Below are 57671 nucleotides of genomic sequence, written 5' to 3'. Positions count from 1 at the left end.
ATACGGCGCGCAGCGAGCTCCAGTCCAGGCTGCTCCGCTCCCGTACGGCCTCGGCCGCGCGCGGCAGTGAGGCGCGCAGTTCCTCCGTGAAGGCGTGCGCGTCCGGTGAAGGTTCCGCCTCCTTGTCGGGGAGGTGGGCTTCCAGGATCATCGTCACCCGCCCCATCGTGGCCAGCGCGGACTGCGCGGACGCCGCCGCGCTCAGGGAGAGCCCTCGGTGGCGCACCGGTTCCTTCTCCGCGCGGGATTCGCTCTCCTCCCAGGCGGCGCGGGCCGCGCGGGCGTCCAGGAGGGCTTCGCGCACCTGGCGGGGGCGGCGCTCGGCGGGCCGCGCGTAGCTGTCGAGCACGGCGATGGCATACCGGCCGTTCTCCTCCAGCCACTGGGCCAGCCGTTCGCGCAGCCGCGGCGTCTCCCAGGCGGGGAAGATCGCGTACGAGAGCATCGCCAGGAGGCCGCCGACGAGGGTGAGGACGACGCGTTCCTGGACGGTCTGTTCCCAGCCGGCGCCCGCGATGCCGAGCAGGAAGACGACATACGCGGCGACGCACGCCGAGGTCACCGACACTCCCGTACGCATCAGCAGGTACATCGCCAGGACGCACACGATCGCCAGCGCCGCGCTCACGTACAGGTTGGGGTGGGTGAGGCCCATGATCGTGCCGCCCACCGCGACCCCGACCAGGGTGCCGATGAACCGGGCGACGCCGCGCGCGTACGTCTGCCCGAAATCGGGCCGCATCACCATCACCGAGGCGAGCGGCGCCCAGTAGCCGTGCCCGAAGGGCAGCGCCTGTCCGAGGAGGTAGCCGGCGGCGGCCACCGTGCTGACGCGCAGCGCGTGCCGGAAGATACGGGAGGACCAGCGCAGCTCACGGCGTACGGAACGCAGCGCCACCGGCACCAGCTTCGGCACGCTCGGGCGCAGCAGGTGCCCGCGTTCCGCCTCGGTGGTGGGCCGGGTGGCCCGGACGGGCTCGTCGGTGAACTCGACGGCGTCGGCGAGCAGCGAGATCAGCCGCAGCGCGGAGCGGCGGGCGGCGCCGGTCAGCCGCGGCCCGTCGCCGTCCTGCGGCATTTCGAGGGTGGCCATCGCCTCGGGCGGCAGCCGTACGGGTTTGCCGCGCCGGATGGCGGTCGCGACGGCGTCCAGTACGGTGCCGGCCGCGCCGAGCAGTTCCCGCGCCCGGTCCCGTTCGGGGCCTTCGACGGGCGCGCCGACGACCGGGTCGGCGAGCGAGGCCAGGACCGGTCTGACCTGTTCGGCCAGTGCGCGCGGGCCGTGCAGCTGGACCGGCCGGCGCTTGGCCTGACGCGGGGTCACCGCGGAGGCGAGGCGCGCGTTCATCAGGGGCTGCGGGTCGAAGGGGGCGACCGGGTCGTGCCGCAGGCGGCGCGCGTAGTCCGCCTCGGCGGCCAGCGCGTCGGCGAGCGCGTCGCGCTGCGCGCCCCAGGGCCGTACGGGGAAGAGCACGATGAGCGCCGCCTGGACGAGGCCGCCGAACGCGATGAGCGCCGCGTGCTCCAGCGCACCGAGGATGGAGGTCGGCAGCGTGACGGTGACGAGCATGACCGAGACGGTCTGCGTGCCGACCAGCCCGGACACCGGCCCGACCGACCAGGCCAGCCCCGCCAGGAAGGTCCACAGGGAGAGCAGGACCAGGAAGCCGACGATGTGCGCGGCGGCCAGGTAGCCGAGGAAGGTGGAGACCGAGAGGCCGCCCGCGACGGCGAGGGCCAGGACGGGGCGCGGGCGCCAGCTGCGCTGGAAGGTGGCGATGCCGGCGGCGAACGCGCCGAAGGCCGACGAGACCGCGAGGGCGGGGCTGCCGAGGTAGAGGCACAGGCCGATGACGATGGCGACGCCGACCGAGCCGCGGATCGCGATCAGCGGGGTGAGCTTGGCCTTTTCGATGGTCAGCCCGGAGCGGGCGGTCTTCATCAGCGCTCGCGACCAGGTCATGAATCCGAGAATACGTATTCGAGGTCGGCGAACCGGAATGATCGGCGCCGGTTCCTGGGCGGGTCGCGGGCCCAGTCTCGGGCGGGGCGCGGGGCGAGGCGCGGGCGGGTAGCGGGGCGAGGCGCGGGCAGGTAGCGGGGCGAGGCGCGGGCCGGGCGCCGGACGGATCGCGGACCGGATTCCGGACGGGTCCCGCACAGACCGCGATCCGAGCCCCGGACGGGTCCCGCACAGGCCGCGATCCGAGCCCCGGACAGATCACGAGCCGAATCCCGGACAGATCACGAGCCGTACCCCGGAGCGGATCCGGCGCTTCGCCCTCGACCGGATCCCTTCGCCCCCGACCGGATCCCTTCGCCCCTGACCAAATCCCGTACTTGTCCCGGCCCGCCCGCGGGCAGGCATGAACTGCCCCGCGCCGTACGCCGTCGCCCCGCCCCGCCCCGCCCCGCCCCGCTCACGGTGACCCGCCGTGAAAATCACGGTCAAGCCCGTTTCCGCTGCGGGTAAACCGCCCAGGTCAGCGACGTATCGGCCGGTACGGGCGGTTTTTCGCGGGCAACGCAACATGCCGCGACGGGAAACCCCGGCCCCGGCCGTGCCCTCTTGCTCACCAGCCGGATACTCCGGCCCGCTCAGCAAGGAGAAGGTCCCGTGCGCAAAGCCCTGCTCACCCCCGTGGTCGTAGTGACCACCCTGGCCGCCCTCGCCGCCACCGCCGGCTGCGGCTCGGGCGGCTCCGACGACGACAGGCCGGTGCGTTTCGGGGACCCGACGGGTTCCGGTTCGAGCGGCGCCGCCCGGCCGGGCCAGGGGGTGCTCGCCCAGATGCCCACCCACCCCATCAGCTTCAAGGAGCAGCGCAAGGTCGGCGGCGCCGGCGACGGCACCCCGATCGGCGTGGCCACGTACCACGGCCCGAAGTCCGGGTTCACCGGGAAGGTGTGGGTGTGGGCGCCGCCGGAGTACTACGAGAAGAAGAACGCGAACAAGGGGTTCCCGGTCCTGATGGCGCTGCCCGGCGCCGAGGGCTACCCCGTCAACTACTGGATCGGCGGCGACCTCAAGCTGGAGGAGAACCTCGCGCAGTGGTCGAAGGAGGGCAAGAGCCTGCCCTTCATCGTCGTGATGCCGGTGCTCAACCCCAACGCCAAGCAGTACTACGACGCCAGCGACATTCCCGGCCAGCCGAAGATGGGCACCTGGCTGAACGAGGACGTGCCCGACTTCGTCCGGCAGAACTTCCGTACGCTCAAGGGCCGCGACGGCTGGGCGATCATGGGCTCGTCGTCCGGCGGTTTCGCCGCGCTGAAGAATGTTCTGCAGCACCCGCAGACCTTCAAAGCCGCCATACCGAGCGGCCCGGACATCGTGCCCGACTCACCCCTGTGGCGCGGACACGCCAAGGAGGAGCGGGAGAACAACCCCGAGGTCCTGGCGCAGCGGCTGATCAACAAGGGCGGGCCGGAGGTCTACCTCGCCTTCCAGGACGGCACCAAGGAGTCGACGATCGTGCCGAAGGTCAGGAAGTTCATCGCGCGGTACGGTCGCGGCCCGGTCAAGACGCGGCTGCAGATGGTGGCCGGCGGCATGCACGGCGCCGACACCTATGTGAAGGGCATGGGGGAAGGCACGATGCAGTGGATCAGCGAGCACATGCAGGGGCCTGCGGAGTAGTCCCGCCTCTCCCCCGCGCCGCCCACCGCATCGAGTCCCCTCCTCCTCGTCCCGTGCCTCACACCGAGCAGGACACGTCCAGCAATTCGATGGGCCGCGTGGCGTCCAGGTCCACGTAAGCGGTGAAGTGCTGCTTACGGTTGCCGCTCCAGTGCGTGGTGATCGTCGCCCAGCCGACCCTTGCGGACTGCGCGGTGGTCACCTTGCCGACGGAGATGTCGCGCGGCGTGTTCTGGGCGCACAGCAGCAGGTCGTAGTCGGGCGTCTCGGCGGCCTTCTTCTTGAGCTCGGCGGAGACCTGGTGCTCGCGCTGCCAGGCGTTCGGGCCGTGCTTTCCGTAGAAGGAGACCAGAAAGCGGCGGATCTCCTCGGCGGTGTAGCGGCCGTTCGGGTCGGTGCGCAGGTCCGCCCGGGACGGCTGTATGGAGGCGCCCGGGGCAGCGGCGACAGCCGGAGCCGCGGACGCGGCGGTCAAGGTGAGGCCGAGAGCGACTGCGGTCGCGGTGGCGAGGGCGGTGGCGGTGGCGGTGGCGGTGGTGCGCGAAGCGTGACGGAGCATGAGATGTCCTCGACTTCCGACTTCTGTTCTTTGTGCGCATTGCCGGTCTTCACCGAATGAGACAACCGAGGCCGCCGCTTGGTTGCGCGGCACGGTACACGCCACCCGGTTGGCCCAACGGACCCGCCGCCCGCGAGCACGACGGCGCGTTTCCGCCGGTACGGGACGGCCGCGGACGCTTGGCTGGCGCCATGACACAGCCCGACGCGAGCACCCCCTCGTACCCGTACGAACATGGCGCCAGCACGCCCCCGCACGCGTACGGACACGTCGCGAGCACACCCCCGCACGCGTACGGACACGTCGCGAGCACACCCCCGCACGCGTACGAAGACGGCTACGAAGACAACAGCACCCGTACCCGCGCCCTACTGGAGCGGTTCTACGAGGCGGAGCGCGCCTACGTCGCGGCGGGCGGCCCCGGCCGGGCGGATTTCTCCGCCCTCGCCGCCTGCCTGGCCCCGGACGTCGTCCTCCACCAGTCCCCCGGCCTGCCGTACGCCGGCGAATGGCGCGGCCCGGCCGGCTTGGAGCGGTTCATGGCCGTGATGGGCGGGCTCTGGCAGTCGATGGAGTTCCTGGAGCAGCGGCAGTCGGTGGACGGGGAGGAGGTTGTCGTCACCAGCCGGGTACGGTTCACGGCCCGCGCCACGGGGCGGGTGCTGACCACCACAATCGTGCAGCTGATGTCCGTACGGGACGGCCGTATCCGCGAGGTCCGGCCGTTCTACTGGGACCCGGCGGCCGTGACGGAGACCTGCGGCCCTGAAGCGGTCAGGGACGTCTGCGGCCCTGAGGCGATCAGCGATGTCTGCGGACGTACGGCGGTCAGGGACGTCTCCGGCCGTACGGCGGTGTCGGGGACCTCCGGTCCGGCGGCCGACCACCCGGCCTGACCGGCGTCCGCCCCGAACCCTCCCCGCCTTCTCCCCGAACTCCGCCCCCAACTCCCTCGCCACCCCTCTCCCCACAGCCTCCGCCCCGCACCCCCGCCCGCCCGCCTCCTACGACACGATGTCCTTCCTCCCGAACCCCCGGAACGCCAACGCGAACAGCACCAGCGCATACGCCACCGATACCGCCGCTCCCTGGATCATGCCGGTGGCGTCCAGTTGCGGTTGCAGGGCGTCGGCCCACGCGAACTGCCAGTGGGCCGGGAGAAAGTCGCGCCACTGCTCAAGAGCGGTGACCTGGTCGAGCACGTTGCCGACGATGGTCAGGCCGACCGCGCCGCCGACCGCGCCCAGCGGCGCGTCCGTCACCGTCGACAGCCAGAAGGCGAGCGCCGCGGTGACCAGCTGGCTGACGAAGATGTACGCGACGGCCAGGGCGAGGCGGGGCAGCGCGTCGCCCGCCGCCAGGGCGCCGCCGGTGGGCAGTTGCAGCGGCCCCCATCCGTACGCGGCCGTGCCGACGGCGAGCGCGACCAGCGGCAGCAGCACCATCGCCGCCGCGCTGAAGATCAGCGCGACGGTGAGCTTGCTCAGCAACAGCCGGGTGCGCGGAACCGGCGCCGCCAGCAGGTACCGCAGCGAGGACCAGCTCGCCTCCGACGCGACCGTGTCCCCGCAGAACAGCGCCACCGGCACGACCAGCAGGAAGCCGGCCGAGACGAACAGCACGGTCGCGGTGAAGTTGGCGCCGGACGCGGTGGCGGTGTCCATCAGCGTGATGCGGTTGTTCCGGCCGCCCGGTTCGCCGCCGATCGCGAAGGCCGCGACCAGGACGAACGGCAGCGCGGCCAGGATCGCCGCGATGACGAACGTCCGGCGCCGCTTGAGCTGCCGCAGCGCTTCGACGCGCAGCGGGAGGGTGCGGTGCGGGCGGTAGCCGGGGGCGTGCGGCGCGCCGGGTACGGACGCGCCGGCGGGGCCGCCGGACAGCGGGGACGGCCCGTCGGTGCCGGGCTCGGTGACGGCGGTCACCGGTCACCTCCGATCATGGTGAGAAAGGCGTCCTCAAGGCGCCGGTGCGGGCCGATACGGGCGACCGGGATCTCCAGCCGCAGCAGTTCCGGCAGCAGCTCGGGGGTGCTCGTCGTGCCGTCCAGCGTGACGAGCAGGCCGTCGTCGGCCCGGCCGGCGGTGGCCACCCCGGGCAGCGCGGCCACCTTCTCCAGGAGGACGTCGGACAGCGGCGTGCCGGCCGCGACACCGACGAGCAGGGTGTCGCCGGTCCCGACGATCTCGGCGACCGGGCCCGCCTGGACGAGCCGGCCACGGTCCATGACGACCAGATGCGTACAGGTCTGTTCGACCTCGGCCAGCAGATGACTGGAGACGATCACGGTACGGCCGCCGGCCGCGTACCGGATCATCACGTCCCGCATCTCGCGGATCTGCGGCGGGTCGAGTCCGTTGGTCGGCTCGTCCAGGATGAGCAGGTCCGGCAGGCCGAGCATGGCCTGCGCGATAGCCAGGCGCTGCCGCATGCCCTGCGAGTACGTACGGACGGCGCGCTCCAGCGCGTCGCCCAGCCCGGCGATCTCCAGGGCCTCCTCGACGTGCGCGTCCTCGGCCGGGCGGCCGGTGGCCCGCCAGTACAGGTCGAGGTTGGCGCGGCCGGACAGGTGCGGCAGGAAACCGGCGCCCTCCACGAACGCGCCGACCCGCGACAGCACCGGCGCGCCCGGCCGGATCGCGTGCCCGAACACCCGAATCTCACCGGCGTCCGGCCCGATCAGGCCCATCAGCATGCGCAGGGTCGTGGTCTTGCCCGCGCCGTTCGGGCCGAGCAGGCCGAGCACCTGGCCCTTCTCGACGCGGAAGGAGAGGTCCTGTACGGCGTAGCGGTCGGCGGACTTGGCGTACCGCTTGGTCAGGCCGGTGATCTGCAGCGGTACGTCCGCCAGGTCCGGGTCGGGGGCGCGGGCCGCGGACCGCCGCCTGCCGACGAGCAGCACGAGGACGGCGATGACCGCGCCGGCGGCGGGCAGCGCCCAGGTCCACGCGGGCAGCGGCGCCGCGGCGCTCTTGACCGCGGGCGCGGTCGGCACGTTCAGCACGCCGTCGCCGTCGAGGGAGGCCGTGTATGTGGCGGGCTCGGCGGGCGAGGCGTACGCGAGGTCCGTCGAGGAGAGGACCAGGCGCAGCCGGTGCCCCGCCGCGAACTCGTGGTCGATGGCGGGCAGCCGCAGTTCGACGGTCCTGCCTTCCTCGGCGCCGGTGATGCGGTACGGCTCGGCGAGTCCGGCGGGCAGCACCGGACGGCTGCTGCCGTTCGGTCCGATGTCGTAGACCTTGGCGAAGATCACCGCTTCGTCGCTGGTGGCGCGGAGGCGTACGCGGGTCGTCGGCGCGCCGGTGACGCGCAGCGGTCCGGCGAGCGGCCGCGACTCGAATCGGGCGTACTGGCCCGGGGAGTCGAGGGAGAGACCGGCGCCCACGCTGGACAGGCTGTTGAGGGCGCCGACGCCGGGCACCGTGGAGATGGACGGCGGGCTCGCCCCGGCCGGATTGCTGAAGCGCTGTTCGCGGCCGGTCAGGCGGACCCGGCGGGGGTCGTTGTCCAGGCCGGGGTAGGCGTCGGCGCTCGCGCCGCGCAGCCGGGCGGCGCCGTTGGTGGAGTCGACGGCCCCGCCGCGGCTGACGCGGAAGGCGGGGCCGGTGTCCGCGTTCGCGTCGCCCTTCAGGTAGTGGTCGAACCATGCCTTCGTACGGTTCGCGACGCGGCCGGACTCGCGGTCGCCGCCGTCGTGTCCGCCCGCGAGCCAGTCGACGGATACCGGGGCGCCGTTCTTGCGGAGCGCCTTGTACAGGGCGTCGGCCTGGCCGAGCGGGAACAGCGAATCGGTTCTGCCCTGCATGATGAGCGTCGGGACCTTGATGCGGTCCGCTACGGCCACGGGGCTGCGGGCTTCGAGGAGTTCGCGGGCGGCGGCGTCGGGCTTGCCGGAGACGGCGATCCGCTCGTACATCTCGCAGAGCCGCGGCTCGAACCGGCCGCAGCCGTCGGCGGCGTTCCGGGCCGCGGATTCGGCGGAACCCGCGGATCCGGCCGCGTCACCCGCCTCGCCGCCGGATGCGGATTTCCCGCTGCCGCCGGTGCCTGCCCCACCGCCGCTGGTCTCTTCGCGCATACCGTCACCGCCGGTCGCGCCGTTGCCGGAGCCGCCGTCCATGCCGGCCGAACCGACCGACCCGGTGGAGAAGAACATGCCGGCCCACAGCTTCTTGAAGACGCCGTTGGGGAACAGCGCGTCGGCCAGGTTCCAGTACGTGATCTGCGGGGCGATCGCGTCTACCCGCTTGTCGTACCCGGCCGCCAGCAACGCGACGGCGCCACCGTACGACGCCCCGGCGACACCGACCCGCGGATCGCCCTTGCCGTCGAGCCGTACCTCGGGCCGCGTGGCCAGCCAGTCGATCAGCCGGCGCACGTCGGACACCTCGCGGTCCGGGTCGTTGAGCCCGATCTTCCCGGTCGACTTGCCGAAGCCGCGCGCCGACCAGGTCAGTACGGCGTATCCGTCGCGCGCCAGCTGCTCGGCCTGCTCGCGTACGGATTCCTTGCTGCCGCCGAAACCGTGGCCCAGGAGGACAGCGGGGCGGGGGCCGGTCCCGCCCGCGGTGAAGAAGGACGTGTCGATCCGGACCGAGCCGCCGCCGGCCGCCGCCTTGTCGCCCCCGGTCCCGCCCCCGGTCCCGCCCCCGGAGTCGCCGCCGACGCTCTCCGGCATGGTGAACGCCCGGTCCTCCCGGTGCACGGCGGGCGGGTCGTCCGCGGCGACCGCCGCCCATGTACCGGACCCGGCGAGCACCGCCAGTACGGCCGCCGTCGCGTACAGCCGCCGTCCGCGGAATCGGAAAGTCATACGGTGAATCCTAAGGACGCCGTCCGGCGGACCACCGGGCCACCGGGGCGAACCCGCGCACCTCCCCCGGCAGTACGGGCGCCGCCGCACATACCGCGCCCGCAGTACGCGCAACGCGCCCGTGCGCCCCGTGGCCCTCTGTACACCGCACAAACCCGCCGCTACAAAAGACGATGTGGGGCGGGCCGGTTCGGTCCAGGGGAGGCGCAATGCGCAGGATCGCCATCGTCGGCGCGGGGCAGGCGGGGCTCCATCTCGCCCTCGCGCTCCTGGCCGCGGACTACGACGTCACACTGCTCACCGACCGTACGGCGCAGCAGGTCCGCGCGGGGCGGGTGATGTCCTCACAGCTGATGTTCGGCCCGGCGCGCCGTCTGGAACGAACCGCCGGACTGAATCTCTGGGACGCCACCGCACCCGCCGCGACCGCGCTGCGGGTCACGGTGTGGGACCCGCCCGGCAAGTCGGCGCTGACCTTCACCGGGCGGTTCGACGAACCACCGCACTCCGTCGACCAGCGGGTGAAGATGGCCGGCTGGCTCAGCCTGTACGAGGCCAGGGGCGGCCGCGTCCGGTACGGCCCCGTCTCCCCCGCCACACTCCCCGCGCTCGCCGCCGACCACGACCTGACGGTCGTCGCCTCCGGCCGCGGCGACCTCACCCGGCTCTTCGCGCGCAACGCGCTGTACTGCCCCTTCGACCGCCCGCAGCGCACCCTCGCCTGCGTCTACGTGCGCGGTGTCGCGGCGCCCGCCGACCATCCCGACCCGCAGGTGCGGACGAATGTGGTGGCCGGGGCGGGTGAAGTGTTCGTCATGCCGGCGCTGACGACGGGCGGGCCGTGCGACATCGTGCTGTTCGAGGCGCTGCCCGGCGGACCGTTCGACTGCTGGCACGACCAACCGTCGCCGGGCGGCTGTGTGGCCCGGGCGCTCGACCTGCTGCGTACGTACGCGCCGGGCGAGTACGAGCTGTGCAAGGACGCCGTGCCCACGGACGCGGGCGCGACGCTGTACGGCGCGATCACGCCGACGGTCCGGCACCCGGTCGCCGAGGTCGCGCCGGACACCTACGTCCTGGGGATGGCCGACACGGTCGTCATCAACGACCCGGTCACCGGCCAGGGCTCGAACAACGCCGCCCGCAGCGCGGCCGCCTACCTGAGCGCGATCCTGGAGCGGGGCGACGCGCCCTTCAACCCGGAGTGGATGCGCGCGGCCTTCGCCGCGTTCTGGCGGCACGCGCGGCAGGTCACCGAATTCACCAATCTGATGCTGGAGCCGCCGCCGCAGCACATCCACCGTCTGCTGGCGGCCGCCGCCGAACACCCGGCCGTGGCGCGCCGTTTCGTCAACGGCTACGCCGATCCGGCGGACTACCACGGCTGGCTGATGACGGCGGCCGACGCGGACGCCTATCTGGCCACCGCCGGCAGCTGACGCGCCGCCGCCCGCCTCGTGGGACGGCTTGTTTGCGGACGGCTTGTTTGCGGACGGCTCGTACGGGCGGTTGGTGTCCGGACGGCTCGTATGGGCGGTTGGTGTCCGGACGACTCGTACGGGCGGTTCGTACAGGCGGTTCCTGTCCGGCCAGCTCATACGGGCGGTTCGTGCCCGGCCGCCTCACACGAGCGGTTCGTGTCCGGACGACTCGTACAGGCGGTTCGTGTGCGGACGACTCGTACGAGCGGCTCAGGTCCGGACGGTTCGCACAGGCGGTTCGTGTCCGGTCGCCTCACACGGGCGGCTTGTGTCCGGTCGGGGGGCCGGACACCGGCCTCCTCAGCTCCTGACGCCCGGCTCCAGCGCCAGGGTGAAACGTTTCTTGTCCTTGCGCGTCGCACCGAACCGGTCGTAGAAGCGGATCGCTCCGGCGTTCCAGTCGGGCGTGTTCCACTGCATCTCCGCCACGCCCAGCGCCTTCCCCTCGGCGATGACCGCCTCGACCAGCCGGGCGCCCAGACCGAGGCCGCGGTGTTCGGCCCGCAGGTAGAGGCAGTCCAGGTGCAGGTATGCACGCCCCTGCCAGGTGTCGAAGGCCGTGGCGCAGGTGGCGTATCCGGCGAGTTCGCCGCCGGACAGTTCGGCGACCAGGCAGCGCAGCCACGGCTGGCGCGTGCCGAAGAGGGCCTCCGCGAGCCGGTCCTCCAGGTCGGTGGCGGGCGGCGTGGCCCGCTCGTACGCGGCGTGCTCCGCGGCGAGCGCGGCCACCTCCGCCAGATCCGTACGCACCGCGTGGCGGATGACCGGTGCCGCGGTCATGGCGCACCCGCCACGGCACAGAGCATCTTCACGGCCCCCGTGGGCTGTTGTTCGTCATTCATACGCAGCATCATGCGCCACATCCGGCCCGAACGGTTCCCCGTATGGCGGCGGGATTTCCGGGATCGCCGGGAGCGGTGCGCCGCCGGAGGCCCCGCCGCCCGGCGGCCCGTCCGCTCGCGCGGGCCGCCGGGTGCCGACGGTGTCAGTGGTTGCTGGGGAAGCCCAGGTTGATGCCGCCGTCGGAAGGGTCGGGCCAGCGGGTGGTGACGACCTTGCCGCGGGTGTAGAAGTGGATGCCGTCGTTGCCGTAGATGTGGTGGTCGCCGAAGAGCGAGTCCTTCCAGCCGCCGAAGGAGTGGTAGCCCACCGGCACCGGGATCGGCACGTTCACGCCCACCATGCCGGCCTCGACCTCCAGCTGGAAGCGGCGGGCCGCGCCGCCGTCCCGGGTGAAGATGGCGGTGCCGTTGCCCCAGGGCGAGGAGTTCATGAGCGAGATCGCCTCGTCGTACGTCGCCACCCGGACGACGGACAGCACCGGGCCGAAGATCTCGTCGCGGTAGGCGTCCATCTCGGGCTTGACGTTGTCGAGCAGCGAGACGCCGATCCAGTGGCCGTTCTCGTGGCCGGGGACGGTGAAGTCCGTACCGTCGATCACCACGTCCGCGCCCTGGGCCGCGGCGCCGGTGACGTAGGAGGCGACCTTGTCCCGGTGGGCCTTGGTGATGAGCGGGCCCATCTCGGAGGCCGGGTCGTCGCCGGGGCCGATGGTCAGCGCGGCGGCCCGCTCCTTGATCTTCTCGATCAGCGGGTCGGCGGTGTCGCCCACGGCCACCACGACGGAGATCGCCATGCAGCGCTCGCCCGCCGAGCCGTACGCGGCGTTGATCGCGGAGTCCGCGGCCAGGTCCAGGTCGGCGTCCGGCAGGACCAGCATGTGGTTCTTGGCGCCGCCGAGGGCCTGGACGCGCTTGCCGTTGGCCGTGCCCGTGGTGTGGATGTAGCGGGCGATGGGGGTGGAGCCGACGAAGGAGACCGCGGCGATGTCCGGGTGCTCCAGGATGCGGTCCACCGCGACCTTGTCGCCGTTGACGACGTTCAGCACGCCGTCCGGCAGGCCCGCCTCGGCGGCCAGCTCGGCGAGCTTCAGGGCGGCGGACGGCACCTTCTCGCTGGGCTTGAGGACGAAGGTGTTGCCGCAGGCGATGGCCAGCGGGAACATCCACATCGGCACCATGGCAGGGAAGTTGAACGGCGTGATGCCGGCGACCACGCCGAGGGACTGGCGGATGGCGGCCACGTCCACCCGGGTGGAGACCTGCGTGGACAGCTCGCCCTTGAGCTGCTGCGGGATGCCGCAGGCCAGCTCGACGATCTCCAGGCCGCGGGCCACCTCGCCCAGCGCGTCGCTGTGCACCTTGCCGTGCTCGGCGGTGATCAGCGCGGCCAGCTCCTCGCGGTGCGCGTCGATCAGCTCGCGGTAGGCGAACAGTACGGCCGTGCGCTTGGCCAGCGAGCTGCTGCCCCAGGTGCGGTACGCCTCCTTGGCGGCGGCCACGGCGGCGTCCACCTCGTCCACGGAGGCGAAGGCGACCTGCTTCTCCTGGGCACCGGTCGCGGGGTTGTAGACCGGCCCGAAGGAGCCGGAGACACCCTCGGCGGGCTTGCCGCCGATCCAGTGATTGATGGTCTTCATGCTGGGGCCTTTCTCGGGGACGACGTGAGCGGGGGCTGGTCGGTAGCGGTGGGGGCGGACGGTCGGTCGGAAGCAGTGGGACGGACGGTCAGTCGGAAGTGGTGGGGGCGGACGGACGGTCGGAAGCGGTGGGGGCGGACGGACGGTCGGAAGCGGTGGGGGCGGACGGACGGTCGGAAGCGGTGGGGGCGGACGGTCGGTCGGCTGGGGGCTCGGAGTCCTGCGGGTGTTCGCGGTCCTGCGCGGGTGTTCGGAGTCCTGCGGTTGTTCGCGGTCCTGCGGGGGTGTTCGGGGTCCTACAACGATGTTCGGGGCCGTTCGGTATCAGAGATGGCGGCGGCGCTCGGCGGCGTGCCGGTCGTACTCCTTGCGGGCCTCGACCGCCGCCGGGCGCGTCGCCGTCTCGGCCACGGGAACATCCCACCAGGCCTGGGCGCCGGGCGCGCCCGGCACAGTGTCGGCCGTTGCGGTCTCGACGTAGACACATGTGGGGCGCTCGTCGGCGCGGGCGGCGGCGAGCGCGGCGCGCAGTTCGGCGACGGTCGCGGCGCGGATGACGTGCATCCCCAGGGACGCGGCGTTGGCGGCGAGGTCCACGGGCAGCGGGTCGCCCGTGTACGTACCGTCGGCGGCGCGGTAGCGGTACGCCGTGCCGAAGCGTTCGCCGCCGGTCTGCTCGGAGAGGCCGCCGATGGAGGCGTAGCCGTGGTTCTGGAGCAGCACCACATTGATGTTGATGCCTTCCTGGACCGCGGTGACGATCTCGGTGGGCATCATCAGGTACGTGCCGTCGCCGACCAGGGCCCATACGGGACGGTCCGGCGCGGCCAGGCGGACACCGATGGCGGCGGGGATCTCGTAGCCCATGCAGGAGTAGCCGTACTCCAGGTGGTACTGGCGGCGGGAGCGTGCCCGCCACAGTTTGTGCAGGTCGCCGGGGAGCGAGCCGGCCGCGTTGATGACTACGTCCTGCTCACCGACGGTGGCGTCCAGCGCGCCGAGGACCTGCGTCTGGGAGGGGCGTACGGAGTCGTCGGGCGCGGCATAGGCGGCGTCGACCAGGGCTTCCCAACGGGCCTTGGCGGCGCCGTACTCCTGCTCGTAGGCCGGTGCGACGCGGTGTCCGGACAGGGCCTCGGTGAGCGCTTGCAGGCCGGCGCGGGCGTCGGCGACCAGGGAGGTCGCGGCGAGCTTGTGGGCGTCGAAGGAGGCGATGTTCAGGTTGACGAAGCGGACGCCGGGGGCGGCGAACAGGGTGGCGGAGGCGGTGGTGAAATCGGTGTAGCGGGTGCCGACCCCGAGGACGAGGTCGGCGCCGCGGGCCAGCGCGTCGGCCGTGGCCGTGCCGGTGTGGCCGATACCGCCCACGTCGGCCGGGTGGTCGTGGCGCAGCGAGCCCTTGCCGGCCTGGGTGGAGGCGACGGGGATGCCGGTGGCGTCGGCGAGGGCGCGCAGCGCGTCCTCGGCACCGCTGTGGTGGACGCCGCCGCCCGCGATGATCAGCGGCCGCTCGGCGGCCCGTACCGCCCGTACGGCCTCGGCGAGCGCGGCGGCGTCGGGCGCCGGACGGGGCACCCGCCACACCCGGTCGGCGAAGAACTCCTCGGGCCAGTCGTACGCCTCCGCCTGGACGTCCTGTGGCAGCGCGAGCGTGACGGCGCCGGTCTCCACGGGGTCGGCGAGCACCCGCATGGCCTGGAGGGCGGCCGGAATCAGCGCCTCGGGACGGGTGATCCGGTCAAAGTAGCGGGAGACCGGGCGCAGGGCGTCGTTGACCGACACATCCCCGGCATACGGGACTTCGAGCTGCTGGAGCACGGGGTCGGCGGGGCGGGTGGCGAAGGTGTCGCCGGGCAGGAGCAGCACCGGGAGGCGGTTGACCGTGGCCAGGGCCGCGCCGGTGACGAGGTTGGTGGCGCCGGGGCCGATGGAGGTCGTCACGGCGTGGGCGGACAGGCGGTCGCGCTGCCGGGCGTAGCCGACGGCGGCGTGCACCATGGCCTGCTCGTTGCGCCCCTGGAGGTAGGGCATCGTGTCCGGCCCCGACTCCAGAAGGGCCTGGCCGATACCGGCCACGTTGCCGTGCCCGAAGATGCCCCAGCAGGCGCTGATCAGACGCTGCCGGACGGGCGCGCCGTCCTCGCCGCCGGGGGCCGCGGCGCCGTCCCGCTCCGTGTACTGGTGGGCCAGGAACTCGACCAGGGCCTGCGCCACCGTAAGGCGTCGAGTGGTCATCGTGGGTCTCCCGCGGGGGCTTCGTAGAGGGGCAGACGGGGGTCCACGGGCTGGTCGGGCCAGGTGCCGCGGATCCAGCCGTGGTCGGGGTGGTCGCAGATCAGCCAGGCGCGTTCCTCGCCCGGTCCCGCCATCACGTTGAGGTAGTACATGGCGTGTCCCGGCACGGCGACGGACGGGCCGTGCCAGCCGTCGGGGATCAGGACGGCGTCACCGCTGCGGACCTCGGCGAGCACATCCGTGCCGCGGCCGTTTCCGGACGGGGAGACGCGCTGGTAGCCGAGTCCTTCGGTGCCGTGCGCCGAGGCGATCTCGAAGTAGTAGATCTCCTCCAGCTCGCTCTCCTCGCCGGGCCGGCACTCGTCGTGTTTGTGCGGCGGATACGAGGACCAGTTGCCGCCCGGGGTGAGCACTTCGACGGCGATGAGCTTGTCGCACTCGAAGACACCGGCCGCGCCGAAGTTGTTGACCTGGCGCGAGCAGGAGCCCGTACCGCGCAGTTCCACGGGCACCTGGCTCGCGGGGCCGTACCGGGCCGGCAGCCGGCGCGTGCAGCGGGCGCCGGTCAGCGCGAACCGGCCGCCGGCCGCGCTGGCGATCTCCACCTCGGCGTCTCTCGGTACGTACGCGAAATCCGTGACCCCGCTGAACACGTCCTCGCGCCCGGCCAGTTCGAAGGGCGCGCCGCCGTCGGCGGTGACCGTACAGCCGCCGTTCAGGGGCAGCACGATCCACTCGCTGTCACCGGTGGCGAAGGTGTGGCTTCCGCCGGGCGGCAGCCGCAGCACGCGCAGGGACGAATAGCCCCAGCCCGCCGTCTCCGGCGCGATGACCAGCTCGTACGGCCCGTCGGCCGCGTCGCCGGCCCTGAGGTGGAATTCGGTGGTGTTCCTCAGCTCGCTCGTCATGCCTGCAAGTCTCCTCCTGACCACTGACAGTCACCGCTGGAGCAGTGACACGGCGGTGTCCACGGCCGCCGTCACGTCCCCGTCGGCCGGGTAGAGCAGCGACCGGCCCGCCACCAGTCCCTGTACGGTCGGCAGCCGCAGCGCCTTGCGCCACTTCTCGTACGCCGCTTCCTGGTCCGCCGCGGTGCCCTTGATGTCGCCGCCGAGCAGCACCGTCGGCAGCGTCGAGGTCTCGCAGACCTGCGCCATGGCGTCGGGGTCGTCGGTCACCGGCAGCTTCAGCCAGGTGTACGCGGAGGTGCCGCCCAGCCCGGAGGCGATGGCCACGGATTTCGTGACGGCCTCCGCGCTCAGGTCGTTGACAACCTTTCCGTCCACCCGGCGCGAGAGGAACGGCTCCACGAAAGTGGGCAGTTCCCGCTCCGCCATGGCGTCGATCGCGCGCGCCGTGGACTCCAGGGTGGCCAGCGAACCGGGGTCCTCGTAGTCGATACGCAGCAGCAGCTTGCCGGCGTCGAAGCGGAGCCGGGCGATGTCCTGCGGGCGGTGGCCGGTGAACCGGTCGTCCATCTCGAAGGAGGCACCGGCGATACCGCCCCGGTTCATGGAGCCCATCACGACCTTGCCTTCGAGGGCGCCGAGCAGCAGCAGGTCCTCCAGGATGTCGGCGGTGGCGAGCACGCCGTCCACACCGGGTCGCGACAGTGCCAGGCACAACCGTTCCAGCAGGTCGACGCGGTTGGCCATGGCCAGTGCGCGGTCGCCGACGGCGAGCGCGCCGCGCGCCGGATGGTCGGCCGCGACGATCATCAGACGGCCGCTGTCGCCGATCAGGGGGCGGCGGGTACGGCGCGCCGCGGCCTGCGCGACGGCTTCCGGATGCCGGGCCCGCAGCGTCACGATGTCGGAGATCCGAGTGGTCAAGGCGGTTCTCACCTTCTGGTGGGACGGGTTCGTACGGGCGCCGCCGGGCGGGGCGCCCGGTCGGGCACTCGGCGGGCGTGCGGTGGACGGGGTGGGCGTGTGGTGTGCGGGACGGGCGCTCGGTGGACGGGGTCGAGCGTGCGGTGCCCGGGGCGGGCGTGCGGTGTCTGAGGCGGGCGTGCGGTGCCCGGGGCGGGCCTGCGGTGTCTGAGGCGGGCGCTCGGTGGCGTTGGCGCGATGTCGTCCGGTGGCGCCGGGGCGGTGTCGTCCGGTGGTGCCGGGGCGGGGCGCACGGCGGTCCGCACTCGACGGTCCGTACCCGACGGTCCGTACCCGACGGTTCGTACCCGACGGTCCGAAACCAGCGATCCGCACCCACCGGTCCGCACCCGAGGCTCAGCGCGCGGCGAGGAAGTCCTCGACCTCGTCGCGCGTCGGCATGGCGGACGAACAGGCCAGCCGCGACGCGACGATCGCGCCGGCGGCGTTGGCGTACCGCATCATCGGCTCCAGGTCCCAGCCGGACAGCAGTCCGTGGCAGAGCGCGCCGCCGAAGGCGTCCCCGGCGCCCAGGCCGTTGACGACCTCCACGGGCGTGGGCGGCACCTCGGCGGTGCGGCCGTCGCGATGCACGGCCAGCACGCCCTTCGGGCCCTGCTTGATGACGGCCAGTTCGACGCCCATGTCGAGCAGTGCCTGTGCGCACCGCTTCGGTTCACGGACGCCGGTGGCGACCTCGGCCTCGTCGACGTTGCCGACGGCGACGGTCGCGTGTGCGAGCGCGGCCTCGTAGTACGGGCGGGCCGCGGCCATCGCGGCGGCCCCGGTGGCACCGCCGTCACCGGACGCGCCGCCCTCACCGCCCCAGAACATCGGCCGCCAGTCCAGGTCGAAGACGGTGATGCCCGCTTTGGCGCGGGCCTCCAGCGCGGCGAGGGTGGCGCCGCGGCTGGGCTCCTCGCACAGGCCGGTGCCGGTCATCCAGAAGATACGGGCGGCCCGTACGGCGTCGCGGTCCAGTTCCTCGGGGTGGATGACCAGGTCGGGGGCCTTGGGGCGGCGGTAGAAGTAGAGCGGGAAGTCGTCCGGCGGGAAGATCTCGCAGAAGGTGACGGGCGTCGGGTACTCCGCGACGGGCGTCACCCAGCGGTCGTCCACCCCGAAGTCGCGCAGCGCTTCGTGCACGTAGTCGCCGAAGGGATCGCGGCCGGTACGGCTGATGACCGCGGTGCGCCGCCCCAGCCGGGCGGCGGCGACCGCGACGTTGGTGGCCGAGCCGCCGAGGAACTTCCCGAACGTCTCGACCCGGGACAGCGGAACGCCGGTCTGCAGCGGATAGATGTCCACGCCGATGCGGCCGAGGGTGATCAGGTCGTACGGGTCGTGCGGGTACGGGTCGTGCGGGTCCTGCGGGTGCGGGTCGTACGGGTCGTGCGGGCTGCCCGGATGACCGGACATCACGGCCTCGTCGGTCCGTCCGGTGGCTCCGGTCTGCCGCGGCTCGCTCATGTGCGCCCCTTCGGTTCGTCGCTGACCACAGGTCTAACCGGGCTTCCGAGGCACTGTCAACACTTTGTCCTTACATTCTGACGTCGGCGATGACTCGCGACACCGCCCCATCACCCCGGCCATCACGCGCCTCCACGACCTACTCCCGAGTCACAAAGTCCTTAAGTCCTTATGTCAGGACGAAGTCTTGACACTCTCCTGACCGGGATGGAGGCTGTGCCCCACAACCCAGCCCCGCGCCTTCCCGGTCACCGTCGACCGGCGAGAGGAGAGCCGCAGCATGTCCGTTCCCCATGCCGTCCCGCGCGTTCTCGACCGCCTGCGCATCGGATCGGCCCCCGACTCCTGGGGAGTCTGGTTCCCCGACGACGACCAGCAGGTCCCCTGGCGGCGCTTCCTGGACGAGGTCGCCGAGGCCCAGTACGAATGGATCGAACTCGGCCCGTACGGCTATCTGCCCACCGACCCGGCCGTCCTCCACGCGGAACTCGGCCAACGCGAGCTGAAGGTCTCGGCCGGCACCATCTTCACCTCGCTGCACCACGGCCCGGACGTATGGGACAAGACCTGGGCACACGTCAGCGAGGTCGCCACCCTCACCCGGGCGATGAACGCCAAACACCTCGTGGTCATCCCCTCCTTCTGGCGCGACGACAAGACCGCCGAGGAACTGGAGCCGCGCGAACTGACCACCGAACAGTGGCACCACCTGAACAGCGGCATGGAACGGCTGGGCAAGCAGGTACGCGAGGAATTCGGCCTCGACATCGTCGTGCACCCGCACGCCGACACCCACATCGACACCGAGGAACACGTCGAGCGCTTCCTCGACGGCACCGACTCGTCCCTGGTCAACCTGTGCCTGGACACCGGGCACTACGCGTACTGCGGCGGCGACAGCGTCAAGCTCATCAAGACCTACGGCGAACGGATCGGCTACCTCCACCTCAAGCAGGTCGACCCGGACATCCTCGCCGACGTCGTCGCGAAGGGCACGCCCTTCGGGCCCGCGGTCCGGCAGGGCGTGATGTGCGAACCGCCGCTCGGCGTGCCCGCGCTGCCGCCCGTCCTGGAGGCCGCCCAGGAACTGGACGTGGACCTCTTCGCCATCGTCGAGCAGGACATGTACCCCTGCCCCGCCGACCAGCCCCTGCCGATCGCCCGACGCACCCGCCGCTTCCTGCGCTCCTGCGGCGCCTGAGAACCTCCCGTACGGAGCAAGGAGTTCTGCCACATGAGCCAGTACGCAACACTCGGCGTCGCGGTCATCGGCACCGGCCGCATGGGCGCCGACCACGTACGCCGCCTCAACGACGTCATCAGCGGCGCGCGGGTGGCGGCCGTCGTCGACATCGACGCGGACCGCGCCAAGCGCGTCGCCGACGGCATCGAGGGCTGCACCCCCCACACCGACCCGGCCGCCGCCATGGCGGACCCGGGCGTCGACGCCGTACTGATCGCCTCACCGGGCGCGGCCCACGAGGACGCCCTGCTCGCCGCGTTCGCGCGCGACCTCCCGGTGCTGTGCGAAAAACCGCTCACCCCCGACCCGGCCTCCGCGCTGCGCGTCCTGGAAGCCGAACAGCGGCTGGGGCGCCGACGGGTGCAGGTCGGCTTCATGCGCCGGTACGACGCCGACTACCTCAAGCTCAAGGCCCTGCTCGACCAGGGCGCGTACGGCCGTCCCCTGATGCTGCACAACAAGCACCGCAACGCCGACACACCGCCCGGCTTCACCAACGCCATGATGATCCACGACTCGGTCGTCCACGAGATCGACGTGACGCGCTGGCTGCTGGACGAGGAGATCACCGCCGTACGCGTGCTGCGCCCTGCCCCGACCGGCCACGCGCCCGAAGGCCTGAGCGACCCGCAGCTCATCCTCTTCGAGACCGCGGCCGGGCAGATCGTGGACACCGAGCTGTTCGTCAACTGCGGCTTCGGCTACCAGGTCGGCTGCGAGGCCGTCTGCGAGGGCGGCACCGCCCGGATCGGCGACGACCACGGAGTGTTCGTCAACGCGGCCGGCAAGTGGGGCGGCTCGATCACCCCGGGCTTCGTGGAACGCTTCGAGGAAGCGTACGACCGGCAGGTACAGCGCTGGGTGGACGCCACACGGCGCGGGCAGGTCGAGGGTCCGAGCTGCTGGGACGGCTACGCGGCGGCCGCCGTGTGCGAGGCGGGCGTACGGGCCCAGGTCACCGGCGAGCGCGTCGAAGTCGAGCTGGTGGAGCGGCCCGCGCTGTACCGCTGAAACGACGGCGGATGAAACAGCGGGGATGAAACGACGACGGACTGGTCGCTGAGCCCGCGGCGGGGGCTGGGGCTGCTACCGCGGGGGGCGGTTCCGACTGCGGCTGCGGCTGCGACTGCGACTGCGACTGCGTTCGATTTGTGTCAGGGCCGGTGAACTGTTCCGCTCGTCGGGCGGCATGTCGGCTCTTGTTACGGCTGACGCGCCGGCTCGCTTCTCTCTCGGTGTGCCGTGCTGCCCTATGGCCGGGGCGCCGTGCTGGTGTGCAGTGCTGCCGTACGGCTGGTTGGCCGTCTTGGTGACGTGACCGGTATGCCGCCTTTGCGAGGTGGTCGGTGTCCGAGCTGCCGTTCGGACGGACCGAGCGGAGTTGCCGCTCGCGTACCGCCTCCGTTCCGTCTCCGCCCCGCCTCCGTTCCGTCTCCGCCCCGCCTCCGTCCGGGACGCGGGCCGCGGCCCGCGTCCTCACTCGAACGATCTCCCCTCAACAGGTCTGGCAACAGGCCTGGCCTTGGTAGCTCCCCGCAGAAAGCCCCCCTCGGTAGGTCCCCCCTCGGTAGATCCCCCCGGTAGATCCCCCCGGTAGATCCCCCTCGGAAGGTCTCCCCCTCGTGAAGATCGCTCTCGACCCGTACATGTTCCGCGACGTACCGCTGCTCGAACTCCCCGCCCTGGTGGCCGAGCTGGGCTACGAGTGGATCGAGCTGTCGCCACGCGACGACGTGAACCCGTTCTTCCTCCACCCGCGCATCGACGACGCCACCGTCCGCCGGTTCCGCAGGGAACTGTCCGCGGCGGGCGTCGGCATCTCCTCCGTGCTCCCCCTGTACAAGTGGTCCTCACCGGACGAAGACGAGCGGCAGGCCGCCGTCCGCTACTGGAAACGCGCCATCCAGATCACCGCCGACCTCGGCGTCGACGCCATGAACTCGGAGTTCAACGGCCGTCCGGAGCGGGCGGACCGCAGCGAGGGCCAGTTCTGGCGGTCGCTGGAGGAACTGCTGCCGGTCTTCGAGCGCGAGGGCATCACGCTCGCGCTCGAACCGCACCCGGACGACTTCATCGAGGACGGGCACGCCGCCGTCGACATGATCCGCGGCATCAATTCCCCACTGGTCTCCTTCCTGTACTGCGCGCCGCACACCTTCCACCAGGGAAACGACGCCCCGGGCATCCTCGGGCGCGCCGGCGGGCTGACCACCGCGGTCCACCTCGCCGACACCTTCGACCACACCGCCTCGTCCGGCCTGCGCTACATCGTCAACCCTCCCGGCTCGGCCGTACGCGTCCACCAGCACCTGGACATCGGGCAGGGCGAGGTGGACTTCGACGAGCTCTTCCGCGAACTGGCCGCCAACGGCTTCGACGGCACTCTCGTCTCCTCCGTGTTCGCATGGGAGGAGCGCGCGAAGGAGTCGGCCCGCTTCATGCGCGAGCAGATCGACACGTACGTCAAGAAGAACTGGAGCCGATGACGATGGCCGCACCGAGCAGATCGGCGACCTCCGCAGATGGGGCGGAGGGAGCGGACGGGGCACGCGAGTCGGGCGGGCCGGGCGGCCCGGACGCCACGCGTTCGGCCGCGGAGGGCAACGCAAATGTCCGTACATCCGCATCCCCCGCCGACGCCTCTTCCCCACCGGCTTCCACCCCCTCACCTCCCTCCTCTGGCCGGAACGCCAAACGCTTCATCCTCGCCATCGCCGCCATCGCCGCGCTCGGCGGAGCCCTGTTCGGTTATGACACCGGCGTCGTCTCCGGCGCGCTCCCCTACATGGAACGGCACTTCGGTCTCACCTCGCTCGGCGAGGGCGTCATCACCAGCGCCCTGCTGATCGGCGCGGCCTTCGGATCGCTGGCCGGCGGGCGGATGTCGGACCTGCTGGGCCGGCGAAACTCGCTGCTGTGGGCGGGCGCGGTGTTCATCGGCGGCGCCCTGGCGGTGGCGCTCGCGCCCACCGTTCCCTTCATGGTCGTGGCGCGCTTCGCCTTGGGCCTGGCGGTGGGCAGTGCCTCGGTGATCACACCGTTGTACCTCTCGGAGATAGCACCGCCGCACATCCGCGGCCGGCTGGTCTCCTTCAACTCCCTGATGATCGTCAGCGGCCAGCTGCTGGCGTACCTCATCAACGCCGTCCTCGCCCAGTGGGAAGCCTGGCGCTGGATGCTCGGTCTCGCGGCGCTGCCCGCGGTCGCCCTGTTCACCGGGCTCTTCTTCCTGCCCGACACGCCGCGCTGGTACATCAGCAAGGGCCGTACGGAACAGGCGGCGCGCGTGCTGCGGCGCACGCTGCCCGCCGACGAGGTCGAGGGGGAGCTGAGCCGCATCAACCAGGCGCGTGCGCTGGAAGCCGAGGCGCAGCGCGGCGCCTGGCAGGAACTGCGTACCCCTTGGGTACGGCGCATCCTCCTCATCGGTGTCGGGCTGGCGATCGTCCAGCAGATCACCGGAGTCAACGCCGTCATCTACTTCGCGCCCAAGATCCTGCAATCCACGGGGCTGGGCACCAACGCGGCGATCACCGCCACCATCGCGGTGGGCGCCATCTCCGTCATCGCCACCGCGATCGGGATGTCGCTGATCGACAAGGTCGGGCGGCGGCCGATGCTGCTCACCGGCCTCTCCGGAATGGCCGTCTCACTGGCCTTGCTGGGCGCGTCCTTCCACCTTCCGAAATCCACCGGCGTCAGTTGTCTCGTGCTCGCCCTGATGGTCCTCTACATGGGCTTCATGCAGGCCACCTTGAACACCGGTGTCTGGCTGCTGCTCGCAGAGATGTTCCCGCTCAAGGTGCGCGGCCTGGCCATGGGCGCCGCGGTGTTCGTGATGTGGCTGGTCAACTTCACGGTGGCGCTGGTCTTCCCGGTCCTTCTCGACGCGGTGGGCGCGGGTGTGACGTTCTGGGTCTTCGGCCTGATGTGCGTACTGTCCCTGCTCTTCTGCAAGCGCTACGCGCCGGAGACCAAAGGCATGGCCCTGGAGGACTTGGAACACGAACTGCGAAAAGCGGCCGAAGGAACGGAAGCCTGAAGGCAGCCGACGGCCTACACCCCTACCCCCATCCTTATCCCCTCTCACCTCCCCCATCTTCCGGATCCCGTGACGGTGATGCCCCGAACGTCACAGCTGTCACCACTACGCGGGTCTTCCGTCACAGCCGATCAACAGCCCCTCGCCCTTGCTCACTCAGAGTCGTTCACCGGGCACAGGCTGACTGATCACCAGACCGCGCGCAGTTCTTCCGTCGGCTCCCCCGCCGTCGCTGCGGGCGGCTGAGGGAGGTGCAAGACCTATGACCGACCGCAGACTCTGGTCGTACAAGGAGATCGCCGCACACATCCGGGTCCAGCCGGACACCGTGCGCTCCTACCGCAAGCACGGCCTCCTGCCGCAACCCGACCTGGTGGAAGGCGGGAGACCGTACTGGTTTGCCGACACCATCCGGGCCTGGGTCGCCCAGCGCCCCGGCCACGGCGGGCGCCGCGACAAGGACTGACACCACCTCCTACCGGGCCCCGCGCAGCCAGTGCGCGGGGCCTCCGCAACCGCCACCCGACCTCTTAGGCTCGGTGTATGCCGCCGATAGCCGCACCCTCCACACCCCACCGCATCGCCGTGATCGGCGGCGGCGCCATCGGTGGATTCGTGGCGACGCTCGCCCACCGGGCGGGACACGACGTCACCCTGTGCCTGCGCACTCCGCTGAACCGGCTCACGCTCGAAACGGACGGCGAAACCCTCGACGCCGCCGTACGCTTCGCCGTCGACCCGGAAACGGCCGGCCCCGCGGACTGGGTGTTCCTGACCACCAAGGCCCAGGACACCGCCGGTACCGCCGGCTGGCTGCACCGGCTCTGTCACCCCGGCACGGTCGTCGTCGTACTGCAGAACGGCATCGACCACACCGAACGCGTCGCCCCGCACACCCCCGACGGTACGGACATTCTGCCCGCGGTCATCTACGCATCGGCCGAGTGCACCGCCCCCGGGCACGTCCGGCACTATGCGGGCAACGAGATTCACGTTCCCGACGGTCCGACGGCCGCCCGCCTCGCGGAGCTGTTCACCACGGACCGCCTCAAGGTCGTGCCCGTGCCGGACTTCACGACGACCGCCTGGCGAAAGCTTTTCACCAACCTCGCGGCCAACCCGCTCACCGCCCTCCTCCAGCAGCGCATGGGCATCTTCACCGATCCCGGCATGGCCGCGCTCACCCGCGACATCCTGCGCGAAGCCGCCGCCGTGGCGCGGGCCGAGGGCGCGGACATCCACGACGCCGACACCGACCGCGTACTGGAAATGTACGGACTGGTTCCGGCGGACGGCGGCTCGTCGATGCTCTACGACCGCTTGGCAGGCCGCCCCCTGGAGCACGAACACATCACGGGCGCCGTGGTACGCGCCGGAGAACGCCACGGAATTCCCACGCCTCTCAACGGCATGCTCCTCACCCTCCTGCGCGCCGTCGACCGCGACATCCGGGCGGGCAAGGACGCGGACGCCGCCCAGCTCGCCAACCCGTAAGCACAGGCCGAACCCTCACTCCGGCCAGACGAGACCGAGCCCGTGGCGCATGCGTCACGGGCTCGCGCCGCGACACGCCCCCGGCCGCCTGCGCACCCGCCTGTCTCCGCCCTACCCTGACAACAGGTATTGACATACAAACATCCTGACATGCACTCTGCGGCGGAGCCCAAGAGAGCGTCGTCGATCCCGACCCCGGTCCCGATCTCGATGCCGCGTCCGCGGAGCGATGTGACACCGCCTCACCCGTTCCCGTTCGCCCATCCGCCGCTCAGGTGCGGAAACGTTCCACCGCCACCTTCGCGCCTCTCCACGACGCTCCGACCATTCCAGTTCTCCCCCGGCTCTCGCCCCCGCCCCCAAACGACAGGAGTTGCCACATGAAGATCGGCCTGATCGGCACCGGACGCATCGGAGCGTTCCACGCCGAGACGCTGAAGTCCGTCCCCGGCGTGGACCGCATCGTCGTCGCCGATGCCGACGCCGCCCGCGCCCGCGTCCTCGCGGACACGCTCGGCGTCGAGGCCGCCGAAACCCTTCCCCAGATGTACGCGGACGGCCTGGACGGCGTCGTGATCACCGCCGCGACCAGCGCGCACGCCGAGCTGATCCACCAGGCGCTGGACGCCGAGGTGCCGGTCTTCTGCGAGAAGCCGGTGGCACTGGACGTTCCCGGCACGGTCGCCGTCGTGGAACGCGCCGAGTCCGGTTCCGTCCCCGTACAGATCGGCTTCCAGCGGCGCTTCGACCGCGGCTACCAAGCGGCCAGGGACGCTCTGCGGTCGGGCGACCTCGGCTGGGTACACACCCTGCGCGCCTGCACCAGCGACCAGTCGCCGCCGCCCGCGGTCTACATCCCCACGTCCGGCGGGCTCTTCCGCGACTGCAGCATCCACGACTTCGACATCCTGCGCTGGCTCACCGGCCGCGAAGTGGTCTCCGTGTACGCCCAGGGCGCCAACCGGGGCGCGCCCTTCTTCGCCGACGGCGACGACGTGGACACCTGCGCCGCACTGCTGCGCTTCGACGACGACACGCTGGCCACCGTCACCGCCACCCGCTACAACGGCGCGGGCCACGACGTCCGCCTGGAGGTCTGCGGCTCCAAGGGGGCGCGAATCGTCGGACTCGACGACCGTGCCCCGCTGCCGAGTGCCGAACCGCACGTCTCCTGGCAGCGGTCCGCCCCGTACACGACGTTCATGGAACGCTTCCACGACGCGTACGTCACCGAACTGGGCGCCTTCGTGGACGTGGCCGCCGGCCGCGCGGAGAGCCCGTGTTCGCCCGCCGAAGCCCTGGAGGCGCTGTACATCGCCGAGGCGTGTGACCGCTCCCGTCGCACCGGCGAGCCGGTGCGGGTCGCGGACGTACGTATCGCCGGGGGCGAGGCCGGCGCGCACGCCGCTGGAGCCTCGCGCACTTCAGGCGTCGCGCGCCCTGCGGACACGGTGCATTCCTCAGGCGCCGTCCGTGCCCACGCTTCTGGCATGTGACCGACCCGGGCGTCCTCCAGTTCGGCGCGCTGGTGGCGGCCGCCCTGCTCGTCGGCGTCTCCAAGACGGCCGTCAGCGGCGTCGGTGCCATCAGCGTCTCCGTCTTCGCGGCCGTACTGCCCGCGAAACAATCCACGGGGGCGCTGCTGCCGCTGCTTCTCGTGGGCGACGTGCTGGCGGTAAGCGCTTACCGGCGGCACGCCGACTGGTCCGCGCTACTCCGCCTGCTGCCCTCGGTGGCCGTGGGCGTGCTGCTGGGCGCGGTGTTCGTGGCCCACGTCGACGACGCAGCCATGCGTCGCGCCATCGGCGTACTGCTGTTGACGATTGTTGCGCACCACTTGTGGCAGCGCCGAAGGACGCGTACGGCGAGCGGCGGCGGGGCAGATGCAGTAGGCGCGCCGGAAGACCGCGCACGTACGGACCGCGGCACGGCCTTCCCCGGCACCTCGGCTCCTCGCGCCCAGCACGGCCGTGTCCTGGTCTTCGGGCTGATCGCCGGTTTCGGCACGATGGTCGCCAACGCCGGTGGCCCCGCCATGTCGCTCTATCTGCTTTCCGCCGGTTTCACGATGCTCGGTTTCCTGGGCACGGCCGCGTGGTTCTTCCTGATCGTCAACCTGGTCAAGGTGCCGTTCAGTACGGGGCTCGGGCTGATCGACGCGGATGTGCTCGCGCTGGACGCCCTGCTCGTACTGGCCGTGCCGGTCGGTGCGTTCCTCGGGCGGGGCGCTGTCCACCGTATCGGCCAGGCGGTCTTCGAGCGGCTGGTGCTCGTCTTCACCGCGCTCTCCAGTGTCTATCTGCTGTGGTGAGGCGCGGAGGACAGACGCGGGCCGCAGCCGCTCACCAGGACTCCGAAGCCCCCTCCCGCGGCCCTTCCGGCAGCGGTGCCAGCCCTTCCGCTCCGGCCCGCAGCCGCATCGCCACCAGCGGGAAGACCAGTACGGAGATCATCGCCGCGCCCACCATGGCCGCCGCTTCCCCCGCGTCGAGTACGCCGCTGTCCTGGCCGATCGTCGTGATCGCGACGACCAGGGGCAGTGCCGTCGATCCGTACAGCATCAGCGCCGCGCGGTCCTTGCGACCCAGGTCACGGGGTGCGAGCAGGACGAGCGGGAGTCCGCGTACGACCAGCAGGAGGACGAGGAAGAGCGGGAGGAGCAGGAGCGAGCGGCCGTTCTCGAAGAGGGACGACAGGTCGAATTCGACGCCGGTGACGATGAAGAACACCGGCACCAGGAAGCCGAAGCCCATCGCCTCCAGCCTTCCGAGGATTTCCTGACTGCTGTCCGGTGCCGCCTCTTGCAGTACGAGCCGCATGATGATTCCGGCCGCGAACGCGCCCAGCAGAATGTCCAGCCCGAACACCTGAGAGATGCCGACCATGACGGCCAGCAGCAGGACGAACAGCCGGACAGCGAACTGGCCGCTGCTGTGCAGGGTGCGCGCGATGATCCGGTAGAACCACATCGGGCTCGGCTTCAGGGCCCAGTAGACGGCTCCGGCGGTCAGCAGCGCGAAGGCGAAGAGCAGGATGGCCGACTCGCCGGGGTTGCGGCCGCTGAGCAGCAGCCCCATCGCGATGATCGGTCCGAACTCGCCGACCGCCCCGGTAGCCATCATCACCGAGCCGAAGCGGGTGCCCAGGTCCCCGGAGTCGCGCAGTACGGGCAGCACGGTACCGAGGGCCGTACTGGTGAGCGCGGTGCCGACGACGATCGCCTTGGTGAGGTCACCGGCGGCGAAGCCGAAGGCGATGGCCAGGCCGAGGGCGAGCGCGACGATCCAGGCGCAGCCGGCGCGCTTGAGGGTGTCGCCGCGCACCTTGGCGAACTCGATCTCGTACCCGGCGATGAACATCAAGGTGGCCAGTCCGAGGTCGGACAGGACGTTGACGGCTTCTCCCGGGTGCGCCCAGCCGAGGACGTCCGGGCCGATCAGGATGCCCAGCACGATCTCGAAGATGACCAGTGGCACGGGCAGCCAGCGGCCGAGGCCGTATGCGAGGAGCGGGGCGGCCACGGCGATCGCCATGATCAATACGAGCGTTGCGGACTGCGACATAAGCCGCTTTTCTACCACAACGGGCAGCGCGATCCCGTCTCGCCAACCGCCTGGCCCGGCACACTCGCGACCGCGACGCCTTTTGCGGCTCGGCACCACGTGCGGACGTTTCCGTATGCCGCCGAATGCGCGCGCCCTGGAGGCACGCCGTCCGGTCGAATCGCCGACTGAACCGCTCGCTTCACCGCGCGGCGCAGACTTGCCGATATGACGCGTCCGCGGCAGCCATCACGAGGTGAGCCACCAGGCGAACACCGTTGCCGTACAGCGTGTTGCCTGCCGCCTCGAACTACACCACAAGCCGCCTCATCTGCGATGACGCCCACTTCAGAAGCGCCGCTCGCCACGCCCGCCGAAGCATCCAGGACCGTACGGGACCGCCGAAGCACCACGCAACCAGGCGCATCAGCCAACAACAGCCGCACAAGGAGAGCACACCCACAGCCCTCCTCTCCCCCGCCTCCGCCCCCGTGGCCGAACCCTCAAGGTCGACGCGCGGCGGCACGCTCGACGGCGCGGTCAGGGCGAACACCTGGCATGGATACCCCCTAGGGGTATAGAGTTACGGACATCAGGAAACACCGGTGAACTCACGGGTTCCCGGGTTCCCCCGTCATACGTGCCTGAGAGCGAACACTTCGAGCACGGCGACCACACGCAACAAGGAGAAAGCCATGACTGCCGAAGCGACCAACGGCTCCTGCTGCTCCCCCGAAGGCTCCTGCCACTCGGGTGCCGCCGACGTCCAGGTCGGCGACGTCACCACCACGTACAAGGTCAGCGGTATGACCTGCGGCCACTGCGAGGGCGCCGTCTCCTCCGAGATCTCGGAGATCCCAGGTGTGCACTCGGTGCAGGCGTCCGCCGCCACCGGTCTGGTGACCGTCGTCTCCAAGGCACCGCTGGACGAGTCGGCCGTACGCGCGGCGGTTGACGAGGCGGGCTACGAACTCGAAGGCCCGGCGGCCTGAGTCCGATGGCCGGTACGACCGCACAGGCGCGGGTCGAGCTCGCCATCGGCGGCATGACCTGCGCCTCGTGCGCGGCGCGCGTGGAGAAGAAGCTGAACCGGATGCCGGGCGTCAGCGCCACCGTGAACTTCGCCACCGAGAAGGCTCGGGTCGAGTACGGCGACGGGGTGTCCGTGGACGACCTGATCGCGACGGTCGAGAAGACGGGCTACACGGCGCGGCGGCCCGAGCCGGCCGAGCCCGCGAAGACGGCTCGGGCCGGTACCTCCGAAGGATCCGCCGACGAAACCGCCGCCGGGAACGGCGCTGCTGCTCACGACCGGGAGCTGGCCGGGCTGCGCCAGCGGCTCACTGCCTCTGTCGTGCTGGCCGTTCCCGTCGTTCTGCTGTCGATGGTGCCTTCCTTCCAGTTCGACAACTGGCAGTGGCTGTGCCTGACGCTGGCCGCGCCCGTCGTGGTCTGGGGCGCGTTTCCCTTCCACCGAGCCGCCTGGACGAACCTGCGGCACGGCGCCGCCACGATGGACACCCTGGTCTCCCTCGGCACGCTCGCCGCCTTCGGTTGGTCGCTGTGGGCGCTGTTCTTCGGCGACGCGGGCGCTCCCGGTATGCGGCACGGCTTCGACCTGACCGTGGCCCGTACGGAAGGCTCTTCCGCCATCTACCTGGAGGCCGCGGCCGGTGTGACGGCATTTCTGCTGCTCGGCCGATACCTGGAAGCCCGTTCCAAGCGGAAGGCCGGCGCCGCGCTGCGAGCGCTGATGGAGCTGGGAGCGAAGGACGTGGCGGTGCTCCGGGGTGGGCGTGAGGTTCGCGTTCCCGTGGAGCAGTTGGCTGTCGGTGACCGGTTCGTCGTACGCCCGGGCGAGAAGATCGCCACGGACGGCACGGTCGCCGAGGGCCGAGCCGCTGTGGACGCTTCGATGCTGACCGGCGAATCGGTGCCGGTCGACGTGGCTCCTGGCGACAGCGTGACAGGCGCGACGCTGAACACCAGCGGCCGCCTGGTGGTCGAGGCCACCCGGGTCGGCGGCGACACACAGCTGGCACGGATGGCCGCGCTGGTCGAGGCGGCACAGAGCGGCAAGGCCGAGGTGCAGCGGCTCGCCGACCGGGTCTCCGCCGTCTTCGTGCCCGCCGTGCTGGTGATCGCTGTCGGCACTCTGACCGGGTGGCTGCTGGCGACCGGCGACGCGACCGCTTCTTTCACGGCCGCCGTCGCCGTACTGATCATCGCTTGCCCCTGCGCGCTCGGTCTCGCGACGCCGACCGCTTTGTTGGTCGGTACGGGGCGCGGCGCGCAGCTCGGCATTCTGCTCAAGGGCCCCGAGGTACTGGAGTCGACCCGGCGCATCGATACCGTCGTGCTGGACAAGACCGGCACGGTGACCACGGGCCGGATGAGCCTTTACGAGGCCGTACCGGCACCGGGTGTCACGGAGGACGACCTGTTGCGGCTGGCGGGCGCGCTGGAGCACTCGTCGGAGCACCCGATCGCGCGCGCCATCGCAGAGGGGGCCCGCGAGCGCTTGGGGAAGCTGCCGGAGCCGGAGAGCTTCGAAAACGTGGCGGGCCTGGGCGTACGGGGTGTGGTGGACGGCCGCAGCGTCCTCGTCGGGCGCGAGCGGCTGCTGCACCAGGAGGCCGCGGAAGCGTCTTCGGCCGGGGCCCTGCCCGAGGCGCTGACCGCCGCCAGGGACGCCGCTGAGGCGGGTGGGCGGACGGCAGTACTCGTCGCCTGGGACGGGCAGCCACGCGGCCTGCTGTCGGTTGCCGACACCGTCAAGGAGAACAGCGCCGAAGCGGTCCGCCGGCTGCGCGCACTGGGGCTCACGCCCGTACTGCTGACCGGGGACAACAAAGCGGTGGCCGATGCGGTGGCGGCGGAGGTCGGCATCGGCGAGGTCATCGCGGAAGTATTGCCGGAGGACAAGGTCGCGGCCGTCGAGCGGTTGCGAGGCGAAGGCCGCAGCGTGGCGATGGTCGGCGACGGCGTCAACGATGCCGCCGCCCTGGCCGCCGCCGACCTGGGGCTGGCGATGGGGACCGGTACGGACGCCGCCATGGAGGCCGGAGATCTCACTCTCGTACGCGGTGACCTGCGGGTCGCGGCCGACGCCATCCGGCTGGCCCGCCGGACGCTCGCCACGATCAAGGGGAATCTCTTCTGGGCCTTCGGCTACAACGTCGCGGCGGTGCCGCTCGCGGCGGCCGGACTGCTCAACCCGATGATCGCGGGGGCGGCGATGGCCTTCTCCTCGGTCTTCGTGGTCAGTAACAGCCTCAGGTTGCGGCGCTTCCGCTGACGGAATGTAGGTGGCGGCAAAAATTTTCGCCTTCACAACTTCCCTACATCTGACACAACACCCATACTCAAGGGCCTCGATCTCCAGATCGAGACCCTTGACCGTATTCGCCCCCTTATGGCAAGAGACCCAGATCACAGCGATTGGAACGTAACCATTGCGGGGGGTCGCGAGTCTAACCGGGCGGTGCAGGCACCTCGGCGGGGCTTGCACCGCAACGGCCAGGCTGGTCTTGGGGGACCACGCCCGGCAACGCGTGGCCGGGGCGACGTGCCCGGGGAGCTTTGAGCGGCCCTCCCGTACGTGCGCGTCCCGGCAGATCGCGGTACCACCATGAAGCGCCCGGACGGATCCCGTGGGGGGAATCCGACCCGGGGAACAAGGGAAGCGCCCCGCGCTCCGGACCCGTGGGGGGATCTGGAGGCGGGGCGCTTTCTGCTGGCGGACCGGCTCGGGCCGCCACGTGGGCGGCCGGCCGGTCAGCAGCCGTCCCGGAACCCGGGAGGACCTCAGCGCTCCTCGACCGGGACGAAGTCGCGCTCGACGACCCCGGTGTAGATCTGGCGCGGGCGGCCGATACGGGAACCCGGCTCCTTGATCATCTCGTGCCACTGGGCGATCCAGCCGGGCAGCCGGCCGAGCGCGAAGAGCACGGTGAACATCTCGGTCGGGAAGCCCATGGCCCGGTAGATCAGACCGGTGTAGAAGTCCACGTTCGGGTAGAGCTTGCGCGAGACGAAGTAATCGTCGGAAAGCGCGTGCTCCTCCAGCTTGAGCGCGATGTCCAGCAGCTCGTCGCTCTTGCCGAGCGCCGAGAGGACGTCGTGCGCCGCCGCCTTGATGATCTTCGCCCGGGGGTCGAAGTTCTTGTAGACGCGGTGCCCGAAGCCCATGAGCTTCACGCCGTCTTCCTTGTTCTTCACCTTGCGGATGAAGGAGTCGACGTCACCGCCGTCGCGCTGGATGCCCTCCAGCATCTCCAGCACCGACTGGTTGGCACCGCCGTGCAGCGGGCCCCACAGCGCGTTGATGCCGGCCGAGATCGAGGCGAACAGGTTCGCCTGCGAGGAGCCGACCAGGCGCACGGTGGAGGTCGAGCAGTTCTGCTCGTGGTCCGCGTGCAGGATGAGCAGCTTGTCCAGGGCGCTGACCACGACCGGGTCGAGCTCGTACTCGGCGGCCGGCACGGAGAAGGTCATGCGCAGGAAGTTCTCGACGTAGCCGAGGTCGTTGCGCGGGTAGACCACCGGGTGGCCGACCGACTTCTTGTACGCGTACGCGGCGATCGTCGGAAGCTTGGCCAGCAGCCGGATCGTCGAGATGTGGCGCTGCCGCTCGTCGAACGGGTTGTGGCTGTCCTGGTAGAACGTCGACAGCGCGCTGACCACCGAGGACAGCATCGCCATCGGGTGGGCGTCCCGCGGGAAGCCGTCGAAGAACCGCTTGACGTCCTCGTGAAGCAGGGTGTGGTAAGTGATGTCCTGCTTGAAGTTCGCCAGCTGGTCCACGGTGGGCAGCTCACCGTTGATCAGCAGGTAAGCGGTCTCGACGAACGTGCTGCGCTCTGCGAGCTGCTCGATCGGGTAGCCGCGGTACCGAAGAACACCGTTCTCACCGTCCAGGTAGGTGATCGCGGATTTGTACGCGGCAGTGTTGCCGTAACCGGAATCCAGGGTCACCAGACCGGTCTGGGCGCGCAGCTTCGAGATGTCGAAGCCCTTGTCGCCGACGCTGCTGTCGACGACCGGGTAGCTGTATTCGCCGTCCCCGTAACGCAGTACTACAGAGTTGTCGCTCACGTCATCCCTCACCGACGTTGTGCCTCTTCTTCGAGGTGCCCTGACTGCCTATACCTTCCCCCATTTGGACCTTGCCTGTGCACTCGGGGTCGGCCATAGGGCCTCCGGACGGCACTCAGTGCCGTTTCAGCTGCCCATCCTGCTCCCCTTCGCCCCGTTTGGGGAAGAGGTGACCACGCACTGCGCCTGCGAGTCGGTGACGAAGCGCGGTCCACCTCCGCCCGGCCGATACGGTGCGTACAGCCTGCCCCAGAGCCTTACGGGAGCCGACCAGCACCACGAGCCGTTTTGCCCGCGTAACACCCGTATAGAGCAGGTTTCTCTGCAGCATCATCCAAGCGCCGGTGGTGACCGGAATCACCACCGCCGGATACTCGCTGCCCTGGGAGCGGTGGATGGTCACCGCGTAGGCGTGTGCCAGTTCGTCCAGCTCGTCGAATTCGTAGGAGACCTCCTCGTCCTCGTCCGTGAGCACCGTGAGCCACTGCTCGTCCGAGTTGATCTTGGTGACGACGCCGACGGTGCCGTTGAAGACGCCGTTGCTGCCCTTCTCGTAGTTGTTGCGGATCTGCGTCACCTTGTCGCCCACCCGGAACACCCGGCCGCCGACACGCCGCTCCGGCACGTCCGGCCGGGCCGGGGTGAGGGCCTGCTGGAGGAGCCCGTTCAGCGTGCCGGCGCCGGCCGGGCCGCGGTGCATCGGTGTGAGCACCTGCACGTCGCGGCGCGGGTCCAGGCCGAACTTCGCGGGGATACGGCGAGCGACCACATCGACCGCGACCCGCCCGGCCGCTTCGGAATCCTCCTCGGCGAAGAGGTAGAAATCGGTCATGCCTTCCGTGATCGGGAACGCACCCACGTTGATGCGGTGGGCGTTCGTGACCACGCCCGACTTCTGAGCCTGGCGGAAGATCCGGGTCAGCCGTACGGACGGGACCGGGCAGCGCTCGGCGAGCAGATCGCGCAGCACCTCACCGGCGCCCACCGAGGGCAGCTGGTCCACGTCACCCACCAGGAGCAGGTGGGCACCCGGCGGCACTGCCTTGATGAGCTTGTTGGCGAGCAGCAGATCGAGCATGGACGCCTCGTCGACCACGATCAGGTCGGCGTCCAGAGGACGGTCCTTGTCGTACGCGGCGTCCCCGCCCGGCTTGAGCTCCAGCAGCCGGTGCACCGTGGACGCCTCGACGCCCGTCAGCTCCGAGAGTCGCTTGGCGGCCCGGCCGGTGGGGGCCGCGAGGACCACTTTGGCCTTCTTGGCTCGGGCCAGCTCCACGATCGAACGGACCGTGAAGGACTTCCCGCACCCCGGGCCGCCGGTCAGCACCGCGACCTTCTCCGTGAGCGCCAGCCGTACGGCGGCCTCCTGCTCGGGCGCCAGGCTCGCCTTCGTATGCTCGGCGAGCCAGGCCAGTGCCTTGTCCCAGTTCACGGTCCGGAACGACGGCAGGCGGTCCTCGCGCGTGCCCAGCAGCCGTAGCAGCTGGGCTGCCAGGGACGTCTCGGCCCGGTAGAAGGGAATCAAGTAGACGGCGGTGATGGGGTCCCCGCCGTCCGGAGCGGGCACGGTCTCACGGATCACGCCTTCCGGATTCACCGCCAGCTCCCCGAGGCAGTCGATGACCAGTCCGGTGTCGACATGCAGCAACTTGACCGATGAGGCGATCAGTTCCTCCTCCGGGAGGAAACAGTGCCCCTGGTCGGTGGACTGCGCGAGGGCGTACTGCAGCCCCGCCTTGACCCGTTCCGGGCTGTCCTGCGGGATGCCGATGGCCTGGGCGATGCGGTCGGCGGTCAGGAAGCCGATGCCCCAGACGTCGGCGGCCAGGCGGTAGGGCTCGTTCTTGACGATGGAGATCGAGGCATCGCCGTACTTCTTGTAGATGCGCACCGCGATGGAGGTGGAGACGCCCACTCCCTGGAGGAAGACCATGACCTCCTTGATGGCCTTCTGTTCTTCCCAGGCATCGGCGATCAGTTTCATGCGCTTCGGCCCGAGGCCGGGCACCTCGACGAGGCGCTTGGGCTCCTGCTCGATGATGTCGAGAGTGTCCAGACCGAAGTACTCGGTGATGCGGTCGGCCATGACCGGGCCGATGCCCTTGATCAGGCCGGAGCCGAGGTAGCGCCGTATGCCCTGGATCGTGGCGGGCAGGACGGTGGTGTAGTTCTCGACGGTGAACTGCCGTCCGTACTGCGGATGGGAGCCCCAACGGCCCTCCAGGCGCAGCGACTCCCCCGGCTGTGCGCCCAGCAGCGACCCGACGACAGTGAGGAGATCGCCGGAGCCGCCCGTGTCCAGGCGCGCGACCGTGTAACCGGTCTCCTCATTGGCGTAGGTGATCCGCTCCAGGACCCCTTCGACCACGGCTGGAATGAACATGAAACGACCGTACCGCCAGCGTCCGACATCGCGTTCGGGCCTGTGGATAACTCGTATCGGAGCTGGCTGTGGAGGCTTTGCGGTGAGGTCCGCCGCGGGCGGTGCACAGCTGGCGCGGCTGACGCAGCGAACACTTCGGCAGCGGATCCGGCGGCCTTGGCGACGGCCCCGCCGTGAACGCTTCGAGGGGCCCGGCCTGGCGCCCGGACCCCTCGACTCCCCCTTTGTTCGGCCCCCTGATCCCCCCTCGGATCCCCCCGGTTCCCTCTCCCCTTGGGAGCCTGACGACATGTACGACCCGCCCGGCCCGGGAACGGTTGCATGGATTCGGTGAGTTATTTCATCGTTACCTGGTGTGCATGAGGTGAGTGGTGAAACGCTCGACGACTTCGGCCAGCACTTCGGCCCCCGGTCGCTCCCACAGCGACGGGTTGAAGATCTCAACCTCGATGGGTCCCCGGTAGCCGGCGGCGTCGACCTGTTCGCGGAACCACTGCAGGTCCACCGCGCCGTCACCGAGCTGACCGCGTCCGAGCAACACCCCCGCGGGCAACGGTGTGATCCAGTCGGCGAGTTGGAGTGCCGCGATGCGCCCGGCAGCCCCTGCGCGTTCGATCTGCGAGCCGATCGTGTCGTCCCACCACAGGTGGTACGTGTCCACGACCACGCCCACCCGCTCGGCCGGGAACCTTTCGGCCAGGTCGAGGGCTTGGGCGAGGGTGGAGACGACGCAGCGGTCCGCTGCGTACATGGGGTGCAGTGGTTCGAGCGCGAGCCGCACTCCCGCATCGGCCGCGTAGGGTGCCAGTTCCTCCAGTGCGCTGGCGACACGTTCCCGAGCTCCGTGCAAGTCGTGGCTGCCGGACGGCAACCCGCCGGATACGAGAACGAGGGTGTCGGTGCCGAGCGCGGCCGCTTCCTCAATGGCTGCCCGGTTGTCGGCCAGCGCGTCCGCGCGTTCCTTGGGATCGGAAGCGGTGAAGAATCCGCCGCGGCACAGACTCGTTACGGCCAGCCCCGCGTCCCGTATGAGCCGGGCAGCGGCAGCCAGCCCGTACTCCTGTACCGGGGCACGCCAGAGGCCGACACCGGGTACTCCCGCTCGGGCGCAGCCGTCGGCGAGTTCGGGCAGGGACCATTGCTTGACGGTCTGCTGGTTGAGGCTGAACCGGGCGAACAGACCGGCCCGTTCTTCCATTCCGCCATTGGCTCCAACTCTCATGCCACGCCGCCTCCGAAAACCGAACACAGTTGACGCATGCGAGACTTCGCCAGTTCGGGGTCCGGGAACAGCCCCAGGCCATCGGCCAGTTCGTACGCCCGCTCCAGGTGCGGCAGCGAGCGGGCCGACTGGAGGCCGCCCACCATCGTGAAATGCGACTGGTGCCCAGAAAGCCAGGCCAGCAGGACGACACCGGTCTTGTAGTAGCGCGTCGGCGTCCGGAAGAGGTGCCGGGAGAGTGTGACGGTCGGATCCAGCAGCTTGCGGAAGGCGGCCGTGTCGCGGCTGTCGAGCAGGCGTACGGCATCCGCCGCCAGCGGAGCGAGGGGGTCGAAGATGCCCAGCAGGGCATCGCTGTGTCCGTGTTCGTCGCCGGCGATCAGCTCGGGGTAGTGGAAGTCGTCACCTGTGTAGCACCGCACACCGTCCGGGAGACGACGGCGCAGTTGAACCTCACGGTCGGCGTCCAGGAGCGACACCTTCACGCCGTCCACCTTGGCCGGGTGCTCGGCGATGATCTGCAGGAACGTGTCGGTCGCGGTGTCCAGCTCCGAGCTGCCCCAGTACCCCTCCAGCGCCGGGTCGAACATCGGGCCGAGCCAGTGGAGGATCACCGGCTCGGCGGCCTGGCGCAGCAGATGCCCGTACACCTCCGCGTACGATTCCGCGCTTGTGGCCGCCGCGGCGAGGTGCCGGGACGCCATGACGATGGCCTGGGCTCCTGCGTCCTCGACAAGGGCCAGCTGCTCCTCGTAGGCGGCTCTGATGTCGGCCAGGCTCGCCGAGGAGACTTCCAGTTGGTCCGTGCCGACACCGCATGCGATGCGACCGCCGACCGCCGCTGCCTCGGCGGCGGATCGCCGGATCAGCTCGGCCGCCGAGTCCCAGTCGAGTCCCATGCCTCGCTGCGCGGTGTCCATGGCTTCGGCCACGCCAAGGCCGCTCGACCACAGGTGGTGGCGGAAGGCGAGGGTGGCGTCCCAGTCGATGGCGGCGGGGTCGCCCGGGGCGGTGTCGGCGAAGGGGTCGGCGACAACGTGGGCGGCAGCGAAGACAGTACGGGAGACGAAGGGGGCGGCGCGGTTCGGGTGATCAGCGGGTGTCCGGACGATGCCGGGATCGGTTCGGTGGGGATCGGCCATTGGTCCGGAACCGCTCAGCCGCCTGCTCATCGCCCCAGCTCCGGCACGTCCAGGCGGCGGCCCTCCGCCGACGACTTCAGTCCCAGTTCAGCAAGCTGCACGCCGCGCGCACCCGCCGCCAGGTCCCAGCGCCAGGGATCGTCCCGTACGACGTGGCGCAGGAACAGCTCCCACTGCGCCTTGAAGCCGTTGTCGAAGTCGCCGTTGTCCGGGACTTCCTGCCACTGGTCGCGGAAAGGCTCGGAGGTGGGTACGTCCGGATTCCAGACCGGTTTGGGAGTCGCGGCCCGGTGCTGGACGCGGCAGCCGCGCAATCCCGCGACAGCCGAGCCTTCCGTACCGTCCACCTGGAACTCGACCAGTTCGTCGCGGTGCACCCGTACCGCCCACGACGAGTTGATCTGCGCGACGATGCCACCGTCGAGTTGGAAGATGCCGTAGGCGGCGTCGTCCGCGGTGGCGTCGTACGGCTTGCCGTTCTCGTCACAGCGGCGCGGCACATGTGTGGTGACCTGCGCCTGTACGGTCCGCACCGGGCCGAAGAGTTCGTGCAGGACGTACTCCCAATGCGGGAACATGTCGACCGCGATGCCGCCACCGTCCTCGGCTCGGTAGTTCCAGGAAGGGCGCTGCGCCGGCTGCCAGTCGCCCTCGAAGACCCAGTAGCCGAACTCTCCCCGTACGGACAGGATGCGGCCGAAGAAGCCGCCTTCGACCAGGCGGCGGAGCTTGAGCAGGCCGGGCAGGAAGAGCTTGTCCTGGACGACGCCGTGTTTGACGCCGGCTTCGTCGGCCAGCCGGGCCAGTTCCAGTGCACCGTCGAGTCCGGTGGCGGTGGGCTTCTCGCAGTAGAGATGTTTTCCGGCAGCAATCGCTTTCTTCACCGCGTCCTCGCGGGCAGCGGTGACCTGCGCGTCGAAGTAGATGTCGATGCTGTCGTCCGCGAGCACGGCGTCCAGGTCGGTGTTCCACTGCGCCAGGCCGTGGCGCTCGGCCAGTGCCCGCAGCTTGTGTTCGCTGCGGCCGACGAGGACCGGCTCGGGCCAGATCACCGTGCCGTCGCCGAGGCCCAGGCCGCCTTGTTCCTGCAGCGCGAGGATGGAGCGGACCAGGTGCTGGCGGTAGCCCATGCGCCCGGTCACGCCGTTCATGGCGATGCGTACGGTCTCGCGTGTCATGGGCCGGCCCTTCTGGAGAACTCGGCTCGCGTGGCGGGCCCGGTGCCAACACCGGCCTCGTAGGGCGAGCGGATGACAACGATCGACGGCGAACGACAGCGGTGGGCAAGACGACGGCGAGCGCGAATCCGGAACGCATAGCAAGCGCTTTCCATCGCGGGAGAAGCTAGCCTGCGGCGCAAGGCCGGGACAAGGGGTACGACATGGGGCGGGGCGATCGATGGCAGTGACGCTGGCGGATGTCGCGACGCGGGCGCGGGTCTCCACGGCCACCGTCTCGCGTGTGCTGAACGGCAACTATCCGGTCGCCGAGAACACTCGCGCCCGGGTGCTGCGTGCCGTGGCAGAGCTGGAATACGTGGTCAACGGCCCGGCGAGCGCGCTGGCCGCCGCCACTTCCGACCTGGTGGGCATCCTCGTCAACGACATCGCCGACCCGTTCTTCGGGATCATCGCCTCGGCCGTCCAGTCCGAAATGAGTACCGGTACGGGGCAGCACATCGGTGGCGGAACGGTCATCCGAACGGGTGACGGCGACACGCGCCGGAGTCCGGGCGGCGGCCCCGCGTTCGTACCGGCCGACGAAAAACTGGCCGTGGTGTGCAACACCGGAGGTTCCCCGGAGCGTGAGCTGACATATCTCACACTGCTCCAGCGGCAACGCGCGGCCGCCGTCGTACTGACCGGCGGCGCGGTGGAGGACGCCGGTCACGCCGCAGCCGTGACCGCCACACTCAAGCGCCTCGCCTCGTCCGGCACCCGGGTGGTGCTGTGCGGCCGTCCGCCCCTGGGCCCGGAGGCCGATGCACGGAAGATCGGGGTGGCCGCTGGGACACGTACCGGTGTGGAGGCGCGCATCGTGGAGCGCGCCGTCCAGCAGGCTGACGCGGTTCCTCCCCCCGTCACCCTCGCCTTCGACAACCGCGGCGGCGCCCAGCGGCTCACCGAGCATCTGATTTCGCTCGGGCACCAGCGCATCGGGTACGTTGCCGGGCCCGTCGGCCGCACCACCACCCGGCACCGCCTGGAGGGCCATCGCGCCGCCCTCGCCGCGCACGGCATCCCGGATCCGGCCCACCGCACCGTCCACGGTGCCTACGATCGTGCCGTCGGTTACGACGCCGCCCTGGAACTGCTTCGCCGGGACTCCACTTTGACGGCCGTCATCGCGGCCAACGACACCGCCGCGCTCGGAGTGTGCGCCGCCCTGCGCGACCGCGGCCTGCGGATACCCGGCGATATTTCCGTGGCGGGCTTCGATGACCTGCCGTTCAGCGCGGACGCCGCTCCGGCGCTCACCACCGTACGGCTGCCGCTCCAGGAAGCCGGTGCGCGGGCCGGGCGGCTGGCGATGGGCCGCGAAACGCCACCGCCGGGAGAAATCGCCACGCTGCGCGGCGACTTGATGGTGCGCGAATCGACCGCTTCCCCCTACGCTTGACTCAGTCAACCTTGACTGAGTCAACGGCAAGACGGGGAGTGCCATGGCGGGACCAGAGGGCCGGCAAGTCCAGCAGATCCGCAGCTTCAACCGCTTCTACACGAACCTCATAGGCGCCCTCGACTACGGCCGTCACCTCTACACCCCGTACACCCTCACCGAGGCTCGCGTCCTGTACGAGATCTCCCACGGTCACCGCGTGGACGCCGCCGACCTGCGCACGTCGCTCTCCCTGGACGCGGGCTACCTCAGCAGGCTGCTCACCAGGTTCGAGGAGAGCGGGCTGATCACCCGCAGACCCTCGGAGCGGGACGGCCGGCGGCAGCGCATCGCCCTCACCGAGCACGGCCGCGCGACCGCGCACCTCCTGGAGGAGCGTTCCCGCGACTCCGCGGGGACGCTCCTCAGCCGCCTTCCCGGCCCCGACCGATCCCGTCTGCTGGATTCGATGGCGACCATACGAGAGCTGCTCGGCGATGCGGCGGAGCGACCGGCGCCCGTCTTGGAGCTCCGCGATGCCGAACCCGGTGATCTTGGCTGGATGGTGCAACGGAACGCTGTCCTGTATGCGCGGGAGTACGGCTTTGGCCTCGCTTATGAAGCACTGGTAGCGCGGATCGTCGCCGAGTACGCCGAGCGCTACGACCCGCTCTGGGACCGCACGTGGATCGCCGAGCTGGACGGTGATCGGGTCGGTGCGGTCATGTGCGTACGGGACGGGACCGGAGCCCTTCCCCACAAGCCACGGACGGCGCGGCTGCGGTTGCTCCTCGTCGAACCGGAGGCCCGCGGACGCGGCGTCGGGCAGGCCCTCGTCTCCGCCTGTGTCGGCTTCGCCCGCGAGGCCGGCTACCGCGAGCTGGTGCTGTGGACGAACTCCGTACTGAGTGCGGCCCGCGTCCTGTACGAGCGCGCGGGCTTCGAGCTGACCGCGGAGAAGCCGCACCGCAGTTTCGGTCGGGAGCTTGTCGGTCAGGACTGGCGTTTGCCGCTCTGATCTGTGTTCACATGGTTCTCATGAGCGATATGCGATATGCGTTCTCGACACTCGGAGTGCCCGGGATGCCGGTGGGCGAGGTCGTGCGGCTGGCGGCCGGTGCCGGATTCGGCGGGGTGGAGCTGCGGGCTCATCCCGAGGAACAGGTGCATCCGCGCATCGGCCTGCGGGAACGGGCCGCGGTGCGTGAGCAGTTCGCCGAGGCCGGGGTGGAGATCCTCGCGGTGTCCGGTTACGCACGGGTGGCCGCTGCCCACGACGAGCGCGGGGAGGAGGAGCTGGCGGCGGAGCTGACCGAGTTGGTGGTGCTGGCGTCGGACCTGGGCGCGCAGTTCGTCCGGGTGTTCCCCGGCGGTGGTGACCGGCCCGCCGGCGAGGCCGATGCGGACGCGGCCCGGCACCTGGCCGCGGTCGCGCCGTTCGCGGCGGAACGGGGCGTGCGCGTCCTCCTGGAGACGCACGACTCGCATCCCCGGGGCGCCGACGCAGCACGCGTGCTGGGCCCTGTGGGCCACCGGAACATCGGTGCGCTGTGGGATGTGCTCCACCCGTGGCTCGCCGGCGAGGAGCCGGTCGACACGTATGCCGGGCTCGCCCCGTATCTCGGCTTCGTGCAGGTCAAGGATGTGGCCTCCACCGAGGACACCGCTCCCCTGCCGCTCGGTGCCGGGACGGTTCCGCTGGCCGACTGCATCGGTACGCTCGCCCGCGCGCAGTGGGACGGCTGGCTGTGCTGGGAGTACGAGAAGCGGTGGTACCCGCGAGCCGCAGAACTGCCCGGACTGCTCAGCTCGGGACGCGAGTACCTGGAGCGACTGGTGGCATCGGCGACCTCCTGAAAACCCGCGTTCAGAAGCGCGGCCTGGCGTATGCGGGGGCTGCCAGGCGCTGAGGTGCGTGCGTGGCCGTACGTGCATCCGCCCCGTGCCCATGCGGCCGACGTCCTCTCCGGGGAAGGCCCGGTGGGCGCCTCAAAAACACATCCCACCCACATCCGTACCATTTCCCGTATTCGCGTCGAACCGGGGAACCCACCCGGGCCGCCGACCGTCAAAACGGTGTGCTGTGTGACCCCGCAGAGCGGTGTCGGCCTCGCTGCTGGCTGCGTTGCTGACCACCCTCTCCGCCGCCTGCGGCCGACAGCACCCGCCACCGGTGCACCCCCCTCCAACGCGCCGGTGGCGGATCACTGCTCGGCCTTTGCCCGAGCCCGGCCGCGTGTCCGCGTACGCGCTCTCCTTCTTGTCGCGCGTCGCCAGGTCCCCCGACTGGCAGAGCCGTTGAGCATTGACCGGCAATACTTTTCCGACTATCCGTGACTTCTTGGAAGTTTCCTTCACACCGCCGGGGCAGCACTCGGCGCGGAGACCCTCCGGAAGGAGCGCAGATGCACTCCAGACGTACCGTCCTGACCACCGCCGCGGCCGCCGCCTGTGCCATGAGCACGGGCGGCGGCGCCGTTCACGCAGCCGCCTCCGGCTCGCGCGTCACCGGTGCCGCCGCCCGTGATCGCGCGGCCCGGCTCATCGGAGAGATGAACCTGGAGGAGAAAGTCGGGCAGCTCTTCGTGATGCGGGTCTACGGGCATTCCGCGACCGATCCCGACCCGGCCGACGCCGAGGCCAACCGCAAGGAGATGGGCGTCTCCAACGCTGCCGAGCTGATCGCCAAGTACCACCTCGGCGGCATCATCTATTTCGGCTGGGCGCACAACACCCGAGAGCCGCACCAGATCGCCGACCTCTCCAACGGCATCCAGCGGGCCGCCGCCGCGCAGCGCGTCCCCGTGCCGCTGCTGATCTCGACCGATCAGGAGCACGGAATAGTGGCCCGGATCGGCGCGCCCGCCACGCTCTTCCCCGGCGCGATGGCGCTGGGCGCCGGCCGCTCGCGCGAGGACGCCCGTACGGCCGGTCGGATCGCCAGCGAGGAGCTGCACGCGATGGGCATCCGGCAGGACTACGCGCCGGTCGCCGACGTGAACGTCAACGCCGCGAACCCGGTGATCGGCGTCCGGTCCTTCGGCTCGGACCCGAAGGCGGTGGCGCGGCTGGTCACCGCCCAGGTGCGGGGTTACCAGAGCGCGGGGGTCGCCGCGACGGCCAAGCACTTTCCCGGGCACGGCGACACCGACACCGACAGCCACGTCGGGCTGCCCACGATTCGCCACACGGCCGAGGAGTGGGAGCGGCTGGACGCCCCGCCGTTCCGCGCCGCGATCGAGGCCGGCATCGACTCGGTCATGACGGCGCACATCGTCGTCCCGGCCTTCGACGCGAGCGGCGACCCGGCCACGCTGTCCCGCCCGATCCTCACCGGCATCCTGCGTGAACGGCTCGGTTACGACGGTGTGGTGGTGACCGACTCGCTCGGCATGGAGGGCGTACGGACCAAGTACGGCGACGACCGTGTGCCGGTGCTCGCGCTCGAGGCGGGCGTTGACCAGTTGCTCAATCCGCCCGACATCGCCGTCGCCTTCGCCGGCGTCCTGAAGGCGGTACGGACGGGTGAGCTCACCGAGCGCGACATTGACGAGAAACTGCTGCGCATTCTGCGGCTCAAGGAACGGCGCGGACTGTTCGACGGTCCGTATACGACGCACCGCGCGGTGGACCGTACGGTCGGGACGCGGCAGCACCTGGCCACAGCGGACCGGATCGCCGACCGCACCACGACGCTGCTCGTCAACGAGGGCGGCCTGCTGCCCCTGTCCAGGCGCGCGCAGCGGCGGTTGCTGGTGGTCGGGGCCGATCCGGCGTCGCCGTCCGGTACCGGCGGCCCACCCACCAAAGTGCTTGCCGAAACCTTCCATCAACTGGGGTTCACGGCGACACAGTTCTCCACCGGTACCGCGCCCACCCGCGAAAAGATCGGCCAGGCGGTAGCGGCGCTGGAGCAACGGGACGCGGTGGTCGTGGCGACGTACAACGTCACGGCCACGTCGTCACAGCGCGCCCTCGTCGACGCGCTGCTGGCCACCGGCAAACCGGTCGTGCAGCTGGCCGTCCGCAACCCGTACGACATCGCGCACCTGCCGGGCGTACGGGCAGGCCTGGCCGCCTACTCGTGGACGGACGTGGAACTGCGGGCCGCCGCACGCGTGATCGCCGGCCGGCGCGATCCGGAGGGGAGGCTGCCGGTCCCGGTGATGCGTGCCGACGCGCCGGGCTCGGTGCTCTACTCCGCCGGGTACGGCCTGTCGTACTGAGCGGACGAACGGGACGGGGCAGCGGCCGTACGGGCTTCCGGGCACGGAGTCCCGTACGGCTCCCCGCGCTTCCGTCGTACGGCCGGTGTACCGCCGGACCCGGAGCGGTTCGTACTGCGCGCCCCGTACCCCGTGCGCAATGCGTCCGTTACGCCTGGCGTGCTCCCGAATGCGCGGGACACGCTGGTCCGTACGCACCGGGGGGACACAGGGGGCCGCGATGCGCGGGTTCGGGCGGTACGGCGGCGGCGCGCTGGGCTGTGCGGTCGCGCTGCTGCTCGCGGCGCTGCCCGCCTGTCAGCGTACGGGCAGCGGCGCGGTCGCCGACAGAAACGGTGGCGCGATGGCCTCGTCCCCTGCGCCTGCCGCGACGTTCCTCGCCCGCGGGACATGCAGTACTCGCGGACGCACCGTCTTCCACCAGGTGTCGTGCCGTAGTGAGAAGGCCGCGGCCCTGGTGCTGGCCCGGTACGACGGGTCGCAGGCGCAGGGTCCGCTGTGCCCGGAGCGTACGGACTTCGTCCTGAACATCAGCGAGCACCGGCCCGCCTCCGACGAGAACGGCGACGGCGCGGTGCCCCAGGGCTACGCCTGCATGCGCAACCTGGAGGCGCCGCACCCCGGCGACCCGGGCGGAGGCGGCGGCCCGCGCACCATCGTCGGCGACTGCCTCAGCCGGCTGCGGCAGGGCGAGGTCAAGGAAACCGCTTGCGACGGAACGGGAGCCCGCGCGCCGCGGTACAAGGTGACGGCCGCGGTGCGCGCCCGCGCGTCCTGTCCGGCCGACACGAAGATGTACGTACAACTAGGCGGCGGGGCACCGATCGGGTGCGCCCGCCGCCTGTAGTTCATCAGGGCCGGAGACCGTCGCGGCTCCGTGGAGCGGCGCGGTCCCGGTCCGGCGCCGGCGGCCCTGGCCGGGCCGGCCGGTCAGCCGTTCCGCGTCACGGACGCAGCAGCTGCATCCGCGAGTCGTCCCGCTTGTCCAGCTTCTTGTCGAACGGTGCCTGCGGCGTGATCTTGGCGCCCGGCGCCACGTCGAGACCCGCCCAGTCGAGCAGCCGCTCGGTCGCCTTCTTGCGGTCGGCCTCCCGCAGCTTCGCGATGTTCGAGCCGTGGTTGCCGCCCGGGGCCTTGAAGACGTACGAGTCCTCGGAGCCGGAGCCCAGCCGGAACGGCTCGGCGCTCCACGGGTCCCACTCACCGTTCACGAACATCATGCGCTCCGCGTTGTGGCGCACCCACCGGTCGATGTCGCGCATCGCGTTCTTCTCGAACTTCATGGGGATGGAGCGCGGCACGAAGGTCCGGGAGTTGTTGATGCCCGGGTAGCGCAGCAGGTCCTTGAGGTGGTCGTACTTGTAGCTGGGCTCACCGAGCTGGGTGCCCGCCTGGTAGTAGTACGGCGTATAGGTCTCAAGACCCTGGTCGGTGTAGCTGTCGAAGCCGCCGACCTTGTCGATCCACTTCCACAGTTCGTCCGTGGAGGCGGTCTTCTTGGGCACCTCGGCGCAGGCGGTCGCGGCCGGCTGGTACTGCCAGAAGCCGAAGACCAGGTCCGTGACCAGGACCTCGTAGGCCTTGTCGATGTTGCCGACGACGTTGAAGGTCTGCTTGTTCTCCTTCGCCCACTGCGTGTAGCGCTTGACCATCTCGCCGCGGCGCAGCAGCGCCTCGCGCTCCAGCGTGGCGAGGTCCTTGCGGCACTGCGCGGTGCCGACGGTGCGGAAGAACCGGTCGTAGGCCGAGTCCTCGTCGTTGTTCACGTCGTTCGGCGCGACGTAGGCGACCGTGCCGTCCATGTCGTCCGGGAAGAAGCGGCGGTAGTACGTGGCGGTCATGCCGCCCTTGCTGCCGCCGGTGGCGATCCAGTTCTGGTCGTAGATCTTGTGCAGTGCCTTGAAGATGCGGTGCTGGTCGTTGGCCGCCTGCCGGATGTTGAGCTTCTTCCAGTCGGCGGGCTGGGGCCGCGACGGCGTGAAGAAGCGGTATTCCATCGACACCTGGTTGCCGTCGATGATCTGCGTCGGCTCGCTGCGCCGCACGTCGGTGCTGACGTTGTAGCCGGAGGTGAAGAAGACCGTCGGCCGCTCGACGGACTTGTGCAGCAGGGTCAGCCGCTGCTGGAAGGTCCCCTTGGAGGGGTGCTGGTGATCGATCGGCTGGGTGTAGTTCAGGACGAAGAAGCGGTAGCCGTCGACCGGCTTCTCCTGGACGAGACTCATCCCCGGGATCGCCAGGATCCGGTCCTTGATGTCGGTCGCCTTCGGCTTCGCGGCGGTGGCCGCCGTCGCCGACGCCGTACCGGCACTCGCCGTGCCTATGAGCACCGCGAGCGACAGCAGGCATCTGATGGCCTTGCGCATGCACCCTCCCCTTGGGATAGCAAAGGTCGGGGTGAACCTATCGGCGCGACTACGGTCCCACCAGCCCCCTTTATTCACAGGAGGCCGATGGGACCGTGGTCCGAGCGGCCGGCGCACCGTCGCCACGGCGGTCGGCCGATTGCCGCCGCGGAACCCAACATCCGTTCGCCACAAGGGCCGAGGCCGGCCGCGGAAAACCGTCGGCCGGCCGCCGCGGTGGTACGTCAGGCCGCCACCGACTCCTCCTCGCCCGTGAACGTCCGCCACAGTTCCGCGTACCGGCCGCCGCGGGCCAGGAGCTGCGCGTGGGTGCCGTCCTCGGCGACGCGGCCGTGGTCCAGGACCACGACCCGGTCGGCGCGGGCCGCGGTGGTCAGGCGGTGCGCGACGACGAGCGTCGTACGGCGGCCGGACAGCCGGTCCGTGGCCTCGTTGACGGCGGACTCGGTGGCCAGGTCGAGCGCGGCGGTGGCTTCGTCGAGCAGCAGGATGTCGGGGTCGACGAGTTCCGCGCGGGCGAGGGCGAGCAGCTGGCGCTGGCCGGCGGAGAGGTTCCGGCCGCGTTCGGCGACCTCGTGGAGGTAGCCGCCGTCCAGCCCGGCGATCATGTCGTGCGCGCCGACCGCGCGGGCCGCGGCCTCCACCTCGGCGTCGGTGGCGTCCGGCCGTCCGTACGCGATGGCGTCGCGGACCGTACCGGCGAACAAGTAGGACTCCTGCGGTACGACGCCGAGGCGGTGCCGGTAGCCGGTGAGGTCCAGTTCGCGCAGGTCGGTGCCGTCGACGCGGACGGTGCCCGAGGTCGGGTCGTAGAACCGCGCCACCAGCTTGACCAGCGTGGACTTGCCCGCGCCGGTCTCGCCGACGAAGGCGACGGTCTGTCCGGCGGGGATGGTCAGACTGACGCCGGAGAGCGCCGTGGCGTCGGAGCCGTCAGGGGCGCCGGAGCCCTGGGAGGCGCCGGCGCCCGGCTCGTCCGTACCGCCGTACCGGAAGTGCACGTCGTCGAAGACGATCTCGCCCGCCAGCTCGCCCACCGCGCGCGGCCGCTCGGGCTGCGGGGTGGTGGTCGGTTCGCGCAGGAGTTCCTGGATGCGGCCGAGCGAGACGGCGGCCTGCTGGTAGCCGTCGAAGACCTGCGAGAGCTGCTGTACGGGGGCGAAAAACAGGTCGATGTAGAGGAGGTAGGCGACCAGCGCGCCTGCCGTGAGCGTGCCCTCGCCGACCCGCCCGGCGCCGACGATCAGGACGAGCGCCGCGGCCGCGGAGGACAGCAGCTGGACGAACGGGAAGTAGACGGAGATCAGGAACTGGCCGCGGACCCGGGCCGCGCGGTAGGCGTGACTGCGCTCCGCGAACCGGTCGGCGCCGTCGCGCTCGCGGCGGAAGGCCTGCACGATGCGCAGTCCGGCGACGCTCTCCTGGAGGTCGCCGTTGACGACGCTGATGCGTTCCCGGGCCAGTTCGTAGGCCTTCACGCTCTGCTTGCGGAAGAAGTACGTACCGATGATCAGCGGCGGGAGGGTGGCGAAGACGACCAGGGCCAGCTGGACGTCGATGACCAGGAGGGCGACGAGGATGCCGAAGAAGGTCAGGACGGAGACGACGGCGGTGACCAGGCCGGTCTGCAGGAACGTGGACAGGGCGTCCACGTCCGTCGTCATCCGCGTCATGATCTTGCCGGTCAGCTCGCGCTCGTAGTAGTCGAGTCCGAGGCGCTGGAGCTGCGCGAAGATCTTGACGCGCAGCGCGTACAGGACGCGTTCGCCGGTACGGCCGGTCATACGGTTCGAGCCGACCTGGGCCGCCCACTGGACGAGTACGACGAACAGGGCCAGTCCCGCGGCCGTCCACACGCCGGCCAGTTGCGCGCGCCGTACGCCGTCGTCGATGCCGTGCCGGATGAGGACCGGGAGCAGCAGGCCGGCCACGGCGTCCACGGCGACCAGCGCGAGGGCGACGGCGAGCGGGCCGCCGAAGCCGCGCAGGAGGCGCCGCAGTCCGTAGGACTTCTCGGGGCGGGCGGCCCGTTCCTCGTCGATGTCGGGGGTGTCGGTCGCGGGCGGAAGCGCGGCGACCCGGGCGAGGAGTTCGGGAGTGGCCGGCATGCCGGGGGCCGCGTCGGCTGCTTCGGTGTCCGTTTCCTTGCCGGTGCGGTCCCACAGCTCCGGTGTGATGCCCTGCACGCGGTGGTCGGGAGCGGCGTTCTCGGCCTTCGCGCCCGCCGGGTCCCGGTCGGTGCCGCCCGGTTCCTCCCGGCCCAGTTCCTCCGGGTCGGTCAGCAGCCGGCGGTACAGCTCGCAGCGTTCCTCCAGTTCCTCGCGCGTGCCGATGTCGACCAGCCGGCCGCCGTCCAGGACGGCGACGCGGTCGGCGAGGGCGAGGGTGGAGGCGCGGTGCGCGATCAGCAGCGTCGTACGGCCCGCCATCACGCTGCGCAGCGCCTCGTGGATCTCGTGCTCGACGCGGGCGTCGACGGCGGAGGTCGCGTCGTCCAGGACGAGCAGCCGCGGGTCGGTGAGGATCGCGCGCGCCAGCGCGACCCGCTGGCGCTGCCCGCCGGACAGGGTCAGGCCCTGCTCGCCGACCTCGGTGCCGTAGCCGTCCGGCAGGGCGGATATGAACCCGTCGGCCTGTGCGGCACGCGCGGCGATACGTATCTGCTCGTCGGTGGCGTCCGGCGTTCCGTAAGCGATGTTGTCGCGCAGGGAGTCGGAGAAGAGGAAGCTGTTCTCCGGTACGAGGCCGATGGCCGCGCGCAGCGATTCCAGGGTCAGGTCGCGTACGTCGTGGCCGCCCACCAGGACGCGGCCCGCGGTCGCGTCGTAGAAGCGCGGCAGCAGCAGGGAGACGGTGGACTTGCCGCTGCCGGACGCGCCGACGACGGCGACGGTCTCGCCGGGCTCGATGCGCAGCGAGAAGTCCTCCAGGACGGGGCGGCCGTTGCCGTAGCCGAAGGACACGTGCTCGAACTCGACCGTGGCGGGCGCGTCGGCGGGCAGTTCGTGCGCGTCCGGACGCTCCTCGATGACCGGTTCAGTGTCGACCAACTCGAAGACCCGCTCCACGCCGGCGCGTGCCTGCTGCCCGACGGTCAGCATCATCGCGAGCATCCGGACCGGTGCGACGAGCTGGGCGAGGTAGGTGGAGAAGGCGACGAAGGTGCCGAGGGTGATCTGCCCGTTGGTGGCGAGCCAGCCGCCGAGCGCCAGCATGGCGACCTGGCCGAGGGAGGGGACGGCCTGGAGGGCGGGGGTGTAGCGGGCGTTGAGCCGTACGGTGCGGAGCCGGCCCGCGAACAGGCGGCGGCTGACCGTGCGCAGTTTGCCGGCCTCCTGCTCCTCCTGGCCGAAGCCCTTGACGACGCGGACGCCGGAGACCGCGCCGTCGACGACGCCCGCGACGGCGGCGGCCTGTCCCTGCGCGTACCAGGTGGCGGGGTACAGACGGTTGCGGCTGCGCTGGGCGATGAACCACAGTGCGGGAGCGACGGCGAGCGCGACGACGGTGAGCAGCGGGGAGAGCACCACCATCACGACCAGGGAGATCGCGAAGAGCAGCACGTTCCCGATCATCATCGGGAGCATGAACAGCAGGCTCTGGATGAGCTGCAGGTCGCTGGTGGCGCGGCCGACGACCTGGCCGGTGCTCAGCTCGTCCTGCCGGTGCCCGTCCAGCCGCGCGATCGACCGGAACATCCGGGTGCGCAGGTCGTGCTGGACGTCGAGGGCGAGGCGTCCGCCGTAGTAGCGGCGTACATACGTCAGCCCGTAGACGGCGAGCGCGGCGACGATCAGCAAGGTCGCCCAGGGGGCGAGGGGGCGCTCATGGCTGACGATCACATCGTCGATGATCAGTTTCGGGATGAGCGGGACCAGGGCCATCACGCCCATCCCGGCGAGTGACGACCCGAGCGCGAGCAGTACGTCCTTCTTGTACTGCCAGCACAGCCGTGCCAGCCGTCGTGCCCAGCCGCCCTGTCTCGATGGTTCGGTCCCCGTCCCCGTCACGCACTGCCTCCCGCATCTCGTCGTTCACCAGGAGGCACCAACGCTGTGGGCAGCGGATTTCATCCCGCCGCAACATTTCGGGGCGCGCCGTCGGTGACGTACGAAAGACGAGGGGCTCAGTGGCCGCCGGGGCGCACCGTCAACTCGTAGAGGCGGGTGATCTGCTTCGGGCTCTCGTTGTCGTCGCTGACCAGGAGGAGGCGCAGCCGTCCCCCGGGGGCGCGGCCGGTGACCGTCATGCCTTCGATGTTGTCCAGCAGCGGATTGGTCTGCGGCTGGTGGGCGGGGGCGCCCAGGGAGGGGCAGGCGCCGAGGTCGGCGAGGAGTTTCTTGTGGGCGGCGCGTACGGCCTTGCCGTCCGGCAGGTTCGCGACGCCGCTGACGTCGGCGGCGCGGCGCGGATCGGCGAGGTAGAGGCGCACGGTGTTGCCGACGCCGGCCGTGAAGCCGCGTTCCAGGACGAGCAGCCGGCCGTCGGCGAGGGCGGCGATCTCCGAGACGCCCAGTCCGGCGTCCACCGGGTACGCGTACTGCTTGCCGAGCCGGTACGGGGCGGAGTCGGAGCGGGATGGGGCGGAGTCGGACCCGTGCGGGGCAGAGTCGGACCCGTACGGGGCAGTTCCGAACCGGTACGGCGCGGATCCGCCCCGGGCGCCGTACCGCTGCCACGTCTGGAAGCGCAGCAGCGGGCGGCCCGCCGTGTCCTTCCCGTCACCGGTGAGCCGGCCTTCCATGGAGGCGGTGAGCGTGCCGCCGCCGGGCCTGAGGGTGAGTCCCTCGAAGGTCTGGTTGCTCTGGGCCCGCCCGGCCGGTGCGACCCGTAGGGCATCGGGGACGGGCAGGCGTCCGAGGAGCGTGCCGGAGCGGTCGTAACGCCGTACCGACGGCTCGGTCTCCGACGAGACGAGGTAGGCGCCGCCCGGCTCGACGGCCAGGCCCTCGGCATCGAGGACGGCACCCTTCTCGTCGGCGAGCCCGGCCGTCCGTACGGGCCGGTGGGTCCGCCCGTCCAGCCCGATCAGTACGGAACGGTCGGAGACGGCGGCGATGGAGCCGTCGGTGTCGCGGGCGAGGGCGGAGAGGTTGCCGACGAAGGTGCCCTGGAAGGTGGTCTTGTCCAGGGCGTCGGAGTAGCGGTCGAGGGAGACGGACGGGGAGCAGGCGTGACGGCCGCCGCCCGTCCCCGAGCGGTTTCCGTTTCCGCTCGCACGCGAGGTGTCCGTACATTTCCCGGCCGTGCAGGATGCGCCCGCGCGGGCCGAGGCGGCGGAGGTTCCCGCGCGCCCGGCGGCGCCGTCCGCCCCGCCCGGCGCGGTCGCCCGGGCCGAGTCCTGGGCGGCCGCCGGACCCGGTGCCGCCGTCGGGTCTCCGTCGGCGCACGCCGTGATGCAGCCGACGGCCAGTACTGCTGCGGTGACACGGACAACCGCGGAACGTACGCGCACGAGGGGTCCTCCCGTTTCGTCGACGCCCGGGGACGGATGCCCCGGGATGCGGGCAAGGCCCGACGCGGGCACGCCCCGGTGTCGACCCTTCCCCTCAGCGGCCCGCCGCGAGCACTCTCCGGACGATCGGTCCCGCCGCGTCGCCGCCGTGGCCACCCTGCTGGACAACCGCGGCCGCCGCGGCGTCGTTGCGGTAACCGAGGAACCAACTGTTGGCGTCGCCCTGGCCGTCTGCCTCCGCCGAACCGGTCTTGGCGCCGATGTCGCCGCCGAGTCCGGCCATCGCCCGCGCGCCGGTGCCACTGACGGCCGTACGCCGCATCATGGCCCGCAGCTGCGCCGCGACCGAGGACGGCAGCGCCCTGCTCGCGTGGGCGACCGGCCGGTCGTCCAACTCGCGGGAGACCAGGACGGGCTGGGAGAAGTACCCGGCCTTGGCGGTGGCGGCGACGGACGCCATGTTCAGGGGGTTGGCCTGGACGCGGCCCTGGCCGATCAGGGCCGCCGGGGTGTCGGGGCCGTCGCTCTGCGGCACGCTGCCGTCGAACGTCGGTATCCCGACCTTCCAGTCCTTGCCCAGCCCGAAGACCTCCTGCGCCTCACCGCTCAGGTCCGCGCCGGAGATCCGGTCGGCGAGGCCGATGAAGGCGGTGTTGCAGGAACGCGCGAAACTGTCGGCGAACGTACCGCCGTTGATCTGGAACATGCCCTGGTTGTGGAAGGACCGTCCGCCCGCCGAGGCGTACTTCGGGCACTCCACGCTCTTGTCCGCGGAGACCAGGCCCTTCTCCATGAGCATCGCGGCGGTCACGACCTTCATCGTGGAGCCGGGTGCCAGCCGCCCCTGGAACGCCGCGTTGAACTGGTCCGAGCGGTGGTTGGCGACCGCGAGGATGTCCCCGCTGCCGGGCTTGACCACGACGACCGACGCCTCGCGGTAGCCCTTGACGGCCGCCTCGGCGGCCCGCTGCACGTTCGCGTCCAGCGTCGTACGGAGCGTTCCGGCGCGGCCCTTGACGATGGTGTGCAGTGTCCTGCCCGGCTCGCCGCCCTCGCTGACGACGCGTACCTCGACGCCCTGGACGCCGCCCGCCTTCTCCCCGTAGCTCTCCCGGAGGGCGGGCAGGATGGCGCCGAGGGACGGCAGCTCGGTGCCGTCGAGTTCGGTGCCGTTGCGGTCGACCGCCTTGACGGGCGGCGCGCCGTCCGAGCCGGTCCGCAGGCTCTCGCCGCGCCGCAGGTCGGGGTGGACCACGCTGGGCTGCCAGTCGACGAGAGCCTTGCCGGTGGTCTTGCCGCGTACGACGTGCAGCGTGGAGTCGTACGCCCAGGTCGCGTGTTTCGCCTCGTCGCCCTTGCCGACCGTCAGCTCGGCGGTGACGTGGTACGGCACCTTCGCACCGTCGGTCTGCCGCCCGGCCTCGAACGTCACCTTCGAGACATGCGCTTCGTCGCGGAATCCGGTCAGGGCCTGACGTGCGCCCCCGGCGTTGTCCGTGAGGAGCGCGGCGGACTCCACGTCGCCCTTGCTCCAGGCCGCGAGGAAGTCGCGCGCGGTGTCGCGTACCTCTTCCTCGGACGGTGGCCCGGTCTGTCTGGACGTGGTGGTACCGGCCGATGCCCCGGACGATCCCGAGCCCTCGCCGGCGAACGCCTCGTAGACGTTGTAGGCACCCACGCCGACCAGGCCCACCACCGCAGCGGTCACCCCGCCGACCACACACTTCGCAGCCGTACGCACAGTCCCTCCCCAGGTCAGACACACCGTGCGTGTCCGGACACTATGTGACGGAAGCGATCACAGATGTCTCATTCAGGGGACAGATTGGTCACTTTCGGTCGGTGACCGATGACTGTGTCAGGTGGAAACGGCCCAGGTCGCGTCTTTTCCGACCTGGGCCGTTCCCCGGGCGAGCCCGGTCCGTCCGGGGCTGCTCGCGGGGCTGCCCGCGTGTCGCCGCTTCCGCTACCCCGCCTTCCGCACGGTCAGCTCCGCGAGGCCGGGACGCTGTCCGCCCTTCTTCGCCGCGTCGGCGCCGTGCACCGTGAGCCGGACGTAGCGCGCCGTCGTACGGCCGTCGTACCCGGTCCCGTACCAGTGCTTGCCGTCCGTCGAGACCTGCGCGACGTACGAGGCGGGCTCACCGCCCTTCCAGTGCGGGGTGATCTGACCGATGCGCGAGGGCTTGCCGAGGTCGACGGTCAGGGTGCCGTCGGAGCCGTCCGGCACCCAGGAGGTGGCCGCGTTGCCGTCCACGGCGGCGCCCGCGTACATGCCCGGCTCCTCCGACGTGGCCCGCGCCGTCCGGCACCGGGCCGCGTTGTCCGTCGCCGCGAGGTCGGGACGGCGGGTCTTGAGCGTCAGCCGCACGCCGCGGCTGACCACCCGCTCGCCCTCCGGCGACTCGACGCGCATCGGCGCGCCGGCCGTCAGCCGCACCGTCGTGCCGTGCGCGCCGATCTCCACGTCGTACGTACGCCCCTGCCAGCGCAGCCCGCGCAGCGTGACGCCGTCGGAGAGCTGCGGCGGCAGCATCGGGTCCAGGCGCACCCGGTCCTCGCGCATCCGCAGGCCGGTCAGCCCGTTGGTGAAGGTCTGCAGGAAGCCGCCCTTGCCGGTGAGGAAGTCCTGCGCCGGCGATCCGGCGTGCGGGTCACCGGCGCCCGCCTTGTCGCCGCGCGCCTCGGAGAACTGGTGGAAGGCGCCGCGCACGAACGGCTTGATGGAACGCATCAGGTACGTGTACGTCGAGCAGCCCGGCTCACCGGTTCCGGCGGCGGCGATGGCGTGCACCGAGTCGGTCATGGCGGGGCCGTCCGGGTCGGTGCGTCCCGCGTAGTGGTCCAGCGTGTTCCTCTTGGCGCGCTGCGACATCGGCCATTCCAGCGGATACATGAGGAGCACGGTGTCGGCCTGCTTGATCATCGTGCCCCGGTACCCGTCGTACTGCTCGAAGACGTCGTTCTTCGCGTCGTACGGGATGCGGATGTGGTCGGCGATCTCCTTCCAGGCGGCGGGGGGCCGCTGCCCGAGGAGCGCGGCGGCGCGGCCGGCGTTGCGCAGCGCAGTGACCGCGCCGGCGTTGGTGAAGACGCCGTCGTCGACACCGTTGCTGTACTCGTCCGGTCCGGCCACGTTCTTGACCGAGTAGCTGCCGTCCGGGTTGCGGGTGACCCGGGACGCCCAGAATTCCGCGATGCCCTTCATCACCGGCCAGCCGCGTTCGCGCAGCCAGGTGGTGTCCTTGGTGGCGAGGTAGTACTGCCAGGCGGCCAGCGAGACGTCGCCCATCAGGTGGTTCTGCGTCTTGCAGTGCGGCGGGTCCCAGCTGTGGCACTCGTTCCACAAGTCGCCCTTGCTGCCGCTGGTCCACGGATAGAACAGTCCCTGGTAACCCAGCTTCTTCGCGTTGGCGGCGGCTCCGGCCATGGTCTTGTAGCGGTAGTCCACGACGGACTTCGCCAGCTCGGGGTGGGCGGCGAGCAGGCCCGGGTACATCCAGGTCTCGGCGTCCCAGAAGATTTCGCCGGCGTAGTTGTCGCTGGTCAGCCCGGCCGGGCTGATGCTGTCGCGGCTGCCGGCGCGGGTGCTGGAGAGCAGCCCGTACTGTGCCGCGCGCACCCACGACTGCAGATTCCGCTGTTCCCGGCCGCGTCCGCGTACCTCGACATCACTGCGCCAGAGCTTCTGCCAGGCGGCGGCGTGGTTCCGGTAGAGGGCGTCCCAGCCGCGGTTCGCGGCCCGCTGCGCGGCGTCGGTTGCGGCGGCACGCGGGGTAGGGGAGGTGAGCGCGGTGTCGACGCCGACGTACTTGGTCAGCTCGTAGGAACGTCCGGCCCGTACGGAGAACGTGACGCTCTGCTGGTTGCCCAGGTCCTTCGCGGCGCCCGCGCGGCGCGTCGTCGCGCCCTGTGCGCGGACCCGCGGACCGGGGCGCAGCGTCGAGGCGACCGCGCCGTCCGTCTTCGTGCCGTCCGTACGGAAGGTCACGTCCATCGTCCGGCCGTCGCGCGCGCCGCCCCCGGTCTGCGTCATACGGCGCGCGCCACGCCCGTCGATGCGGTCGGTGACGGTGGCCCGGCCGCCCCAGTGCGGGGTCATGCGCAGCCGTACGGCGCCGGTGTGCGCGCTGGTGCGGTCGGTGAGCACGTCGTACACGAGGTCGGTGGCGCGGCCGTCGGCGGCCGTCCACGTCAGAGAGGTACGGACCATGCCGCAGCGGATGAACTGCGTCTGGCGGTAGTGGGAGATACGGCCCGCGGGAGTCGCGGAGTCGAAGGTCTGCGGCCGGTCGCCGGCTGCGGTGACGTCG

The 57671-nt window shown here is 71.0% G+C and carries 39 protein-coding genes (2 of these 39 only partly in view); 18 read left to right on the top strand and 21 right to left on the bottom strand.

All coding sequences use genetic code 11. The annotated features are described in order from the left end of the window. Positions 1-1963 carry the 5' portion of an FUSC family protein gene (locus CP973_RS07495; protein ID WP_150238699.1) on the bottom strand. The gene continues 200 nt to the left of window position 1, outside the view, so the window shows 1963 of its 2163 coding nt (coding positions 1-1963); it begins with the start codon at positions 1961-1963; the stop codon falls past the left edge of the window. Positions 1964-2617: 654 nt separating this feature from the next. Between CP973_RS07495 and CP973_RS07490 the strand changes: the two genes are divergently transcribed. Next, complete coding sequence (locus CP973_RS07490; RefSeq protein ID WP_150238697.1) at positions 2618-3640, top strand: alpha/beta hydrolase; 1023 nt, start codon at positions 2618-2620, stop codon at positions 3638-3640. A gap of 58 nt (positions 3641-3698) precedes the next feature. Here the strand turns inward: CP973_RS07490 and CP973_RS07485 are convergent, their stop codons facing one another. Further along, positions 3699-4199, bottom strand: a complete 501-nt coding sequence (locus tag CP973_RS07485; protein ID WP_150238695.1) for a hypothetical protein — start codon at positions 4197-4199, stop codon at positions 3699-3701. Positions 4200-4390: 191 nt separating this feature from the next. Here CP973_RS07485 and CP973_RS40745 point away from each other — a divergent pair, with 191 nt between their 5' ends. Continuing rightward, a complete protein-coding gene (locus CP973_RS40745; protein ID WP_244409315.1) occupies positions 4391-5095 on the top strand; it encodes a nuclear transport factor 2 family protein in 705 nt (234 codons plus the stop codon). Positions 5096-5203: 108 nt separating this feature from the next. Here the strand turns inward: CP973_RS40745 and CP973_RS07475 are convergent, their stop codons facing one another. Together CP973_RS07475 and CP973_RS07470 are read right to left on the bottom strand one after the other, a co-directional pair. After that, complete coding sequence (locus tag CP973_RS07475) at positions 5204-6082, bottom strand: ABC transporter permease (protein ID WP_167538425.1); 879 nt, start codon at positions 6080-6082, stop codon at positions 5204-5206. 38 nt (positions 6083-6120) lie between these two features. Further along, a complete protein-coding gene (locus CP973_RS07470) occupies positions 6121-9012 on the bottom strand; it encodes a CocE/NonD family hydrolase (protein ID WP_150238692.1) in 2892 nt (963 codons plus the stop codon). Between the two features lie 209 nt (positions 9013-9221). Between CP973_RS07470 and CP973_RS07465 the strand changes: the two genes are divergently transcribed. Next, the gene (locus CP973_RS07465; protein ID WP_150238690.1) at positions 9222-10451 is read left to right on the top strand and encodes a styrene monooxygenase/indole monooxygenase family protein; all 1230 of its coding nucleotides are present in this window, start codon (positions 9222-9224) and stop codon (positions 10449-10451) included. 342 nt (positions 10452-10793) lie between these two features. Here the strand turns inward: CP973_RS07465 and CP973_RS07460 are convergent, their stop codons facing one another. From CP973_RS07460 to iolC, 6 genes are all read right to left on the bottom strand, one after another. Continuing rightward, a complete protein-coding gene (locus tag CP973_RS07460) occupies positions 10794-11273 on the bottom strand; it encodes a GNAT family N-acetyltransferase (protein WP_150238687.1) in 480 nt (159 codons plus the stop codon). Positions 11274-11478: 205 nt separating this feature from the next. Next, complete coding sequence (locus CP973_RS07455) at positions 11479-12972, bottom strand: CoA-acylating methylmalonate-semialdehyde dehydrogenase (RefSeq protein ID WP_150238685.1); 1494 nt, start codon at positions 12970-12972, stop codon at positions 11479-11481. 324 nt (positions 12973-13296) lie between these two features. Beyond that, positions 13297-15207, bottom strand: a complete 1911-nt coding sequence (gene iolD / locus CP973_RS07450; RefSeq protein ID WP_150238683.1) for a 3D-(3,5/4)-trihydroxycyclohexane-1,2-dione acylhydrolase (decyclizing) — start codon at positions 15205-15207, stop codon at positions 13297-13299. Then, complete coding sequence (iolB, locus tag CP973_RS07445) at positions 15204-16115, bottom strand: 5-deoxy-glucuronate isomerase (protein ID WP_150238681.1); 912 nt, start codon at positions 16113-16115, stop codon at positions 15204-15206. Before iolB ends, iolD begins: the two co-directional genes overlap by 4 nt. A gap of 30 nt (positions 16116-16145) precedes the next feature. Continuing rightward, on the bottom strand, positions 16146-17039 hold the full coding sequence (locus CP973_RS07440) for a DUF2218 domain-containing protein (RefSeq protein WP_150238679.1): 894 nt from the start codon (positions 17037-17039) through the stop codon (positions 16146-16148). 396 nt (positions 17040-17435) lie between these two features. Then, complete coding sequence (iolC, locus tag CP973_RS07435; protein WP_244409314.1) at positions 17436-18548, bottom strand: 5-dehydro-2-deoxygluconokinase; 1113 nt, start codon at positions 18546-18548, stop codon at positions 17436-17438. Positions 18549-18828: 280 nt separating this feature from the next. On the opposite strand from iolC, the gene CP973_RS07430 reads away from it, so the two are divergent. From CP973_RS07430 to CP973_RS07395, 8 genes are all read left to right on the top strand, one after another. Beyond that, positions 18829-19749: a sugar phosphate isomerase/epimerase family protein gene (locus CP973_RS07430; protein ID WP_150238677.1), complete on the top strand. Its 921-nt coding sequence runs from the start codon at positions 18829-18831 to the stop codon at positions 19747-19749. A gap of 33 nt (positions 19750-19782) precedes the next feature. Then, positions 19783-20802 (top strand): Gfo/Idh/MocA family protein, encoded by a 1020-nt coding sequence (locus CP973_RS07425; protein WP_150238675.1) that lies wholly within the window; start codon positions 19783-19785, stop codon positions 20800-20802. A 611-nt stretch (positions 20803-21413) separates the two neighbouring features. Further along, a complete protein-coding gene (locus CP973_RS07420; protein WP_150238673.1) occupies positions 21414-22277 on the top strand; it encodes a sugar phosphate isomerase/epimerase family protein in 864 nt (287 codons plus the stop codon). Beyond that, entirely contained in the window at positions 22274-23833 is a 1560-nt protein-coding gene (locus CP973_RS07415; protein ID WP_150238672.1) for a sugar porter family MFS transporter, read from the top strand. The genes CP973_RS07420 and CP973_RS07415 overlap by 4 nt, the downstream gene beginning before the upstream one ends. 262 nt (positions 23834-24095) lie before the next feature. Continuing rightward, positions 24096-24299: a helix-turn-helix transcriptional regulator gene (locus CP973_RS07410; protein ID WP_150238670.1), complete on the top strand. Its 204-nt coding sequence runs from the start codon at positions 24096-24098 to the stop codon at positions 24297-24299. A 77-nt stretch (positions 24300-24376) separates the two neighbouring features. Then, positions 24377-25327 carry a 2-dehydropantoate 2-reductase gene (locus CP973_RS07405; RefSeq protein ID WP_150238668.1) on the top strand — a complete coding sequence of 317 codons (951 nt, stop codon included), beginning with the start codon at positions 24377-24379 and terminating at the stop codon, positions 25325-25327. 380 nt (positions 25328-25707) lie between these two features. Then, positions 25708-26823: a Gfo/Idh/MocA family protein gene (locus tag CP973_RS07400; protein WP_150238665.1), complete on the top strand. Its 1116-nt coding sequence runs from the start codon at positions 25708-25710 to the stop codon at positions 26821-26823. After that, on the top strand, positions 26820-27638 hold the full coding sequence (locus CP973_RS07395; protein WP_150238663.1) for a sulfite exporter TauE/SafE family protein: 819 nt from the start codon (positions 26820-26822) through the stop codon (positions 27636-27638). Before CP973_RS07400 ends, CP973_RS07395 begins: the two co-directional genes overlap by 4 nt. 31 nt (positions 27639-27669) lie before the next feature. Here the strand turns inward: CP973_RS07395 and CP973_RS07390 are convergent, their stop codons facing one another. Further along, the gene (locus CP973_RS07390) at positions 27670-28890 is read right to left on the bottom strand and encodes a cation:proton antiporter (protein ID WP_150238661.1); all 1221 of its coding nucleotides are present in this window, start codon (positions 28888-28890) and stop codon (positions 27670-27672) included. Between the two features lie 674 nt (positions 28891-29564). Here CP973_RS07390 and CP973_RS07385 point away from each other — a divergent pair. Next, entirely contained in the window at positions 29565-29861 is a 297-nt protein-coding gene (locus CP973_RS07385) for a heavy-metal-associated domain-containing protein (protein WP_150238659.1), read from the top strand. Positions 29862-29866: 5 nt separating this feature from the next. After that, positions 29867-32167 (top strand): heavy metal translocating P-type ATPase, encoded by a 2301-nt coding sequence (locus tag CP973_RS07380; RefSeq protein ID WP_150238657.1) that lies wholly within the window; start codon positions 29867-29869, stop codon positions 32165-32167. Between the two features lie 509 nt (positions 32168-32676). Here the strand turns inward: CP973_RS07380 and CP973_RS07375 are convergent. The 5 genes from CP973_RS07375 to CP973_RS07355 form a co-directional block, all read right to left on the bottom strand. Then, positions 32677-33966, bottom strand: coding sequence for a citrate synthase (locus tag CP973_RS07375; protein ID WP_150238655.1), 1290 nt, complete (start codon positions 33964-33966; stop codon positions 32677-32679). A gap of 115 nt (positions 33967-34081) precedes the next feature. Then, positions 34082-36349: an SF1B family DNA helicase RecD2 gene (recD2, locus tag CP973_RS07370; RefSeq protein WP_150238653.1), complete on the bottom strand. Its 2268-nt coding sequence runs from the start codon at positions 36347-36349 to the stop codon at positions 34082-34084. Positions 36350-36695: 346 nt separating this feature from the next. Continuing rightward, positions 36696-37547 carry a sugar phosphate isomerase/epimerase family protein gene (locus tag CP973_RS07365; RefSeq protein WP_150238651.1) on the bottom strand — a complete coding sequence of 284 codons (852 nt, stop codon included), beginning with the start codon at positions 37545-37547 and terminating at the stop codon, positions 36696-36698. 20 nt (positions 37548-37567) lie between these two features. Next, positions 37568-38743, bottom strand: coding sequence for a dihydrodipicolinate synthase family protein (locus CP973_RS07360; protein WP_150238649.1), 1176 nt, complete (start codon positions 38741-38743; stop codon positions 37568-37570). Further along, positions 38740-39891, bottom strand: a complete 1152-nt coding sequence (locus CP973_RS07355; protein WP_150238647.1) for a Gfo/Idh/MocA family protein — start codon at positions 39889-39891, stop codon at positions 38740-38742. The genes CP973_RS07360 and CP973_RS07355 overlap by 4 nt, the downstream gene beginning before the upstream one ends. Positions 39892-40111: 220 nt before the next feature. On the opposite strand from CP973_RS07355, the gene CP973_RS07350 reads away from it, so the two are divergent. From CP973_RS07350 to CP973_RS07325, 5 genes are all read left to right on the top strand, one after another. Continuing rightward, on the top strand, positions 40112-41332 hold the full coding sequence (locus tag CP973_RS07350) for a LacI family DNA-binding transcriptional regulator (protein ID WP_150238645.1): 1221 nt from the start codon (positions 40112-40114) through the stop codon (positions 41330-41332). A 43-nt stretch (positions 41333-41375) separates the two neighbouring features. Beyond that, the gene (locus CP973_RS07345) at positions 41376-42329 is read left to right on the top strand and encodes a bifunctional helix-turn-helix transcriptional regulator/GNAT family N-acetyltransferase (protein WP_150238642.1); all 954 of its coding nucleotides are present in this window, start codon (positions 41376-41378) and stop codon (positions 42327-42329) included. A gap of 29 nt (positions 42330-42358) precedes the next feature. Beyond that, positions 42359-43168 (top strand): sugar phosphate isomerase/epimerase family protein, encoded by an 810-nt coding sequence (locus CP973_RS07340; RefSeq protein ID WP_150243237.1) that lies wholly within the window; start codon positions 42359-42361, stop codon positions 43166-43168. 548 nt (positions 43169-43716) lie between these two features. Beyond that, a complete protein-coding gene (locus CP973_RS07330; protein WP_150238639.1) occupies positions 43717-45537 on the top strand; it encodes a glycoside hydrolase family 3 protein in 1821 nt (606 codons plus the stop codon). A gap of 220 nt (positions 45538-45757) precedes the next feature. Continuing rightward, positions 45758-46384, top strand: a complete 627-nt coding sequence (locus CP973_RS07325) for a hypothetical protein (RefSeq protein WP_150238637.1) — start codon at positions 45758-45760, stop codon at positions 46382-46384. Between the two features lie 97 nt (positions 46385-46481). On the opposite strand, the gene CP973_RS07320 is transcribed toward CP973_RS07325, so the two are convergent. The 5 genes from CP973_RS07320 to CP973_RS07300 form a co-directional block, all read right to left on the bottom strand. Next, a complete protein-coding gene (locus CP973_RS07320) occupies positions 46482-47903 on the bottom strand; it encodes a S28 family serine protease (RefSeq protein ID WP_150238635.1) in 1422 nt (473 codons plus the stop codon). A gap of 224 nt (positions 47904-48127) precedes the next feature. Continuing rightward, complete coding sequence (locus tag CP973_RS07315; RefSeq protein ID WP_150238633.1) at positions 48128-51913, bottom strand: ABC transporter ATP-binding protein; 3786 nt, start codon at positions 51911-51913, stop codon at positions 48128-48130. 116 nt (positions 51914-52029) lie between these two features. Continuing rightward, positions 52030-53358 (bottom strand): esterase-like activity of phytase family protein, encoded by a 1329-nt coding sequence (locus tag CP973_RS07310; protein ID WP_150238631.1) that lies wholly within the window; start codon positions 53356-53358, stop codon positions 52030-52032. A 94-nt stretch (positions 53359-53452) separates the two neighbouring features. Beyond that, on the bottom strand, positions 53453-55099 hold the full coding sequence (locus CP973_RS07305) for a penicillin-binding transpeptidase domain-containing protein (RefSeq protein ID WP_167538283.1): 1647 nt from the start codon (positions 55097-55099) through the stop codon (positions 53453-53455). A gap of 225 nt (positions 55100-55324) precedes the next feature. Continuing rightward, positions 55325-57671, bottom strand: the 3' portion of a protein-coding gene (locus CP973_RS07300) for a discoidin domain-containing protein (RefSeq protein ID WP_150238629.1). Its footprint extends 497 nt past the window's final position; the window shows 2347 of its 2844 coding nt (coding positions 498-2844); its start codon lies beyond the right edge, outside the window; it ends in the stop codon at positions 55325-55327.

The organism is Streptomyces albofaciens JCM 4342 (assembly GCF_008634025.1).
Classification (GTDB): domain Bacteria; phylum Actinomycetota; class Actinomycetes; order Streptomycetales; family Streptomycetaceae; genus Streptomyces; species Streptomyces albofaciens.
Note: the sequence above shows the minus strand (reverse complement) of the source record. Positions and strands in the feature narration are given on the sequence as shown.

Coding starts and splice junctions, on each gene's coding strand:
- CP973_RS07485 (WP_150238695.1), bottom strand. CDS start 4,199: ATGCTCCGTCACGCTTCGCGCACCACCGCCACCGCCACCGCCACCGCC.
- CP973_RS40745 (WP_244409315.1), top strand. CDS start 4,391: ATGACACAGCCCGACGCGAGCACCCCCTCGTACCCGTACGAACATGGC.
- CP973_RS07470 (WP_150238692.1), bottom strand. CDS start 9,012: ATGACTTTCCGATTCCGCGGACGGCGGCTGTACGCGACGGCGGCCGTA.
- CP973_RS07465 (WP_150238690.1), top strand. CDS start 9,222: ATGCGCAGGATCGCCATCGTCGGCGCGGGGCAGGCGGGGCTCCATCTC.
- CP973_RS07460 (WP_150238687.1), bottom strand. CDS start 11,273: ATGACCGCGGCACCGGTCATCCGCCACGCGGTGCGTACGGATCTGGCG.
- CP973_RS07455 (WP_150238685.1), bottom strand. CDS start 12,972: ATGAAGACCATCAATCACTGGATCGGCGGCAAGCCCGCCGAGGGTGTC.
- iolD (WP_150238683.1), bottom strand. CDS start 15,207: ATGACCACTCGACGCCTTACGGTGGCGCAGGCCCTGGTCGAGTTCCTG.
- iolB (WP_150238681.1), bottom strand. CDS start 16,115: ATGACGAGCGAGCTGAGGAACACCACCGAATTCCACCTCAGGGCCGGC.
- iolC (WP_244409314.1), bottom strand. CDS start 18,548: ATGAGCGAGCCGCGGCAGACCGGAGCCACCGGACGGACCGACGAGGCC.
- CP973_RS07430 (WP_150238677.1), top strand. CDS start 18,829: ATGTCCGTTCCCCATGCCGTCCCGCGCGTTCTCGACCGCCTGCGCATC.
- CP973_RS07425 (WP_150238675.1), top strand. CDS start 19,783: ATGAGCCAGTACGCAACACTCGGCGTCGCGGTCATCGGCACCGGCCGC.
- CP973_RS07415 (WP_150238672.1), top strand. CDS start 22,274: ATGACGATGGCCGCACCGAGCAGATCGGCGACCTCCGCAGATGGGGCG.
- CP973_RS07410 (WP_150238670.1), top strand. CDS start 24,096: ATGACCGACCGCAGACTCTGGTCGTACAAGGAGATCGCCGCACACATC.
- CP973_RS07405 (WP_150238668.1), top strand. CDS start 24,377: ATGCCGCCGATAGCCGCACCCTCCACACCCCACCGCATCGCCGTGATC.
- CP973_RS07400 (WP_150238665.1), top strand. CDS start 25,708: ATGAAGATCGGCCTGATCGGCACCGGACGCATCGGAGCGTTCCACGCC.
- CP973_RS07390 (WP_150238661.1), bottom strand. CDS start 28,890: ATGTCGCAGTCCGCAACGCTCGTATTGATCATGGCGATCGCCGTGGCC.
- CP973_RS07385 (WP_150238659.1), top strand. CDS start 29,565: ATGACTGCCGAAGCGACCAACGGCTCCTGCTGCTCCCCCGAAGGCTCC.
- CP973_RS07380 (WP_150238657.1), top strand. CDS start 29,867: ATGGCCGGTACGACCGCACAGGCGCGGGTCGAGCTCGCCATCGGCGGC.
- recD2 (WP_150238653.1), bottom strand. CDS start 36,349: ATGTTCATTCCAGCCGTGGTCGAAGGGGTCCTGGAGCGGATCACCTAC.
- CP973_RS07365 (WP_150238651.1), bottom strand. CDS start 37,547: ATGGAAGAACGGGCCGGTCTGTTCGCCCGGTTCAGCCTCAACCAGCAG.
- CP973_RS07360 (WP_150238649.1), bottom strand. CDS start 38,743: ATGAGCAGGCGGCTGAGCGGTTCCGGACCAATGGCCGATCCCCACCGA.
- CP973_RS07355 (WP_150238647.1), bottom strand. CDS start 39,891: ATGACACGCGAGACCGTACGCATCGCCATGAACGGCGTGACCGGGCGC.
- CP973_RS07350 (WP_150238645.1), top strand. CDS start 40,112: ATGGCAGTGACGCTGGCGGATGTCGCGACGCGGGCGCGGGTCTCCACG.
- CP973_RS07345 (WP_150238642.1), top strand. CDS start 41,376: ATGGCGGGACCAGAGGGCCGGCAAGTCCAGCAGATCCGCAGCTTCAAC.
- CP973_RS07340 (WP_150243237.1), top strand. CDS start 42,359: ATGCGATATGCGTTCTCGACACTCGGAGTGCCCGGGATGCCGGTGGGC.
- CP973_RS07330 (WP_150238639.1), top strand. CDS start 43,717: ATGCACTCCAGACGTACCGTCCTGACCACCGCCGCGGCCGCCGCCTGT.
- CP973_RS07325 (WP_150238637.1), top strand. CDS start 45,758: ATGCGCGGGTTCGGGCGGTACGGCGGCGGCGCGCTGGGCTGTGCGGTC.
- CP973_RS07320 (WP_150238635.1), bottom strand. CDS start 47,903: ATGCGCAAGGCCATCAGATGCCTGCTGTCGCTCGCGGTGCTCATAGGC.